This is a genomic window from Parabacteroides sp. MSK.9.14 (assembly GCF_019041495.1).
GTDB classification, from domain to species: Bacteria; Bacteroidota; Bacteroidia; order Bacteroidales; family Tannerellaceae; genus Parabacteroides; species Parabacteroides merdae.
The window spans coordinates 1-57,671 of the sequence record NZ_JAHPXO010000027.1 but is presented as its reverse complement, the minus strand read 5'-3'; the positions used below and the strand labels follow the sequence as shown (position 1 = coordinate 57,671).

The 57,671-nt window shown below is 45.2% G+C and carries 54 protein-coding genes and 2 pseudogenes (1 of these 56 running past the window's edge); 51 read left to right on the top strand and 5 right to left on the bottom strand.

Features of this window, described 5'->3' with window-relative positions:
* The 41 genes and pseudogenes from KTG12_RS14480 to KTG12_RS14285 form a co-directional block, all read left to right on the top strand.
* Positions 1-316, top strand: partial view of an IclR family transcriptional regulator gene (locus tag KTG12_RS14480; protein ID WP_005638309.1) — the 3' end only. Its footprint begins 494 nt before the window's first position; only the last 316 of its 810 coding nucleotides appear in the window; its start codon lies beyond the left edge, outside the window; the stop codon is at positions 314-316.
* Between the two features lie 6 nt (positions 317-322).
* Positions 323-2,098, top strand: a complete 1,776-nt coding sequence (locus KTG12_RS14475; protein WP_138272474.1) for a YncE family protein — start codon at positions 323-325, stop codon at positions 2,096-2,098.
* Positions 2,095-3,189 carry an endoribonuclease L-PSP gene (locus KTG12_RS14470; RefSeq protein ID WP_155143818.1) on the top strand — a complete coding sequence of 365 codons (1,095 nt, stop codon included), beginning with the start codon at positions 2,095-2,097 and terminating at the stop codon, positions 3,187-3,189. Before KTG12_RS14475 ends, KTG12_RS14470 begins: the two co-directional genes overlap by 4 nt.
* Before the next feature lie 128 nt (positions 3,190-3,317).
* Positions 3,318-4,079 (top strand): hypothetical protein, encoded by a 762-nt coding sequence (locus KTG12_RS14465; protein ID WP_005638305.1) that lies wholly within the window; start codon positions 3,318-3,320, stop codon positions 4,077-4,079.
* Between the two features lie 29 nt (positions 4,080-4,108).
* Positions 4,109-8,104 (top strand): SUMF1/EgtB/PvdO family nonheme iron enzyme, encoded by a 3,996-nt coding sequence (locus tag KTG12_RS14460; protein ID WP_005642801.1) that lies wholly within the window; start codon positions 4,109-4,111, stop codon positions 8,102-8,104.
* A gap of 130 nt (positions 8,105-8,234) precedes the next feature.
* Complete coding sequence (gene ccsA, locus KTG12_RS14455) at positions 8,235-10,670, top strand: cytochrome c biogenesis protein CcsA (RefSeq protein WP_155143816.1); 2,436 nt, start codon at positions 8,235-8,237, stop codon at positions 10,668-10,670.
* 117 nt (positions 10,671-10,787) lie between these two features.
* On the top strand, positions 10,788-11,102 hold the full coding sequence (locus KTG12_RS14450; RefSeq protein WP_005638302.1) for a hypothetical protein: 315 nt from the start codon (positions 10,788-10,790) through the stop codon (positions 11,100-11,102).
* A gap of 39 nt (positions 11,103-11,141) precedes the next feature.
* Positions 11,142-12,158: a dihydroxyacetone kinase subunit DhaK gene (locus KTG12_RS14445; protein WP_005638301.1), complete on the top strand. Its 1,017-nt coding sequence runs from the start codon at positions 11,142-11,144 to the stop codon at positions 12,156-12,158.
* Between the two features lie 7 nt (positions 12,159-12,165).
* Positions 12,166-12,780, top strand: coding sequence for a DAK2 domain-containing protein (locus KTG12_RS14440; RefSeq protein ID WP_005642806.1), 615 nt, complete (start codon positions 12,166-12,168; stop codon positions 12,778-12,780).
* Between the two features lie 44 nt (positions 12,781-12,824).
* Positions 12,825-13,697 (top strand): 3-hydroxy-5-phosphonooxypentane-2,4-dione thiolase, encoded by an 873-nt coding sequence (gene lsrF, locus KTG12_RS14435; protein WP_155143812.1) that lies wholly within the window; start codon positions 12,825-12,827, stop codon positions 13,695-13,697.
* 33 nt (positions 13,698-13,730) lie between these two features.
* Positions 13,731-14,618: a hypothetical protein gene (locus tag KTG12_RS14430; RefSeq protein ID WP_075964522.1), complete on the top strand. Its 888-nt coding sequence runs from the start codon at positions 13,731-13,733 to the stop codon at positions 14,616-14,618.
* A gap of 1,093 nt (positions 14,619-15,711) precedes the next feature.
* A complete protein-coding gene (locus KTG12_RS14425) occupies positions 15,712-17,634 on the top strand; it encodes a UDP-N-acetylglucosamine 4,6-dehydratase family protein (protein ID WP_215668023.1) in 1,923 nt (640 codons plus the stop codon).
* Between the two features lie 33 nt (positions 17,635-17,667).
* The gene (locus KTG12_RS14420) at positions 17,668-17,964 is read left to right on the top strand and encodes a nucleotidyltransferase family protein (RefSeq protein ID WP_155143802.1); all 297 of its coding nucleotides are present in this window, start codon (positions 17,668-17,670) and stop codon (positions 17,962-17,964) included.
* Between the two features lie 125 nt (positions 17,965-18,089).
* A complete protein-coding gene (locus KTG12_RS14415) occupies positions 18,090-18,380 on the top strand; it encodes a nucleotidyltransferase domain-containing protein (protein WP_075964525.1) in 291 nt (96 codons plus the stop codon).
* A 36-nt stretch (positions 18,381-18,416) separates the two neighbouring features.
* The gene (locus tag KTG12_RS14410) at positions 18,417-19,457 is read left to right on the top strand and encodes an endonuclease/exonuclease/phosphatase family protein (RefSeq protein ID WP_155143799.1); all 1,041 of its coding nucleotides are present in this window, start codon (positions 18,417-18,419) and stop codon (positions 19,455-19,457) included.
* Positions 19,458-19,472: 15 nt separating this feature from the next.
* Positions 19,473-20,774, top strand: a complete 1,302-nt coding sequence (locus tag KTG12_RS14405; protein ID WP_122115685.1) for a nucleotide sugar dehydrogenase — start codon at positions 19,473-19,475, stop codon at positions 20,772-20,774.
* A gap of 3 nt (positions 20,775-20,777) precedes the next feature.
* Positions 20,778-21,836, top strand: coding sequence for an NAD-dependent epimerase/dehydratase family protein (locus tag KTG12_RS14400; protein ID WP_155143796.1), 1,059 nt, complete (start codon positions 20,778-20,780; stop codon positions 21,834-21,836).
* A gap of 25 nt (positions 21,837-21,861) precedes the next feature.
* Positions 21,862-22,911, top strand: a complete 1,050-nt coding sequence (locus KTG12_RS14395; protein WP_155143793.1) for a polysaccharide biosynthesis protein — start codon at positions 21,862-21,864, stop codon at positions 22,909-22,911.
* Between the two features lie 10 nt (positions 22,912-22,921).
* Positions 22,922-24,130, top strand: a complete 1,209-nt coding sequence (locus KTG12_RS14390) for a capsular polysaccharide biosynthesis protein CapF (RefSeq protein WP_155143790.1) — start codon at positions 22,922-22,924, stop codon at positions 24,128-24,130.
* A gap of 12 nt (positions 24,131-24,142) precedes the next feature.
* On the top strand, positions 24,143-25,333 hold the full coding sequence (wecB, locus tag KTG12_RS14385; protein WP_155143788.1) for a non-hydrolyzing UDP-N-acetylglucosamine 2-epimerase: 1,191 nt from the start codon (positions 24,143-24,145) through the stop codon (positions 25,331-25,333).
* 279 nt (positions 25,334-25,612) lie between these two features.
* Positions 25,613-25,707: pseudogene (locus tag KTG12_RS22305) on the top strand (type B chloramphenicol O-acetyltransferase); the annotation flags it as partial.
* A 517-nt stretch (positions 25,708-26,224) separates the two neighbouring features.
* Entirely contained in the window at positions 26,225-27,766 is a 1,542-nt protein-coding gene (locus KTG12_RS14380) for a lipopolysaccharide biosynthesis protein (RefSeq protein ID WP_075964532.1), read from the top strand.
* Entirely contained in the window at positions 27,744-28,718 is a 975-nt protein-coding gene (locus tag KTG12_RS14375; protein WP_075964533.1) for an FAD-binding protein, read from the top strand. Before KTG12_RS14380 ends, KTG12_RS14375 begins: the two co-directional genes overlap by 23 nt.
* Position 28,719: 1 nt before the next feature.
* Complete coding sequence (locus tag KTG12_RS14370) at positions 28,720-29,739, top strand: polysaccharide pyruvyl transferase family protein (protein ID WP_075964534.1); 1,020 nt, start codon at positions 28,720-28,722, stop codon at positions 29,737-29,739.
* Entirely contained in the window at positions 29,736-30,878 is a 1,143-nt protein-coding gene (locus KTG12_RS14365) for a glycosyltransferase (protein ID WP_075964535.1), read from the top strand. Before KTG12_RS14370 ends, KTG12_RS14365 begins: the two co-directional genes overlap by 4 nt.
* Positions 30,879-30,884: 6 nt before the next feature.
* Positions 30,885-32,150, top strand: a complete 1,266-nt coding sequence (locus KTG12_RS14360; protein WP_216945464.1) for an O-antigen ligase — start codon at positions 30,885-30,887, stop codon at positions 32,148-32,150.
* Positions 32,151-32,386: 236 nt separating this feature from the next.
* Complete coding sequence (locus KTG12_RS14355; protein WP_149935942.1) at positions 32,387-32,788, top strand: serine acetyltransferase; 402 nt, start codon at positions 32,387-32,389, stop codon at positions 32,786-32,788.
* Entirely contained in the window at positions 32,789-33,916 is a 1,128-nt protein-coding gene (locus KTG12_RS14350) for a glycosyltransferase (protein ID WP_075964539.1), read from the top strand.
* A gap of 18 nt (positions 33,917-33,934) precedes the next feature.
* Complete coding sequence (locus KTG12_RS14345) at positions 33,935-35,068, top strand: hypothetical protein (protein ID WP_149935943.1); 1,134 nt, start codon at positions 33,935-33,937, stop codon at positions 35,066-35,068.
* Positions 35,065-35,607 (top strand): serine O-acetyltransferase, encoded by a 543-nt coding sequence (locus KTG12_RS14340; protein ID WP_216945463.1) that lies wholly within the window; start codon positions 35,065-35,067, stop codon positions 35,605-35,607. Before KTG12_RS14345 ends, KTG12_RS14340 begins: the two co-directional genes overlap by 4 nt.
* Complete coding sequence (glf, locus tag KTG12_RS14335; protein ID WP_087880653.1) at positions 35,607-36,731, top strand: UDP-galactopyranose mutase; 1,125 nt, start codon at positions 35,607-35,609, stop codon at positions 36,729-36,731. The genes KTG12_RS14340 and glf overlap by 1 nt, the downstream gene beginning before the upstream one ends.
* 8 nt (positions 36,732-36,739) lie before the next feature.
* Complete coding sequence (locus tag KTG12_RS14330) at positions 36,740-37,198, top strand: DapH/DapD/GlmU-related protein (protein WP_122115701.1); 459 nt, start codon at positions 36,740-36,742, stop codon at positions 37,196-37,198.
* A gap of 9 nt (positions 37,199-37,207) precedes the next feature.
* Entirely contained in the window at positions 37,208-38,260 is a 1,053-nt protein-coding gene (locus KTG12_RS14325) for a glycosyltransferase (protein WP_075964543.1), read from the top strand.
* A gap of 7 nt (positions 38,261-38,267) precedes the next feature.
* Positions 38,268-39,365 (top strand): glycosyltransferase family 4 protein, encoded by a 1,098-nt coding sequence (locus KTG12_RS14320; protein WP_075964544.1) that lies wholly within the window; start codon positions 38,268-38,270, stop codon positions 39,363-39,365.
* 3 nt (positions 39,366-39,368) lie between these two features.
* Positions 39,369-40,361 (top strand): NAD-dependent epimerase/dehydratase family protein, encoded by a 993-nt coding sequence (locus KTG12_RS14315; RefSeq protein WP_075964545.1) that lies wholly within the window; start codon positions 39,369-39,371, stop codon positions 40,359-40,361.
* A 156-nt stretch (positions 40,362-40,517) separates the two neighbouring features.
* Entirely contained in the window at positions 40,518-41,507 is a 990-nt protein-coding gene (locus tag KTG12_RS14310) for a glycosyltransferase family 4 protein (RefSeq protein WP_158534063.1), read from the top strand.
* A 64-nt stretch (positions 41,508-41,571) separates the two neighbouring features.
* The gene (locus tag KTG12_RS14305; RefSeq protein ID WP_155143775.1) at positions 41,572-41,727 is read left to right on the top strand and encodes a hypothetical protein; all 156 of its coding nucleotides are present in this window, start codon (positions 41,572-41,574) and stop codon (positions 41,725-41,727) included.
* 174 nt (positions 41,728-41,901) lie between these two features.
* Positions 41,902-42,327: a hypothetical protein gene (locus tag KTG12_RS14300; RefSeq protein WP_155143772.1), complete on the top strand. Its 426-nt coding sequence runs from the start codon at positions 41,902-41,904 to the stop codon at positions 42,325-42,327.
* 75 nt (positions 42,328-42,402) lie between these two features.
* A complete protein-coding gene (locus KTG12_RS14295; protein WP_155143769.1) occupies positions 42,403-42,828 on the top strand; it encodes a WbuC family cupin fold metalloprotein in 426 nt (141 codons plus the stop codon).
* A gap of 48 nt (positions 42,829-42,876) precedes the next feature.
* Positions 42,877-43,368, top strand: coding sequence for a Panacea domain-containing protein (locus KTG12_RS14290; protein WP_240142608.1), 492 nt, complete (start codon positions 42,877-42,879; stop codon positions 43,366-43,368).
* Positions 43,359-43,916 carry a hypothetical protein gene (locus KTG12_RS14285; RefSeq protein ID WP_155143757.1) on the top strand — a complete coding sequence of 186 codons (558 nt, stop codon included), beginning with the start codon at positions 43,359-43,361 and terminating at the stop codon, positions 43,914-43,916. Before KTG12_RS14290 ends, KTG12_RS14285 begins: the two co-directional genes overlap by 10 nt.
* Positions 43,917-44,015: 99 nt before the next feature.
* Here KTG12_RS14285 and KTG12_RS14280 read toward each other — a convergent pair whose 3' ends face one another.
* Positions 44,016-44,306 (bottom strand): hypothetical protein, encoded by a 291-nt coding sequence (locus KTG12_RS14280; RefSeq protein ID WP_075964551.1) that lies wholly within the window; start codon positions 44,304-44,306, stop codon positions 44,016-44,018.
* A 91-nt stretch (positions 44,307-44,397) separates the two neighbouring features.
* Here KTG12_RS14280 and KTG12_RS14275 point away from each other — a divergent pair, with 91 nt between their 5' ends.
* The gene (locus KTG12_RS14275; RefSeq protein ID WP_240142609.1) at positions 44,398-44,601 is read left to right on the top strand and encodes a hypothetical protein; all 204 of its coding nucleotides are present in this window, start codon (positions 44,398-44,400) and stop codon (positions 44,599-44,601) included.
* On the opposite strand, the gene KTG12_RS14270 is transcribed toward KTG12_RS14275, so the two are convergent.
* Positions 44,567-45,016 carry a glycoside hydrolase family 73 protein gene (locus tag KTG12_RS14270; protein WP_154291815.1) on the bottom strand — a complete coding sequence of 150 codons (450 nt, stop codon included), beginning with the start codon at positions 45,014-45,016 and terminating at the stop codon, positions 44,567-44,569. The two genes, KTG12_RS14275 and KTG12_RS14270, sit on opposite strands and share 35 nt — an antisense overlap.
* A 70-nt stretch (positions 45,017-45,086) precedes the next feature.
* Positions 45,087-45,566, bottom strand: a complete 480-nt coding sequence (locus KTG12_RS14265) for an HU family DNA-binding protein (protein WP_154291816.1) — start codon at positions 45,564-45,566, stop codon at positions 45,087-45,089.
* A gap of 426 nt (positions 45,567-45,992) precedes the next feature.
* On the opposite strand from KTG12_RS14265, the gene KTG12_RS14260 reads away from it, so the two are divergent.
* From KTG12_RS14260 to KTG12_RS14225, 8 genes are all read left to right on the top strand, one after another.
* On the top strand, positions 45,993-46,421 hold the full coding sequence (locus KTG12_RS14260; RefSeq protein WP_075964555.1) for a hypothetical protein: 429 nt from the start codon (positions 45,993-45,995) through the stop codon (positions 46,419-46,421).
* A gap of 341 nt (positions 46,422-46,762) precedes the next feature.
* The gene (locus tag KTG12_RS14255; RefSeq protein WP_154291753.1) at positions 46,763-47,269 is read left to right on the top strand and encodes a hypothetical protein; all 507 of its coding nucleotides are present in this window, start codon (positions 46,763-46,765) and stop codon (positions 47,267-47,269) included.
* A complete protein-coding gene (locus tag KTG12_RS14250; RefSeq protein WP_075964557.1) occupies positions 47,266-48,660 on the top strand; it encodes a DnaB-like helicase C-terminal domain-containing protein in 1,395 nt (464 codons plus the stop codon). The genes KTG12_RS14255 and KTG12_RS14250 overlap by 4 nt, the downstream gene beginning before the upstream one ends.
* Positions 48,657-49,874, top strand: a complete 1,218-nt coding sequence (locus KTG12_RS14245) for a DNA primase (protein ID WP_155143752.1) — start codon at positions 48,657-48,659, stop codon at positions 49,872-49,874. Before KTG12_RS14250 ends, KTG12_RS14245 begins: the two co-directional genes overlap by 4 nt.
* Positions 49,871-50,116: a DUF4248 domain-containing protein gene (locus KTG12_RS14240; protein ID WP_075964559.1), complete on the top strand. Its 246-nt coding sequence runs from the start codon at positions 49,871-49,873 to the stop codon at positions 50,114-50,116. Before KTG12_RS14245 ends, KTG12_RS14240 begins: the two co-directional genes overlap by 4 nt.
* A 1,967-nt stretch (positions 50,117-52,083) precedes the next feature.
* Entirely contained in the window at positions 52,084-52,845 is a 762-nt protein-coding gene (locus KTG12_RS14235; RefSeq protein ID WP_371745257.1) for a polysaccharide biosynthesis/export family protein, read from the top strand.
* Between the two features lie 19 nt (positions 52,846-52,864).
* On the top strand, positions 52,865-55,240 hold the full coding sequence (locus KTG12_RS14230; RefSeq protein ID WP_216945462.1) for a polysaccharide biosynthesis tyrosine autokinase: 2,376 nt from the start codon (positions 52,865-52,867) through the stop codon (positions 55,238-55,240).
* A 5-nt stretch (positions 55,241-55,245) separates the two neighbouring features.
* On the top strand, positions 55,246-55,968 hold the full coding sequence (locus KTG12_RS14225; RefSeq protein WP_155143748.1) for a tyrosine-protein phosphatase: 723 nt from the start codon (positions 55,246-55,248) through the stop codon (positions 55,966-55,968).
* Positions 55,969-56,270: 302 nt separating this feature from the next.
* Here the strand turns inward: KTG12_RS14225 and KTG12_RS14220 are convergent, their stop codons facing one another.
* Both KTG12_RS14220 and KTG12_RS14215 read right to left on the bottom strand, forming a co-directional pair.
* Positions 56,271-56,600 (bottom strand): helix-turn-helix domain-containing protein, encoded by a 330-nt coding sequence (locus KTG12_RS14220; protein ID WP_155143746.1) that lies wholly within the window; start codon positions 56,598-56,600, stop codon positions 56,271-56,273.
* Positions 56,601-56,602: 2 nt separating this feature from the next.
* On the bottom strand, positions 56,603-56,941 hold the full coding sequence (locus tag KTG12_RS14215) for a type II toxin-antitoxin system RelE/ParE family toxin (protein WP_149936185.1): 339 nt from the start codon (positions 56,939-56,941) through the stop codon (positions 56,603-56,605).
* Between the two features lie 533 nt (positions 56,942-57,474).
* Between KTG12_RS14215 and KTG12_RS21775 the strand changes: the two are divergent.
* Positions 57,475-57,603: pseudogene (locus KTG12_RS21775) on the top strand (Abi family protein); the annotation flags it as partial.
* Positions 57,604-57,671 lie beyond the last annotated feature (68 nt).

Genomic DNA, 57,671 nt, shown 5'->3' with positions numbered 1-57,671 from the left:
GGACCGATATTTGTCTTATATGGAATTTACACGCTACAACGCCCGGACTATTACTACACGTGACGCTTATCTGGAGGAACTTGAGAAGGTCCGGAAATTGGGTTATGCCATGGATAATGAGGAAGAACTGAACGGTGTGATTTGCATCGGAGCGCCTATCTTTAATTATACGGGTTATCCTTGCGGGGCAATTTGGATTTCAGGCCCTAAGGACCGGCTGTCGAAAGAGGTCGTACGTGTTTCGGCAGACTGTATAAGGAAAGTGGCCCAGACGATTTCTCTTGAGTTGGGATATAGTAAAGCAAAAAAAATATAATATACCATGAACACACGAAAATACATGTTTAAAAACTCACTGGTGGCTTGTTTTGCCTGCTGTTGCATCTCCTTTGCTTCAGCAGGCAACCCACCGTTCTTCCCGACAGATGTCGTGGCGAACGCCAAAGGTGAGTTGCTGATGACAGATAAAGGAGTAAAGCGGGTGGATGTTTTTTCGCCTGATGGCAAGACATTGTTGCGTTCTTTCCCGATGGACGAAGCGCCTACGGGTATCCTTTTGGATGGCGACAAGGCATATGTGACTACATTCGGAACGACAGGCCATTTACAGATCCTCTCGCTCGAATCGGGCAGGGTGGAGGCTTCTATTCCGACCGGTTCGGGAGCATGTCATCCGATGTTCGGTCCGGACAAGAAGCATATATATGTATGTAACCAGTTCCAGACTACGATCTCCGAAATCGATCCGGTTGCGCGGAAGGTGATGCGTACGGTGAAGGCATTGCGCGAACCGAAGTCCGCCGTGTTCAGCAAGGACGGCAAATATATGTTCGTCACGAACTTCCTTCCTGCACAGCGGGCTGATCTCGATTATGTGGCCGCGTGTGTATCCGTCATCGAAATGGATGGCTTCACGAAGGTGAAGGACATCCAGTTGGCAAACGGAAGCAATGCCCTTCGGGGAATCTGTATAACTCCCGACGGCAAATATATATATGTATCGCACAACTTGGGGCGTTTCACCGTCCCTACATCTCAATTGCAGCAGGGATGGATGAACACGAGTGCTTTCAGCGTGATCGATGTCGACAAGCAGGAGTTCCTGGGAGCCATCGTCGTGGATGAACCCGAACGGGGTGCGGCCGGTATCTGGAGCATTGCCTGCAACGACGAGTCTGTTTTCATCTCCCATTCGGGAACGCACGAGGTCAGCGTGATTGACCATAAGGCGATGTTGGAGAAATTTCTGAACTATCCCAATAAGGCGGTGTTGGACTACGACCTGACTTTCTTGTATGGCCTCCGCGAACGTATCCCGCTGGAGGGGAACGGTCCTCGCAATATGATCCTGAACGGTGACAAGCTGATTATCCCGACTTACTTTGCCGATATCCTGAACATCATGGATATCAATACGAACGAAGTGACGTCTGTCGAACTGAATCCCGGACGTGAAGAAACGGCTGAAAACAAGGGTGAACGCTACTTCAACGATGCTTCGCACTGCTTCCAGAATTGGCAGAGTTGTAATGGCTGCCATCCGGGAGACGGACGAACGGATGGCATGAACTGGGACTTGATGAACGACGGTGTCGGCAACTCCAAGAACTGCAAGAGCATGCTCTTTAGTCATGTGACTCCTCCCAACATGATTTCCGGTATCCGTGAACATGCGGAACGGGCTGTGCGGGCAGGATTCAACTTCATCCAGTTTTTTGAAGTTTCGGAAGAAGATGCTGTTTGTGTGGATGCCTATTTGAAATCACTTCGTCCCGTGCCCAGTCCTTACTTGGTGAATGGCGAGCTGTCTGATTTGGCAAAGGAAGGGCAAAAGGTTTTCGAAAAGCTGAAATGCGGGGAATGCCATAGCGGTGTTTATTATACGGATATGAAATACCACCGCATAGGTGAGGATATAGAGTTCGAAAAAGGTTGGGATACTCCGACTTTGCGTGAAGTGTGGCGTACGGCTCCCTATTTGTTCGACGGACGTGCCGCTACCATGAAGGAAGTGTTCAGTGTCCATAAACACGGCATCGAGAAGAAAGTTTCAGAGAAAGATATCGAAGCATTAACCGAATATGTGAACTCTTTATGAACTATTGCGATAAAATACATTATAATATTTATACGACCGGACTGGCTACTTTCGGTGAAATGGTAGACGCCCTGCTGGCACAGTTGCCTCAAGACGAACAGATTCTCCGTTTGGCATTCTTCGGCATGCCGAACGACAACGAACAATACGTCTCCCGCCGCATCATGCTGCGTGAGAAAATCCGTAAGTTTTATGGGAATCATGAACCGGTATTGAGTTATGTTTCCCAGCCACCTCTGAATGCCGGACTGATCTTGGAAGTCCATAGCTACAAAGCGGACGAAGACGATCATATCACCTTCCGCCGTCACGGCGGCTTCCCGTATGTCGTACTGGAAAATGCCGATGGCCGTTTCCTCTTTGCCGGTGGCCTCCATGGGGATGTGATAAACTTCGGTATCCAGCAGCAGTCCGCCGAAGTATTCCACATGATGGGAGAGGTGATGCGCCGGGAAGGCTTCCCCGTAAACTGCATCATCCGCCAGTGGAACTACATCGAGCAGATCACCCGCTTCGACGGGCCGGACCAGCATTACCAGATGTTCAACAACGCCCGTGCCGATTTCTATGGAAAGACGGACTGGAGCAACGGTTATCCGGCTGCTACCGGTATCGGGGCCAACTTGGGAGGCATACTGGTCGATTTGGATGCGGCCGTGTTCGCCCATTCCGAATGCTATGCCACCCCGATCGACAATAAATTGCAGATAGCCGCCCACGCCTATTCGGACCAGGTCCTCGAAGCTGCCCAGCAGAAGAAAGCCACTCCGAAGTTCGAACGGGCCAAAAGCATGACTTTCGATGACCGGCGGATCGTTTATATTTCCGGTACGGCAGCTATCCGCGGGGAGGAAAGCCTGGTTGGAGTAGGGCTCGGACGCCAGCTCCATATCACGATGGAAAACATCGGCCAGCTGATTGGTAAGGCGAAACTGAAAATGCTGCGTGTCTATCTGAAAGAGAAATCCTTCTATGAGGAGGCACGCGAACTGCTGGAAGGATATAATTTGAATATCCCCATATCTTATATGTGGGCGGACGTTTGCCGGGATGAGTTATTGATCGAAATAGAAGGGATCGCCATCGAGTAAACGTTTCATAGGCATCAAACAAAAGTTTCCTCGTATGGAAACAGTCGTTTCACCCTATGGAAACAAAGTTTCTCCGGTAGGAAATAGGTACAGAACAAATATTACTAACTAAATAAACAAGAGAAAAAATGAAAAAGAATCTTATGAAATCGGCCGCTATGGGAGCCCTCCTGCTTTCGATGGCTGCATGTAACGGCAAAACATCTACTGGCGAGGCTACCTGTTGCGCAGCGGCAGGCGAAGGACAATGCACCGAACAGTGCGGAAACGACTGCAAGAATGAATGTAACAACAATGCTAACTGTAAAATTAATAAAGAAATGAAGTATTCAAAGAAGTACACAAATGCCGATTTCTACAAAGACGGCAAGTTCCAACAGGATGTTGCTATGGAAGCAATGAAAGACATGTTCGCTTTCTACGGTGTTCCTTTCACCGAACTGATGGCTAAGGACATGTGGGTGACTGATTTCGGTCTGGGTGATTTTGAAAACGTGGGTATGGGTGGTATTTTCTGGGTCAACGATCCTGAATACGGCTACTTCGCTCACGCGATCTACCTGCTTCCGGGACAGATGATCCCCGAACATGCGCATGTAAAGACCAAATTCCCGGCTAAACATGAATCCTGGATGGTAGAAAAGGGATGGGTTTACAACTTCTCTGAAGTAGGCGACGAGACTCCGAACGCTCCTGCTATCCCTGCTACCCATGGTGCGATCAAGAGCAAAAATTTCGTCGTACAGAATGTAGGTGATGTTCTTCGCCTGAAAAAACTGGAAACATTCCACTTTATGATGGCTGGTCCTGAAGGTGCTATTGTTGATGAATGGGCATGCTACCACGATAATGACGGCTTGCGCTTCACCAACACGAAAGCTGCGTTATAATAAGTAATAAACACCTTATAATTTATTACATGAACAAATACTATTTATTAGTATCACTCTTTCTGTCCTCTTCTGTTATGGTGTCTGCCGGCCCCAAGCAGAAGAAGGCGGAAACGTGGATTGATGCTTCAGTCAAAGCCAAAACGGAATTACAGGCAAAGCTGAAGAAATCCGGAATGCCGATCGTTTCTACCTGGATGAAGCATAAGGCGAAAGCCGAACCTTTCGTGGTAGACTTGAAAGGCGTGGATAAGCTGGTGCTTGTAACGGCCGGTGGTCCCGATGGTACGGATTACGACCAGGCTGTATGGGCGAATGCCCGTTTGATCAAAGCCGATGGTACAGCCGTATGGTTGGACGAAGTTCCTTATGAATACGGTGTTGCCGGTTGGGCAAAACCCAAGATGAACACGAATGCATACGATCATGAGATCGTTATTGCTGGAAAGGAATACAAACACGGTGTGTTCTGCCATGCGAACGGCACGTTGGTATACCCGGTGGGTGGCCAGTATGTCCGTTTCGAAGCCGAAGTCGGTATCGATGATACTTCAAGTGGCGGAAGTGTGTTTTTCCAGGCATTGAATACGGTTCCGACCTTTGTGGCGGAAGAATTGAACAACAAGTATCCGGAAGAAATCGGTATGCTGGGTGCGGTACTGGACGGCCTGGATACCTGGTTGATCACCCCGGATGCCTCAGTCGAAAAGCAGGCTGCGGATAATGCGATCGCCCGATTGAAGGACGGAGCCTACTATTCGAATGTGGCAAAGCAGATCGCAAACGAAAAAGATCTCAATACACAGATACGCAAATATCTCGAACTGGTTGAGAAAGTACAGGAGCTGTACACGCTTCAGAGCGATTTGGAATGGCTGAACGTCGAGGCTGTCAAATTGGCTTTCGCCGATATGAAAAAGCAGAAAGGCTACGACGCCGCCAAATACGAACCGATGCTGAACGAACTGGTACGGCTCGAAAAGAAAGGTTTCAAAGGCATCTATAACGGTGACGAACAGGCTATCGCCGATGCCAAGAAAGCATTGGAATGCAAACGTGCCATCTTGCTGGCTAACCCGTTGCTGGATGCCGACAAGATCGTGGCAGCCCGTTTCAAGGTAGGTTCAAAGGCACACCAGATCATGACTCCTTCCTTGGGGACTCAGGCCAATAACTGGAGTAACCAGGAATCTGCCGGTCGTGAGGGCTTCGATGCCGAGATCGTCGAACTCTCCAATCTGCGTGGCGATATACAGATGCGTCAGGTCTACAAACCGAAAAACGGTTCTTCCATCGCTGACCTGAAACTGCATTGGGACGGTGACCGTGTGATGTTCACACAGACACAGGACGACAAGCGCTGGAACATCTATGAAGTGAATCTGGATGGGACAGGCTTCAAGCCGCTTGTGGAAAACGACGAGCCGGATCTGGAGTTCTACGATGGTACTTACCTGCCCGACGGTCGTGTGATCGCTATCTCCAACATCGGTTACCAGGGTGTTCCTTGTGTGAACGGTAGCGATGCGGTAGGTAACATGGTGCTGTATGACCCGAAGGACAAGAGCATGCGCCGCCTGACATTCGACCAGGATGCCAACTGGAATCCGGTCATCATGAATAACGGCCGCGTGATGTACACCCGCTGGGAGTACACCGACCTGACCCACTACTATTCCCGTATCGTAATGCACATGAACCCGGACGGAACGGAAAACAAAGCCCTCTACGGTAGCGGTGCGATGTTCCCGAACAGTACGTTCGACGTGCAGCCGTTGCCCGGCCACGGTTCGGCGTTCGTCGGTATCATCTCCGGCCACCACGGTGTGGCACGTTCAGGCCGTATGATCATCTTCGATCCGACCAAGGGACGTAAGAGCACAGCCGGTATGGTACAGGAAATCCCTCACCGTAACCGTCCGATCAAAGAAGAAATCAAGGACCAGCTGGTAAACGGTGTATGGCCGCAGTTCATCAAACCGACTCCGCTGAACGACAAATACTTCCTGGTTGCAGCCAAGTTGGACCCGCATGCCTTGTGGGGACTCTATCTGGTGGACGTCTACGACAACGTGACCTGTCTGATGCAGGCAGAAGGCGAAGGCTATATCAGCCCGATCCTGGTGCGCAAGACAAAGACTCCTCCGTCCATTCCCGACCGTGTGAAACTGAATGAAAAGGAAGCGACCTTCTTTATTCAGGATATCTACGAAGGAGAAGGTCTGAAAGGTATTCCTCGCGGAACGGTCAAGTCTCTGCGTCTGCATGCTTACGAATATGCGTATGTAAAGACTCGTTCCGACCATAACTGGCATGGAATCCAGTCCGGTTGGGATATCAAGCGTATGTTGGGGACGGTTCCTGTCGAAGAAGACGGTTCCGTGATCTTCAAGGCTCCTGCCAATACACCGATCTCCATCCAGCCTTTGGATAAGGACGGCGTGGCTATCCAGTGGATGCGAAGCTGGGTGACCGGTCAGCCGGGCGAAGTGGTTTCCTGTATCGGTTGTCATGAAGACCAGAACCAGATCGCGATCCCGAAACGTGTGATCGCTTCGCAGAAAGCTCCGTCTGCTTTGACTCTGCCCGAAGGCGGTACACGCTCTTTCACGTTTGACCTGGAAGTGCAGCCGATCCTGGACCGCGCTTGTATTGCTTGTCATAACGGTGAAGGAAAAGCGTTCGACCTGCGGGGTGGAAAGAAAGACAAGCTAGGTTATGGCACGTCTTATCTGAACTTGCATCCGTATGTGCATCGTCAGGGAGGCGAAGGCGACATGGTCGTTTTGCAGCCGTACGAATATCATCCCAACACGAGCGAATTGGTACGCTTGCTGAAGAAAGGCCATCACAACGTGAAACTGACCGATAAGGAATGGAAGACGCTTTATAACTGGATCGACTACAACGCTCCCGACAAGGGTTATTTCAATGCGAACGTATTGACTGATCTTCCTTATAAGGGATTCGACCAGATCAAGCGTCGTAAGGAATTGACCGACAAGTATGCGAACGGAGCCGGTGTCGACTGGAAGAAAGAAATCGCCGACTATGCCGACTACCTGAAGAAACAAGGCCCGATCACCCCGGTAATGCCTGAAAAGGCCGCTCCTGTAAAGGAAAAGACCTTGAAGGTGAAAGGTTGGCCTTTCGGTGCTGACCGGATCAAGGAAATGCTGGCTAAGGAGAAGGAAACCCGTAAGGTGGTTGAGATCGCTCCGGGTGTGAAAGTCAATTTCGTCCGTATCCCGGCCGGTGAATTCGTGATGGGTAGTTACCGTGGCGAACCGGATGCTTATCCGACTGCCAAGGTGAAGATCGACAAAGCCTTCTGGATGGCCGAGCTGGAAACGACGAACGAACAGTTCAACGTTGTCTTCCCGGATCACGACAGCCGTTTCGTCGATCAGCAGTGGAAAGACCACGTGGTTCAGGGATATCCGGCCAATAAACCGGAACAGCCTGTTATCCGTGTCAGCTACAACGATGCTATGGAATTCTGCCGGAAACTGAGCGAAAAGACCGGTCTCAAGATCACGCTTCCGACAGAAGCACAGTGGGAGTGGGCTTGCCGCGCCGGTAGCGACCAGGACTTCTGGTATGGCGACATGCATGCGGACTTCGGCAAGAAGGACAATTTGGCGGACAAGACAACGCTGTTGTTTGCCGTTTACGGTGTAGACCCGCAGCCGATGGCGAAGACCAACCCGTGGTACAAGTACTATACCTTCCTTCCGAAAGAAGAGAGCGTGGACGACGGTAACCTGGTCCAGGTCGGCGGCAAGGCTTATGAGGCCAATCCCTTCGGTCTGTACAGCATGCACGGAAACGTAGCCGAATGGACCCGTTCCGACTATGTATCGTATCCGTACAATGAGAAGACGAAAGAGACATCCGAATACAAGGTGGCCCGCGGCGGTTCTTATATCGACCGTCCGAAATATGCGGCTTCCCATACGCGTAAGGCTTACTATCCGTACCAGCGTGTGTTCAACGTCGGCTTCCGTATGATCATTGAAGATTGATAATGAAAAGGTATAGATGATATCTATCAACTAATAGAGGACACAGATGTGGCAGATTGCCACCGGTTATTTCATCAAACGATTAATCTGCGTACATTTGCCGCATCTGTGAACTCTAATAAAAAAGTAAATGAAAACAAATCTCGAAAGATTTTTCTCCTCCTTTGTAACGACGATCGTCCTGTTACTGATTTATGCCTTTGGCCTGGCTGTTGCCACTTTCATCGAAAAGTATCACGGTACAGCGACAGCCAAAGCAATGGTTTATTATTCCCCCCTGTTTTTTCTGCTCCAATTCCTTTTAGTCGTTAATTTTATTGCGGCTACGATCAAACACCAATACCTGAAACGCGGCAAATGGGGACTGATGCTGACTCATTTCGCCTTTATCATCATCCTTCTCGGCGCCTTGACCTCTTTCCTTTTCGGCGAAGAAGGAATTTTGCATCTGCGTGAAGGGGAGACAAGCAACCAGATTGCTGTCCGCACTTCCGATAACACGACCTTTCATACCCTGCCTTTTTCCGTTGAACTGAAGAAATTCACCTTAACCCGCTATCCCGGTTCCGCCAGTCCCTCTTCCTACGAGAGTGAAGTGATCGTCCATGTGGATGGGGAAGACCGCGAAGAGCGGATCTTTATGAATAACGTATTGGATGTAAAAGGCTACCGTTTCTTCCAGGCCTCCTATGACCAGGACGAACACGGGACCATCCTTTCCGTCAACCGCGACGTGGCGGGGCGGAACATCACCTACACCGGATATCTGTTGCTGGTCATCGGCCTGATCCTTTGCCTGGTCGGTAAGGATTCCCGCTTTATGCGTCAGAGCCGCCGCCTGAAAGAATTGCGCAAGGCGACCAACGTAACGGTCCTGTTGCTTGCGCTCCTTGCCGTACCCCTGTCCGTAAATGCCGGCGGGAAGGCTTCCCCGATGCTCGATGCCGTGCAGAAATATGCGGTGAGCCCGGAACATGCTGCCCTCTTCGGAGCCCTTCCGATCCAGTCGGGTAGCGGCCGTATGATGCCGGTCAATACCTTCTCTTCGGAGATTCTACGTAAGCTCCATAAGTCGGATAAGATCGGTCAGTTGAACTCTGACCAGTTCCTTTTGAGCCTTTTAGCCATGCCCGATATGTGGATGCGCGTTCCCTTTATCGCCCTGTCCAATCCGGAGTTGGCCGCCTATTATGACCTGACGGACGGCGAGTGCGCCTATATCCAGGCCTTCGACAGTAACGGCAACTACAAACTGCAAGAGAAGCTGGAAGAAGCCTATAACAAGATGCCTGCCCAGCGTACGCGTTTCGACAAGGACCTGATGAAACTGGACGAGCAGTTGAACATCTTCCATCAGCTGATCAATCACCAGATGCTGAACCTTTTTCCGAAAGAAGACGACCCGAATCATAAATGGTATGCACCCGGCGACGACCTCTCTGCCTTTACCGGCAAAGACTCCATGTTCGTATCCCGTATTTTCGACTGGTATTTAGGTGAAGTGCAGGAGGGCTTGAAGAGCGGCGATTGGGCGAAAGCCGATGAAGTGGTCGGCATGATCGACACCTACCAGCAAGCCAAGAACAAGACACTCGATATCAGTCCGAAGCGCATGCAGGCCGAATTGAAATATAACAAGATGGATGTTTTCCGTTATTGCAAGATCGGCTATCTGGTCTTGGGCGGACTGTTGTTGGTCCTTTCTTTCGCGATGCTGTTCCGCCGGACCCGCTGGATGAAGGTTGCCGTATGGCTGTTAGGAGCCGGCGTACTGGTCGTCTTCCATTATCATATGTTCGGAATGGGGATGCGCTGGTATATCGGTGGCTATGCTCCCTGGAGCAATTCCTACGAGACGATGGTCTATGTGGGATGGGCGACTGTCCTTGCTGGACTGTTGTTCGTGCGCCGTAGTACGATCACTTTCGCGCTGGCCACCCTGTTCGGCGGTATCATCCTCTTCGTTTCCGGTCTGAACTGGATGGACCCTGAGATCAATCCGCTCGTACCGGTCCTGAAATCGCCGTGGCTGATGTTCCATGTGGCGGTCATTGTTGCCGCTTACGGCTTTTTCGGTATCAGTTGCCTGATCGGGCTGACCAATATGGTGATGATGTCCGTCGCCGGAAAGAAGAACAAAGAGATATTGAAAGCCCGTATCACCGAACTGAGTATTGTGGGTGAGATGGCGTTGTGGGTAGGGCTTGCCCTGATGACTGTCGGCACTTTCCTCGGTGCTGTCTGGGCGAATGAGTCCTGGGGCCGTTATTGGGGGTGGGACCCGAAGGAGACCTGGGCGCTGATCACGATGGTCGTCTATGCCGTAGTGACTCATCTCCACTTGGTGAAACGCTGGAATAGTCTTTGGTTGTTCAATCTGGCATCCGTGATCGCGTTCGCTTCCGTGCTGATGACTTTCTTCGGTGTCAATTATTTCCTGAGCGGAATGCATTCATACGGTCAAAATGATAATGTGCATGGAATATTCACCTATCTTTATATCGCCTTGGGGGTAGTCGTTATCTTGGCTGTCCTTTCGTACAGGAGATGGAAGACGAAGGTGTGAAACATATATGTTTTGAAAACGAAACACCGGTGTTTTGAATGCGAAACATCTATGTTTTGAGGTTGAGAGAACTGATAACGAATAAAAAATAGTACGAACACTTAAAATTAATTAGTCATGAGAACATTTAATCATGTCGGTATCGTAACGACAGAACAAGTAGAAGGGGCTATGTTTAACGAAGGCCTGAAAGTATGGTTGACAGACTATAGCAAAAGTCCGAATCGCATCGAATTCCTGAAATTCGAGGAAGGTAGCTGCCTGCCCGAACTGGTACAGAAACAGGGACACATTGCCTACACCGTTCCTTCTTTGGAGGAAGAGTTGAAAGGCAAGAAGGTGATCTTCGGCCCGGCCGTATGCGACGAACACCTGACGATCGCTTTCATCGAAGAAGAAGGTATCGCCATCGAAATCATGGAAATCAAATAATAACATTAATAACATACTTAAATAAAGGAGGAATATACCATGTCAGACATAAAGACAAAATTTATAAATGATCCCGAACAGATAACACCCGAATTGTTGGAAGGTTATGTATTGGCATATCCGGACCAGGTCAAGTTAGGTGGTGAAAACATCGTCGTACGTGCCAATCCGAAGAGCGAAGACAAAGTGGCTATCGTGACTTTGGGCGGTTCCGGTCATGAACCCGCATTGAGCGGATTCGTAGGCGAAGGTATGCTGGACTGCTCTGTCGTGGGCGACATCTTTGCCGCTCCCGGTGCACAGCGTCTGTTCCAGGCTTTGCAGCTGATGAAGCGTGAAGCCGGTATCCTGTTGGTTGTCCTGAACCACTCTGGCGACGTGATGAGTGCGAACATGGCTTGCCAGTTGGCAGAACGTGTAGGCATCAAGGTGAAACAAGTGCTGACTCACGACGATATCAGCGCCGGTATCGGTGCCGACATCAACGACCGTCGCGGCTTGGCCGGTTGTGTGCCTTTGTATAAAATATTAGGTGCTGCAGCCGAAGAAGGCAAGACGCTTGACGAGCTGGTCGAAATCGCCGAACGCTATAACAACAACGTCGCTACTCTAGCCGTTGCCATGCGCTCTTGTACGCATCCGCAGAATGGTGGTACGATCACCGACCTGCCCCAGGGCATCATGGAGATCGGTATGGGACAGCACGGCGAAGGCGGTGGCGGACAGAAACCGCTTGTATCTGCCGACGATACGGCTGCCGAGATGGTAGATCTGCTTTGCCAGCAGCTCAAGCCGAAGGCTGGCGACAAGATGATGCTTATCATCAACGGCGTAGGAGCGACTACCCACATGGAGTTGAACATCATCTTCCGTAAGGCCTACAAGGAACTGGAAGCCCGTGGCCTCCAGGTTGTCGTAAGCCGCATCCAGGAAATCCTGACCGTACAGGAACAGGCCGGTTTCCAGATGATCATGGCTATCCTCGACGAAGATCATATCGACTATCTGAAGAACAAACGTGCTGATGCACCTTACTGGACAACAATCGGTAAATAAACGAGATATGAAACAACTGACTATCGAAAACTTCAAGGCGATGCTCGACAACGCCTTGAAGAACATCAAAGAACGCGAAGACGAATTTTCTAAACTGGACGCCGTTATCGGTGACGGCGACCACGGTCAGGCAATCGTGACAGCCATGTCCGCTATCGTGGCTACGGCCCAGAAAGGAACGGAGTTCAAAACCATGCTGAACGATATGGGTTTTGACGTCATGTTGCAGGTAAGCGGTTCCACCAGTACGCTGTTGGGGGCTTTCTTCTTAGGTATGAGCGACCATGCTTCCGGTACGGAACTGGATGCCGCCGGAGTGAAAGCCATGTTTGCCGGCGGTCTTGCCAACGTGCAGAAACAGACGAAAGCCCAGAAAGGCGACAAGACCATGATGGACGCCCTGATCCCGGCTGTGGAAGCGATCCAGGCATGTCCTTCGGACGATATCAAGGAAATCCTCGAAGCCGGAGCGAAAGCTGCCCTTGCCGGTGCTGCTTCGACCGTAGAAATGAAAGCCAACTTCGGCCGTGCCCGTAATTACGGCGAACGCTCCGTCGGTTATGCCGACAGCGGTGCTACCTCTTGGAGCTGCATGTTCGAATCGTTCGCACAAGCGCTTTGAGAAATTAAGAATTAAGAATTAAAAATTAAGAAAGGAAAAAAGCTATGGCAGATATGGATGGGTTCAGAGAAGCGAATAATTTCGGCTTCGGACAAACTTCCCAATTCGACAATTTTCATGTAAAAGGTGCGTCTAACTACTCTTGGGGTATGAAAGACCGCCTCTCTCGTATCTTCAACCCGAAAACAGGCCGTGCCGTCATGTTGGCATTCGACCACGGGTTTATCATGGGTCCGACTTCAGGTTTGGAACGTATCGACCTGAATATCGTTCCCCTCGTACAATATGCCGACTGTATCATGTGTACGCGCGGTATCTTGCAGACTTCCATTCCCGCTAACATCAACAAACCCGTTTGCCTCCGTTCGGATGCCGGTTCGACGATCCTGACCGAGCTGAACCGCAACGTCCTGATCGATATCGAAGATGCGATCCGCTACAACGCCTCCGCCATGGCCGTTATGTTCTCTGCCGGCGACGGCGAACAGGAAGCCCTCACGGCAGCCAACCTTGTCGAAGCAGTCGACCTGGGCAACCGCTACGGTATCCCCGTCATGGGTGTGACGGCTGTCGGCAAACAGATGGCACGCGACTCCCGCTACTTCGCACTCGCTTCACGCGTATGTGCCGAAAACGGAGCCTCCATCGTGAAGACCTACTACTGCGAAGGCTTCGAGAAAGTAGCCGCCTCCTGTCCGGTTCCCGTTGTGATCGCCGGCGGAAAGAAACTGCCCGAAAAGGAAGCACTCGAACTCTGCTACAACGCTGTCAACGACGGTGCAGCCGGTGTCGATATGGGACGCAACGTCTTCCAGAGTGAAAACCCGGCCGCGATGATCCAAGCCGTCCACGCTGTCGTTCACGAAGGCCTGACACCTGAACAGGGTTTCGAAATGTTCAAGGATTTACAGAAATGATGAGCCGATCGATTCATTGATAAATTATTAAGTATGCATAAGCTATTTACATACCTCTGTTCCGCACTGTTGTTGGTGACCGCTACCTCTTGCGAGAAGAAGACAGAAAAATTGCTGTTGGGCGGTTCCGGCTGGAACAAGATCGTGATCATCGACAAGGACACCAAGCAGATAGAGTGGGAGCATCCCCTTGAAAAAGGCTGGGAATGCAACTCGGCAGTCGCCACCCCCGACGGAAACATCCTCTTCGCCTATGCCAGGGGAGCGAAACTGATCGACCGCAATCACCGGGAGATATGGAACATTGCCGCCCCCGATACCTGCGAGATGCAGACCGCCCGCGTGTTGCCCGACGGCAACTACCTCTTGGGTTGGGTAGGCCATCCGGCCGTTATCATGGAAGTGAGCCCGGCAGGCGATATCCTGTCGCGTACCGAATACGAGACAGGCATCGACCATCCGCACGCCCAGTTCCGCCAACTGAACAAGAATGCCCGCGGCAACTACCTGATGCCCCTCTTTGCCACCTCCGACGTGCGCGAGCTCTCTCCTGAAGGCGAAGTGGTGAAGATCACCCGCCTCGAAGGAACGCCTTTCACCACATTGGAGTTGGACGGTGGTAACTATTGGGTAGCCTGTGGCGACGGTCATTCCCTGATGGAAGTGAACCTCGACAACGGCGAAGTGGCCCGTCGCTTCGGTGAAAACGATATCGATGGCGTCCGCCTGTTCTTCGTTGCCGGACTGCTTCCGGCAAAGGATGGCGGCCTGTACGTCTGCAACTGGCAAGGACACGACAAGAATGCCGTAGAGGCCAAGAGCCCCCAGGTATTCGAGATCAACGATAAAGGAGAAGTTATCTGGAGTCTGAACGACAACGGAAAGTTCGGTATGATTTCTACGATTAGCACGATAGAATAAAGAAGACCTTCTCTTTTGCTTTTTCAGGGCGGTGTTGTCAAAACAGCCTTGTTCCCGCGTCAGCGTGGGAGACAAGTACGTTTTGACGATACCGCCCTAATTCGTATCCATACGTAATCCCCTTTTCCTGCCCCTCCGAAAAGAAGAACGAAACCATCCCCCATACGAAACTCCCACAACAAAAAAATGACTACCGAAAACGTACGTTTTTTTTAGTCATTTTATTTATAAAAGATTGTTAACCGTTGGTTTTCAAGAAACGACGTCTTATCGGATCGATCAGATTGATAAACAGAAAAATAAAAGACAAACAAAGTTTTCTGATTTCAAATATTTTAAGTATATTTGCTCCGTCAAAATGACTACCGAAAACGTACGTTTTCATTAGTCATTTTGAAGATGCTTAATCTTCATGTAGTCAGAACGTTATGTCTTCATTTCTTATGGGACTGACGGACTTTTGTATAGGGTAGATTGAATGTTAATTAGTTTAAAATCAGCGTTTTACCGAAAACGGTTAACAAAGAAAAAAGCAAAAACGATCATCTTTCCTTTTCAAACGGCAGAATAAAGAGCAAGCAGAATAATTTTATTTAGAAATAGTCTAAATAAAATTTGAAATAAAACTTTTTCAATAAATAAAGATAATCAATCGGTATATGATCGGTGAAAAACGGTATGTATCCGCTTGTGATAAAAAGAAAAATATTCTTGTGAATATAAGTTTAAATTTGAATTGTCACGTGATTATCATATGTTTTTGAAAGATACTGGTACTGCCTATCAATTAGGCAGTTAAGATTATAAAAAAATGAATATCGAAGATTTTAAATATCTTTGTCTTACTGAAATAAAAATGTTATTTGTCGTCCGAAATAGGCGTTCTTCCGCCTATGATATTTTGTGCATCCCGCACAAAATATCATAGGCGTTCTTCCGCCTATGATATTTTGTGCATCCCGCACAAAATATCACAATTTCTAAACGATTTAATGACATTTATCTCGGGAGATCGGTGCCAAAGCAAGTCAAGTACGTTACCCATTAATGGGACTGACGAGCTTTCGTGTGGAACTATTAATACTTTAATTATATGAAAATCAACTATTTATTATCGAGGCTGACGCGGGAAAAGTACATTAACCGATGGGTAATTCTTTTGATAGACCTGTTCCTTTCTGTTTTTTCGACCGTCACATCCTTGGCTCTGATCAGTTACATTTTAGATTGCGATTATTCAAATCAGACAGTATTCAGCGTATTCCTGGCATCGGTCTGTTGCAGCCTTGTCAGTTTTTTTATATGCCAGACCTATAAAGGAATCATCCGTCACTCCGCTTTTACCGAGACCGGGCGTATCGCCATGGCCTCTTCCCTGAAAGGAGCGACCATCCTGCCGACCCTCTTTTTGATAACCGATGTTTTCACCTTCCGAGGCTTCCTGCTGGGAAGCATCATCGATTTCTTTCTCACCTTCTTTATCCTGACGATTTTCCGTGTCTTCCTCATTACCGCCTATACCTTTGTAGTGAGCAGCATGACATCCCGCAGCAAAGACAAAATCTTTATTTTCGGCTATGATAAATCCTATCCGTCACTCTTGAACGAAGCGTTCTTACGCGAAAACTCATCCTACCAGGTTGAAGGCTTTCTCCGTTTCGGAACTCGGATCTCCATGCGTATAGGCAACTATAAAGTCTATTTCATCTCCGACCAGGCCGAGTTCAACCGCCTGATGAACCTCCATAACATCAAGGCCATCCTCTTCACCGACTATAAGGTCGTCAAAGAAGAAAGCGAACGTCTGGTCCGTTTCTGCGAGAAGAAGAAGATCCGCATGTTGCTCCTGCCCTCCGTCGACGAGCTCCGTGGAGGCAAGATACAGTTGCACTCCCTTCCCGAAGTCCGTGTCGAAGACCTGTTAGGACGCGAAGAGATCCGCATCAACATGACCGAGATCGCCAATTCGTTGAAAGGCAAAGTCGTTTTGGTCACCGGAGCCGCCGGTTCCATCGGTAGCGAGCTCTGTCGCCAGCTCTGCCGGTTCGGCCTGAAGCAATTGGTCCTGTTCGACAGTGCCGAAACCCCGATGCACAACATCCGGTTGGAACTGGAAGAGAAATTTCCCGATGTCGAGTTCGTCCCCGTCATGGGAGATGTCCGCATGATCCACCGTGTCGAGAACGTCTACCAGCGTTTCCATCCCCATATCGTCTTCCATGCAGCCGCCTACAAGCATGTGCCCCTGATGGAAGAGAACCCCTGCGAAGCCGTCCATACGAATGTCTACGGTACGCGCAACGTGGCCGATATGGCAGTCAAATACGGAGTGGAGAAGTTCATCATGGTTTCGACCGACAAAGCCGTCAACCCAACCAACGTCATGGGTGCCTCCAAACGCCTGGCAGAGATGTACGTGCAAAGCCTGAGCGTCGCCATCAGCAAAGGCCGCTACCCCGGTAAGACCCGCTTCATCACCACCCGTTTCGGCAACGTCTTGGGAAGCAACGGATCCGTCATACCCCGTTTCCGCGAGCAGTTGGCAAAGGGCGGTCCCCTGACCGTCACCCATCCCGACATCATCCGCTACTTCATGACGATCCCCGAAGCCTGCCGTCTGGTCCTGGAAGCCGCCTTTATGGGCAAAGGCAACGAAATCTTCGTGTTCGACATGGGGACCCCCGTGAAGATAGCCGACCTGGCACGCCGCATGATCGAGCTTGCCGGCCTTGTCCCCGGTAAAGACATCGAGATCAAATACACCGGCCTCCGTCCGGGCGAAAAGCTCTACGAAGAACTCTTGGCAACCAAAGAAAACACCCTGCCTACAGAAAACGAAAAGATCTTCCGTGCCCAAGTCCGCGAATACGATTACGAAGACATCTGCACGGTCATCACCCCCCTGATCGATCTTGCAGTCCGAGTCGACAAGATGGGCACCGTCCGAATGATGAAAGGAATCGTCCCCGAGTTCAAAAGCAAGAATTCAGTCTACGAAGCTCTCGACAAAGAATAAAATCCTTATCTTTGCCTTTCAAGAATAGGAAATATGAGAACTACAGAAGAATATTTAAGTATACTGAGAGACAAAAAAGAATATTTGTTTCGTAAATATCAGATTAGCAATCTGGGTTTGTTCGGTTCTGTAGCCCGTCATGAGCAAAAGGTAGATAGTGACATTGATATTTATTATGAGAGTTCCAATATGACCCTGTTTACACTATGCCGTTTAAAATCGGAGCTTGAAAAACTCCTGGGCTGCTCTGTAGATTTGTTTCGTAAACGCGAATCTATAGCTGGAACCCGTATGGAAAAGTCAATAAAAAAGGATCTGATTTATGTATAGCGGAAAGAATTCATGTTATACAGGTTCATACTTCTCATATAAAGGATGGCAATGCGCAATAGCACCATCCGAATGATCAAAGAAATCGAATAAAAATTCCTATCTTTGTCACAAAAGAGTTCTGAATGCGTTTAAATTCGAAAGAAATACAGTCCATAGTCCGGATTGCCAAAGAAATCTATGGCGAGGATGTATCCGTCTACCTGTTCGGCTCCCGTACCGACGATACGAAACGAGGAGGCGATATCGATCTCTTGATCCGGACAGAATCTCCTAAAAAAGGAATATTGGACCGTATTCGGATGAAAGCCCGTCTGAAGCAAACATTAGGCGATCAGAAAATCGACATAATCGGCGATTACGAAAACTCCGCCGTCACCGTAGAAGCCCAAACAACAGGAATACGTTTGTTATGACAATGAATTCAGCCCGATAGCCTTGATTGGAAAAAGTTGAATAACTTTCTGCTTACATTTTTTGCGGTATTGTCCATCCTCTGTTTTCTCGGAGGCTGTTATGCCGATGGCGTATGTATCTGGCTATCCTTTCTGACATTGTCGATTTGGCCGATATTGGCAGGCAACCTGTTGTTGCTGCCGATACAATTATTCACCAAGAAGAAATGGAAAAGCATAGTTCCACTGTTGGCGGTCCTGCTTCACGCAGAATACCTGTCAGCCGTTTATCAACCCCCATATTGGAATAGACCGGCTGCCGTCCCACAAGAAGGAACCCCGCTGACCGTAGTCACCTACAACGCCAGCCATTTCTATTGGAACAAAAAGTACACCATGAACGAAGCCGCCGCTTATATCAAGAAGCAGCAACCCGATATCATCTGTTTCCAGGAAGCCCCCGATAACGGCTATTACCACCCGGACAGCATCCGGCAAGCCTTTGCCTATGCACCCTACCGGTCTATCAGCCGGCGCACGGACCATTCGCCCGTAGCGATCTATAGCCGCTATCCGATCCATCAGGTAAAGACAACCTATTACAAAAACTCCTGGAACATGTCAATGATAGCCGACATACGGATAAACGATCGCCACCTTCGTGTGATCAACAACCATTTCGAGACCACCAGCGTCAACGCCTATCGCGGCATCATCACCGCCCCCGGCAAGACCCTGAAAGTCCGTGTCAAAGCCGCCAAAGATTTGATTCTGAAAATGAAAGACAACTACCGGAAACGAGCCGATCAAGCCGATTCGATCCACGCCGAGATCGAGCGCTCCCCATATCCGGTCCTTGTCTGTGGCGACTTCAACGACACCCCCGCTTCCTACACCTACCGTCAGATCCGAAAAGGCCTGACAGACGGTTTCCGTGATTGCGGAAGCGGCTACCAATACACATTCCGGCAGTTATACAAACTCTGGCGCATCGACTACGTTTTCTATTCGAAACCGTTAAAAGGCCATGAATGCTACTCCCCGGAAAAATCTTATAGCGACCATAATATGGTTGTTTGGAAAGGAATAATGAATTAATTAAATCTATTTTGTATGAAAATTGCAATAGCAGGAACAGGTTATGTAGGTCTTAGTATAGCGACCCTTTTGGCTCAACACCATCAAGTGACTGCCGTGGATGTTATACCTGAGAAAGTGGATATGCTCAATCATAAGCAATCACCGATTCAAGATGAGTATATTGAAAAGTATTTGGCTGAAAAACCATTGGATTTGACAGCCACGCTCGATGGAGCAAAAGCCTATCGCGATGCAGACTTTGTCGTGATTGCGGCACCTACCAATTACGATCCAGTCAAGAACCATTTTGATACCCACCATATCGAAGAGGTGATCGATCTGGTGTTAAGTGTCAATCCCGATGCCGTCATGGTGATTAAATCCACCATTCCGGTAGGCTATTGCCGTAGCCTGTATGTCAAGTATGCAAGCAAGGGCATAAAGAAGTTCAACCTGCTGTTCTCTCCGGAGTTTCTCCGTGAAAGCAAAGCACTCTATGATAATCTTTACCCAAGCCGCATAATTGTAGGCACACCCAAGATAATCAGCAACGATCAGTTTGGAGAAGAGAACGAAGCGATCAAAGCCGTAGCCGATATCCCGGCATTGGAAAAGGCCGCCCATACATTCGCTTCTCTTTTGCAGGAAGGCGCTATCAAAGAAGACATCCCCACGCTTTTTATGGGAATGAAAGAAGCCGAAGCCGTCAAACTCTTTGCCAACACCTACCTTGCCCTTCGCGTAAGCTATTTCAATGAATTGGATACATACGCCGAAATGAAAGGTTTGGATTCAAAAGCAATCATCGAAGGCGTAGGCCTTGACCCCCGTATCGGAACGCACTACAACAATCCATCTTTCGGTTACGGTGGCTACTGCTTACCCAAAGACACGAAACAATTGCTCGCCAACTATCAAGACGTCCCCCAAAACATGATGTCAGCCATAGTGGAATCCAACAAGACCCGTAAGGACTACATAGCAGATGCTGTGCTGCGTAAAGCGGGATATTATGCTGAAAACGGTCAGTGGGATGCAAGCAAGGAACAGAATTGTGTCATCGGTGTATACCGTTTGACGATGAAATCCAATTCGGACAACTTCCGTCAGTCAGCCATTCAAGGTATCATGAAGCGCATCAAAGCAAAAGGTGCGGAAGTGATCATTTATGAGCCGACCCTTGAAGACGGCACCACATTCTTTGGTAGTAAAATCGTTAACAACCTTGATGAATTCAAGCTACAGAGCAAGGCCATCATTGCCAATCGTTTTGACGACTGCCTGAAAGATGTGGAAAGTAAAGTCTATACGCGAGATATTTTCAGAAGAGATTAAGATATGGTAGAGTATAATGTAAAACTTGAAGGTAAGACAGTCCTTGTGACAGGTGCCGCCGGTTTTATCGGTAGCAACCTTGTCAAGCGTCTTTTTCAGGATGTTCAGAACATCAAAGTTATCGGTATAGACTCTATCACCGACTACTATGATGTCAACATCAAATATGAACGCCTGAAAGAAATCGAGTCATTGAATCGTGATTGGACATTTGTGCATGCATCTATAGCCGATAAAGACGTAGTAGAAAAGATATTCACGGAAAATGATATTGCAGTTGTTGTGAATCTTGCAGCCCAAGCAGGAGTCCGTTATAGCATCACTAACCCCGATGCCTATATCCAAAGCAACCTCATAGGCTTCTACAACATACTCGAAACCTGTCGCCACCACGAAGTGGAACATCTCGTCTATGCCTCTTCTTCATCTGTGTATGGCAGCAATAAGAAAGTACCCTATTCAACAGACGATAAGGTCGATAACCCGGTCTCTCTTTATGCTGCCACCAAGAAAAGCAATGAACTTATGGCTCATGCCTACTCTAAGCTATACAACATACCATCAACAGGTCTGCGTTTCTTTACCGTTTACGGTCCGGCCGGCCGTCCCGATATGGCTTACTTTAGCTTCACCGATAAACTCGTGAAAGGCGGAACCATCAAGATTTTCAACTACGGCAATTGCAAACGCGACTTCACCTATGTGGATGATATCGTAGAAGGCGTTGTCCGCATAATGCAGCACGCTCCAGAAAAGCAGAATGGTGAAGATGGGTTGCCAATACCTCCGTACAAGGTGTATAACATCGGCAACAGCCACCCTGAAAACCTACTTGAGTTTGTAACCATCCTCCAAGAAGAGCTTCTCCGTGCAGGAGTACTTCCCGAAAACTACGACTTCGAAGCACATAAAGAACTTGTACCAATGCAGCCGGGCGATGTACCTGTAACTTATGCAGATACAACACCTTTGGAGCAAGACTTTGGTTTTAAACCAAACACAAGTCTGAGGGAAGGTTTGAGGCATTTTACCGAGTGGTATGTGCGGTATTATAAAAAATGAAGTTAAACAAGTGAAATATAAAACAATGAGCATTTTTGCAGGCAAAACCCTTATGATTACCGGTGGAACAGGTTCTTTTGGTAATGCAGTATTAAATCGTTTTCTTCGTACGGATATCGGTGAAATCCGTATTTTCTCACGTGATGAAAAGAAACAAGACGATATGCGTCATGAATATCAGTCCAAGTATCCGGATGTTGCAAACAAGATAAAGTTCTTTATTGGCGATGTACGCGATATTCAATCATGCCGTAACGCAATGCCGGGTGTTGACTATATATTCCATGCAGCCGCATTGAAACAAGTTCCGAGTTGCGAATTCTTCCCGATGGAAGCAGTAAAAACGAATGTAATCGGTACAGACAATATTTTGACCGCAGCCATCGAAGCAGGCGTTGGAGCCGTAATCTGTCTTTCGACAGACAAGGCAGCCTATCCCATCAATGCCATGGGTATCTCCAAGGCTATTGAAGAAAAGGTAGCAGTAGCAAAGTCTCGTTACTCCGGCAAGACAAAAATATGCTGTACCCGCTATGGCAATGTCATGTGTTCCCGTGGTTCTGTCATCCCTCTTTGGATAGACCAGATTCGCAACGGTAATCCTATAACCCTTACCGAACCGAAAATGACTCGTTTCATCATGTCTTTGGAAGAAGCCGTAGACCTCGTGCTTTTCGCCTTTGAACATGGTCAGAACGGAGATATTCTTGTTCAGAAAGCACCGGCTTGTACCATCCAGATTCAGGCAGAAGCAGTCTGCGAGTTGTTCGGAGGCAAGAAAGAAGACATCAAGGTCATTGGCATCCGTCATGGCGAAAAGATGTACGAAACATTGCTCACAAAAGAAGAATGTGCCAAAGCAGAAGATATGGGTAACTTCTACCGTGTCCCGGCCGACAACCGCGGTTTGAACTACGACAAGTATTTTAAGGAAGGTGATACGAAACGTTCCGAAGTTGACGAGTTTAATTCCAATAATGCCTATCTTCTTAGTCTTGAGGAAACCAAGGCGAAGATTGCATCATTAGATTATATCAAGAAAGAATTAAGCGGTGAAGGCAACTTCATTCAGTAATAATCGAAGTATGAAGATTTTAGTTACAGGAGCCAAAGGTTTTGTTGGTAAGAACCTTTGTGCCCAACTTAATAATATCAAGGACGGTAAAGCACGCTGTTATGGCGACTTGAAGATCGACGAGGTTTTTGAGTACGATCTTGACTCTATGCCCGAACAGCTTGACGCATGGTGTAAGGAGTGTGACTTCGTTTTTAATTTGGCAGGTGTCAACCGTCCCAAAGATAACGACGAGTTCATGAAAGGCAACTTCGGCTTTGCTTCCACATTGCTCGACACTTTGAAGAAGCACGGCAATAATTGTTCGGTCATGCTCTCCAGCTCTCAGCAAGCATCCTTGACCGGTCGTTTCGGCAACAGCGAATACGGCAGAAGTAAGAAAGCAGGCGAAGACCTCTTTCTTGAATATGGGAAGGAAACCGGAGCTAAGGTCTTGGTCTATCGTTTTCCTAACCTCTACGGCAAGTGGTGTAGGCCCAATTACAATTCAGCCGTTGCCACATTCTGCAACAACATCGCCAATGACTTGCCTATTACAGTCAACGACCCAAGTGTGGAACTCGAACTGCTCTATATCGATGACCTTGTTGACGAAATGATTCACGCGTTAAAGGGTGAAGAACATCATTGTGAGTTTGACGGCTTGGAAGTGATCCCTTCAGCCGAAGGTCGCTATTGTTACTGTCCTGTCACGCACAAGGCGACACTCGGTGAGATTGTAGACCTGCTCCATCAGTTTGCGGATATGCCCAAGACACTGATGATACCCGAAATCCCCGCAGATTCTTTTGCCAAACGTCTTTACAGTACATTCCTTTCATATTTACCGAAGGAAAAGGCTATCTTTGATTTGAAAATGAATGTTGACAGTCGAGGTTCATTTACAGAACTTGTCCACACGTTGAATTGCGGACAGGTCAGCATCAACATCTCAAAGCCGGGTATCACGAAAGGCGAACATTGGCACAACACCAAGTGGGAACAATTCATCGTAGTAAGCGGTCATGGACTTATTCAGCTCCGTAAGGAAGGAACAGACGAAATACTTAACTACGAGGTGAGCGGTGATAAGATTCAATCAGTCATCATGCTCCCCGGTTATACCCACAACATCATCAACCTTTCAGAAACAGAAGATTTGGTGACTGTTATGTATTGCAATGAGATATTTGACCCGAATAAGCCGGATACTTATTTCGATAAAGTAGAACAGAAATAAAGTTAGAATAATATGGAGAAGCAACCCAAATTTGATTATTCAGATATAAAATTCAAAGATAACGGTAAACTGAAGTTGATAATAGTAGTCGGCACTCGTCCTGAAATTATTCGCCTTGCAGCTGTTATCAACAAATGCCGTCAGTATTTCGATGTCATTCTTGCCCATACAGGCCAGAACTACGATTATAACCTTAACGGCATCTTCTTCAAAGATTTGAAGTTAGCAGAGCCGGAGGTCTATATGGATGCCGTAGGTGATGATCTTGGTGCCACTTGTGGCAATATCATCAACTGCTCATACAAACTTTTTGTACAGGCAAAGCCAGATGCCGTATTGGTGTTAGGAGATACCAATTCATGTCTGAGCGTTATCGGAGCAAAGCGTCTGCATATCCCCATCTTCCACATGGAAGCGGGTAACCGTTGTAAAGACGAATGTCTGCCGGAAGAAACCAATCGCCGTATCGTCGACATCATCAGCGATGTAAACATGGCATATAGCGAGCATGCCCGTCGTTACCTTGCCGACTGCGGTTTACCTAAAGAGCGCACTTACGTCACCGGTTCTCCTATGGCAGAGGTTTTGCATAATAACCTCGTAGAGATTGAAGCAAGTGATATTCATCAACGTCTTGGTTTGGAAAAAGGAAAGTATATCCTCCTCTCTGCCCATCGTGAAGAGAATATCGACACAGAGAAGAACTTCATATCCCTGTTCTCTGCAATTAACAAAATGGCAGAAAAATACGACATGCCGATACTCTATAGCTGCCACCCACGCAGCCGTAACCGCCTTGCAGCCTCCGGCTTCCAACTCGATAAACGTGTCATCCAACACGAACCTCTCGGCTTCCACGACTACAATTGCCTTCAGATGAATGCTTTTGCAGTAGTCAGTGACTCAGGCACTCTTCCCGAAGAATCCTCTTTCTTCACCAGTGTCGGTCATCCTTTCCCTGCCATCTGCATCCGTACATCAACAGAACGCCCCGAAGCAATAGACAAAGGCGACTTCATCATCGCTGGCATTGACGAGAAAAGTCTTCTTCAGGCAGTTGATACCGCCGTTGAACTTTGCCGTGACGGTCAACACGGAATTCCGGTTCCCGATTATGTCGATGAGAACGTCAGTACAAAGGTTGTGAAGATTGTACAGTCTTATGTGGGGATTGTTAATAAGATGGTGTGGAGGAAATTTTAATAAGTTTTTTTACCTCATGAAAATATGATCATGGAACTCCAAAGTGAATATGGAGTAAAGTGGAATACGCTTGAATTTCAAGGTTGGAATTGTGCAGATGTAATCTTTATAAGTATTCATCATTTTAAGGTTGGAAAATTTCTTGATTCAATAAGGAATGTTGATAAGATTCCTGAAAATGATTAGGATGTGGTAATAGAGGAAGATATATGGCGTGACGTTAATGTGACAATACTCAAGGGTGTTATCAGTGGTAGAGGAACAATTGTGGCTGCAGGTTCAGTAGTAACAAAAAGTTGTCCCCATATAGAATTATCGGAGGTATATCTGCTAAGGTAATTAAGAAAAAATTCACCAATGAAGAAATTAGGTTACATGAATTGGTATTGTATAACTATTCGGATCGTATAAATAACGGATAGAATATGACAATTTACGAATGATTTATCATCATTATACCTATTAGGGAATATATACTTTGTTACTTTTATATTTCTTCTAGTGCTTGTTTGGGAAAAGGTTTAAAGATAAAGAATAACACGGATGCTCAAGAGAAGTTTGTTGAGGATAGTGTTGTTTACATTATATCTCATAAGTAGTTTTGGCGAGTATACAAATGATACTGAATTTTTGCAATCAATGTTTTTTGTATTTGGTTGGAAATAACCTTTTATAAAATTAGGGCTAATGATTCACTATTAGTATGTCCATATTCACTATATGAGTTTTTAGGAGCAAAGTTGCCGACTTCGCTGTAGATGGTGAAATAAACGAAGGAATCCACTATATATTATTAAGGTGAGTGGTTTCAATGGGCATTCGTTTAAATTTATAAAGTTAAGGATTTATTTGTGTATATAATTGTTGGCCAAAAACAACAGATAGTATCTAATGTCAGACAGGTCATTACATAATAAAAGAATAGCAAAGAATACTCTCTTTCTCTACTTGAGAATGGGATTGGTGCTAATAGTGTCGCTCTTTAGTACTAGGGTGGTACTACAGGCTTTGGACATTGAAGATTATGGAATTAATAATGTTGTCAGTGGTTTCGTGACAATGTTTGCGTTTTTGAATACCTCAATGTCTAATGGTGTACAGAGGTTTTATAATTTTTCTCTTGGAAGAAAGAATGGATACAGTATTAAAGATGTATATAATACAGCTCTCCAGATACAAGGTATTTTAGTTGTAATCTTATTGGTTCTTCTTGAAACATTTGGAATGTGGTATATTCATACTCAGATGGTTATTCCAATAGACCGATTCGCTGCTGCTCAGTGGGTATTCCAGTTTTCTGTGCTATCACTGATACTTCTTGTTCTTCAGATACCATATAGTGCTGCTATTATGGCGTATGAAAAGATGGACTATTATGCATACCTCAGTATTTTTGAGGTGTTGGCAAAGTTAGGCGTCGCTTATGTAATTAAGTATACAACATTTGATAAACTGATTCTCTATGGAGCTTTTAATATGCTTGTATCGTTAATCTGCTTCTTCTTGTATTATGGTTATGCCAAATGTCACTTTCAAGATTTAAAGTTTGATTTTATTATCAGAAAGCAACTTTTTAAACCGATGTTGTTTTTTTCAGGATGGAATGGATTGGGCTCGTTTGCTTACATGATAAAGAGTCAAGGTTTAAATATGCTCCTAAATGTATTTTTTGGACCTATAGTTAATGCAGCTCGTGGGGTTTCGAATATGGTGATGAGTGCTATTCAGGGATTCCAATCAAATATTGTAATTGCTTTCCGTCCACAATTGATACAATCTTATGCAACAGGAGACAACGAGAGAGTATTAAAACTATTTTATAGTTTGTCAAAGGTGTCTTTTATTCTTTTGGCTATGCTTTCAATACCAGTTATTATAGAGATAGAATATATTCTTCATTTGTGGCTAGGTGATACCATTCCTGACTATACTATTCCCTTTACAATATTAGTACTTGTAAATATGATTATCAGTAGTTTAAATACTCCTGTCTCTCAGGTCGTTCATGCAACAGGAAAGATGAAGAACTATCAGATAGGAACCTGTTTGATGGTTTGCGCTATCCTACCAGTTTCGTGGGTATTTTTGAAATTAGGTTTTGATCCTGTTGTAGTTTACTGGGTAAGTCTTATTATTACTATCGTAAATCAACTTGTATGTAATCTGCTTCTGAAAAAGGTGTATCCGTATAGTTTGAAGGAATATTGTAGAAAAGTAATTATCCCGTGTGTGGCCTTTGTGATCCTTGTTCCTTTGCTTCCATTTGCTATTACAATGATATTCCCTATTTCCTTCTTACGTTTGCTCCTGACTGGTGCTATGAGTGTTTTGATATCTATTACAGTTTCATATATTTTAGTCCTTGACAAGTCTGAAAGGACTATGTTCTTGAACTTTATTAAACGAAAGAATGATAAACAAATTATTGACTAAATACTTAGATACCAAAAAGATTCAATATGAGACTCATGTTGATCTTAAAAAAAGAACTTGGATTCATAGAGGTGGTATAGCAGGTATATTTATCTCGCCTGTAAGTGCAGATGAACTGGAGACGATTGTATCTTTCCTTTATTCGGAGGAGATTTCATTTCTATTAATAGGGCACACTTCCAACCTTTACATTTTGAACGAATGTAATATCCCTGTTGTGGTCTCTACTGCAAAGTGCAAGTATTTCCATGTAGAAAATGGGGAACTCTTCTGTGAAGCCGGTGTGGGAGTAATAAACCTCTCCAAGCAAATGATAAAGCAAGGTATTAAAGGCTTTGAATATTTAACAGGACTTCCAGGTACTGTTGGAGCAGCACTTGTGAATAATAGTTCATGTAGAGAAAATAGTATTTCTGAATTACTTGTGAGCGCAAGAGTTGTACTGAAGGATGGCACCATTAAGATTTTTCATCCTGAAGATTTCAAATATGAATTTAGAAACTCAGTGTTCAAGAAACATGAAGTTGAAGGCACGATCATTTCTACTGTTCTCAAGGTGACTTTTGGTGATGCTGCCAAGATGCAACAAATGGCAGAAGAAAACGATCAAGATAGGGCTAAGCGATTGGAAGGATATTCCAAAAATCTCGGCTGTACTGTAAACCGATGCTTTATTAATGGGAGGATGGCCTTGTGGTTAAAAATAGTTTTATTTGTAAATGGATTATTCGCAAGACTATTCATAAAAACGGAAGATGGAAGAAGTAATCAAAGAAAAAATTTGATTTGTACTCTCACTGGATATAAATCTATAGCCCCCTATGTAAGCCAAAAGAATCCAATTATTTTTAGTTGGATTGATGAAGGTGCCGATATCGCATTCCCTCTTTATCTTGAGTTTATGAGAAAGGTGTACAAGACAGATAAAACAGAAATTGAAATAATACGATAATATGACAAAAGTAAATCTTTTGACTATACATTATGGTAAATGCTATGGTGCCGTTATGCAGACATTCGCTACTTGCAGAATGCTCGAGCAAGCAGGTCATACTGTTAGGGTAATCAATCTGATCAATCCTTCTCAAAAAGGGAATTGGAAGAGTATTCACTACTGGATGGATTGTATCCGAGAATTTCAGTTTTGGTTTTTCAAGAAAAAGTATTTTTCGAAACTTACAAATAAAGCATATTCTATTGAGGAGATCAATCTACCTAAATCGGATGTTACTGTTGTAGGAAGTGATCAAGTATGGAATCGTGACATTACAGGTTGCTTTGGATATTCTTTTTTTCTTGATTTTGTAAATGGCCAACGAAAAGTTGCTATGTCATCAAGCTTTGGAAAAGAGGTATGGGACGAGGACAAAAAGTATACAGCGGCCGCGAAAGCTTTGCTTTCGCAATTCTGTGCTATTTCTGTTCGTGAATCTTCTGGGGTCAAGATACTCAATAGCATAATGAAACTTGAAGCAATCAATCTTCCTGACCCTACACTCGGATATGGAAAGTTTGAGGATCTGGTTCTAAATCACAAACCTCTGCATCAAGTGTTTCCTTTTCTTCTCTTGAATGATAGTAAGGCGAAGGAGAAGGCGAATCATATTGCAAACACCCTTGGTTTGCCCTTGTTTGTACACTCTTCTTTTTCTTCTAGGATTCTAAATGGTCCAAGACACTGGCTTACACGAATCAGAAACTCTGAATACGTTATTACAGATTCATTTCATGGATTGGCTCTTAGTCTCATCTTCAACAAACAGTTCTTTGTGTTCTGTGCATCAGAAAAAAAGTTTACTCGACTGCGTTCACTATTACAGTTATTTTCGCTGGAATATAGGTATGTAGAAAGCGTTGAAGATTTTGAAAGAAGAAAAGAGGAACTTCTTTGTCCAATTGATTACGTTCATGTAAACATAGTCTTAAAAAGTGAACAAGAGCGTTATCGTTCCTTTATTCAGAATTCAATATGAAAAAAATACTAATAGTAGTACCGGGGTGTCGAACTGGTGGAGTGTTGTCTTCATTAATTGCATTACTTAATTCGACATTTGTTGAGAGATACGATATCCATCTTTTCGTGATGAACACCTATGGTGAACACCTACAATCAGAACTTGCCCAATTCTCTATTGGAAAGAATCTTGGTACATCTTTGCTTAATGCCAATGTCGTAAATAGTTCTGGTATTCGGAAGTTGATATTGATATTATTCAAACTAATATTGAAAATACCTTTTTTGGGGAAATTTTTCTCTAATTGTATAGAAACATCAACCATAAGGAGTATAGAAAAGGATAACTATGATTGTGTTATCTCATTTCAGGAGAGTGCGTCACTACCTTTTGTTGCTAAGTTTTCCAATCCCAATAAAATCACATGGATACATTGTGATTATTCGAGAATATTTACAAATAAAATGGATGAATATGCAGTGTTTTCAAAATATTGCAAAATTGTAACAGTTTCAGAGTATACAAGAGTTTCATTTTGTAAATTACTTCCATCTCTTGAATCAAGAGTGGTAGTTATTTACAATATAATGGACTCAAGTGCGATTATCCAGAAATCGAAAGAACCAATAGATGATGATCGTTTTAGTATAGAAGAATTTACAATAATTTCCGTCGGCAGAATATCTGCTGTTAAACAATTTAATCTTATTCCTTCAATAGCATCAAATCTAAAGACAAGAGGTCTTGCTTTTAAATGGTATATACTTGGAGGAAAGCATGAAATAGAGCCATATCGGAAATTGATGCAGGCTATTTCAGATTATTCCGTAGAAAATGAGGTCATTTGTTTAGGTAATAAAACTAATCCATATCCATACTTCAAGGTGGCGGATTTGTTAGTTTCAACATCCAGCTCAGAAGCATGTCCTATGATTTTTAATGAAGCTAAGATATTAAACCTTCCTGTTGTGACGAATAATTTTGGTTCAGCGCATGAATTTATTGTAGAGGGACAAGATGGGCAAATATGTTCATTAACGGTAATGGCTGATGTAATCGATAATATCATTCATACACAAAGAAGATTTAATCCACATATTTCGATTGATTTTGATGAGCAGTATATATTATCACAAATTGACAAACTTTTGATTTAAAAAAACATGAATGAAACAAGATACTATAAAAGATACTATAAATATTATCTCTTTTTGTTGGTAATATTGTGCACATGGTTCAGTACAATCGTTGCTCCTCCTATGCCTATTCGATTGGTGTATTTGGCAGCTCTAATTATACCTGCATATTTGTATGCTCCCAATCTTATAGTACCAGTATTGATATGTTTCACAGGTATAGCGGCATATGGATTCTCATGCTCGTATATGCCAACAGAGTTATATTATTATTTAATAATTATGTTTCTTTTATTGGGCTTTGGTTTGCAAAGAAATTTGAAAACACAACGTCCATCAATATTGTTTACCTGCTTCTGTTTATATGTTTTATGTATTGATCTGCTGGGAGGAGAAAGGTTAGAGAATATTGATTATAGCATGTTGGTTGTATTAATATCTTTCTTTTTTGTGAGTAAAAAAGGACATGAGGAAAGCTCTTATATTTTAAGCTTCATTATGGTATCTCTGATTATATGTCTATATTTCTTCACTTATGGCCAGAGTGGAGCTGTAGAAGTTTCTGAAGATGGTCGAACGGCATGGAAGGATTCTAATTATCTTGGCAATGTATGTGGTATGGGTATTGTTCTTGCCTACAACGTACTTATAAATAACCTTTATACGAACAAAAAATTTAAATATCTCTGTTTGCTTATCGTTATTATTGGAGTGATAATGATTGCTCTTAATGCCTCACGAGGAGCATTTCTTTCAATGGCTGTTGCAATTACGATTATTACGTTATTCGCAAGAATCAAAACGAGTTCAAAATTTGGAATAGTTATAGCTGTTTTTTTGAGTGTTGTTATAATGTATAGTATGGGATTATTCAAGGTACTTGAAGAGAGAGTTATGAGTGATGACGGTACTGGAAATGCTCGAACAATTATTTGGGCAGCAAAGTTAGATGCGTACTCACAACTGTCTTTACTTGAAAAAGTATTTGGAATAGGATATAGGAGGGGCTTCGAACTTGCAATTCCAGGAGGTTTTGGCTTTCACTGCGATTATATTGCGTGGTTGGTTGACTATGGCATTGCTGGCTTATTGTTCTTTATATCCTTATTAATATATCCTTTAAAGCTAGTATGGAATCGACAATCACAAAGACCAATTGTTTTATCATTGATACTCTTTTTAGCGACTTGTTGTTCTACATTAGAGCCACTGACTGCTGGGCGATTGGCATATTGGTATTTCTATATGCTTATAGTTCTGTTTGCTCGTTGGAGCAGTCAACAAACTAATTAACATTGATAAATTATGTATATACGATCTCGCAACCACCTCCACTTCTATCTTCAGGCGGACATGATGATGAATAGAGGGTACTTCAAAGAACCTCTCAAGATGAAGTTATTGCATCTTGTTGCTCCAGATTACATCATGGAGTTTCTTAAAATAATGAGAAAGGTACAATATTACTCTCAATGTAAATTTCCGGGGGGGGTATTTTGCTTATAATCAATAAGTTATTGTTTTTTAGATTGTCTCGTAAACTTGGATTCAGTATCGGATATAATGCTTGCGATTACGGATTGGTCATTCCTCACTATGGAACCATCGTTGTGGGAAACACTAATAAGATAGGTCCATACGCCGTTTTACATACCTCCACTTGTATTACTGATACAGGGAGAATAATAGGCAAAGGTTTGAGTTTATCTACTGGTGCAAAGATTACAGGGGGTGATATGTTGGGTGATCATATTGTTGTGGCTGCTAATTCCGTAGTCACCAAATCCTTCCCTGAAGGTAATGCTTTGCTCACAGGAATGCCTGCGGTGAAAAAAAAAGAATTGTCAGATTGGTATTCGTCGCTGAGTGGTGAGATGAAAAGAAGGGCAGATGCAATAAAGTGTCTTAAAATAAAAATGGGAATTGAATAAATGAGTAAAAAAGGAAAGTTCTACATTCTAAATTGGGTGTTCAGCTATGGTTCTGCCAGTAGCAACAGATTATTAGCGTACGCTAATAGTGCGGCTGAACAAGGATATAAAGTTGATATTGTGGTATTTCTAAGGATGGAGTTGAAGAATTGCCATCCGAGGGAAGGAGTCACAATCAGAGGGCTAAAACCTTGTAGAGTTCAAAATAAAATATTCTCTAAATTATTATCCTTTTTCACCACCATTTGGTTTTTGCTTACTGAAGTAAAGAAAGAGGATAGATTGCTACTGTATGGATCTGCAGAATATCTGCCTTTCCTTGTGTGGTTTAGGCGGAGACAGACTTACTTTGAATTGACAGAGTGTCCAGATTTGTTTAAGCCAAAAAATTATCCATGGTGTTACTATAAAAGACTTTGGAAACGTTTGAATGGTATCTTCGTCATTTCGAGTAATCTGAAGAAGTATTTTGTAGATTATGGCGTGGATTCTAAGAAAATTCATATTATCAATATGATAGTGGATTCATCTCGTTTTGAAGGAATAAAGCGAGACCCTAATGTTGAAAAGTATATTGCTTACTGTGGTAATGTCAACAAGGATAGCAAGGATGGTGTTGGAGACCTGATAGCTTCATTTGTTAGATATCATAAGAAGTATAAAGACAGAAAACTCTATATTATTGGTCCTATCGTGTCGCAAGAACAGAAGCAGGAGTATGAAGAATTTTTGAGGTCATCGAACGTTCTTGATAGCGTAGTTTTTACAGACTCCATTTCTCCTACTGCAATACCTCAGTATTTCGTGAATGCAGAGATGTTAGTTCTTGCACGTCCTGATAACATTCAAGCGAAGTATGGCTTTCCGACAAAACTTGGTGAGTATCTTCTTTCCTGTAGGCCTGTAGTCCTGACTGATGTTGGAAACATCTTGGATTTCCTTGCTGATGGACAAAGTGCTTTCATTGCTCAACCTGGTAATGTTACCAGTATCTCTGATAAGATGATGGAAGTTTCAGAATACTCAGATCGGGCTGATATTATTGCTGCTACAGGTAAAGAGGTGGCTATGAAGGAGTTCAATAGTACCACGGAAACAGCAAAATTACTGTCAATAATGTTCAACTAAATAATGCCCTTATTATACATGCGTACTATAACCCTCATTTATGAACGCCATCATTATCTTTATCGATGGCTAAAACCTATGCTTGCTGCTCGCAAGGAATTTAAGAAATTAGGATATAAAGTAGAGTATCAAAGTATTGTAGATTACTTTCCTATTTTCCGTGGAAGTCTTCAGAAGAAATTGGAACATGCTTCTATAAAGTCTGCATGTCAGGGAAAATTTGATATTGTGATGATGGCTTTCCATCACTCCACATCGGATTTTTGCATGAAACTAACAGCTGAAAAGCGTGCTGAAGTACTGAAGAAAATCAAGGCTCATTGTAATACTCTCGTTTGGTTAGATACAGCGGATAGTACAGGAACTTGTATGTTCGACGTAATGCCATACGTTGATCTCTATTTCAAGAAACAGGTACTTAAGAATACTGAAGATTATTGTCGTGATGTATATGGTACACGTACATTTTGCGAATATTATCATGACATGCTGAAGATTGAGGATGATGTCATTACTCAACGATACTATCCACATACAGAGAAGCAGTATCTGAGTAAACTTCGTGTGGCTTGGAATGTAGGTATAGGTGATTTATATGCCGTTAAACCTATTCAACTTATCATGCATCCATTTAGTGTAACGAAACCAAAATTCTTGAGTCCTGATAGTGAGCGTCCGTTGGATGTGCAGTATCGTGGCAGTGGTTATTCTCCTATTGCAGGCTATCCACGTTCTCGTAGTAGAGAACTGATGATGGAGATGATGGGGGAGTCTATCATCAAAATTTCGGACATTACTAAGCGTATACCCAAAGAAGAATTTATCAAGGAAGGACAGAGTTCCAAGTGCATTCTTTCACCTTTTGGTTGGGGAGAGATTTGTGGTCGAGACTTTGAGGCATTCGTGTATGGCGGTTGTATGATCAAACAGGACATGAGTCATTGCGTTACTTATCCTAATGCATATCAGCCAGGAGTAACATACATTCCACTTAAATGGGATTTCTCCGATTTCAAAGAAAAACTATCTAAGGCAACTTCTCCAGAATATAAGGAACTTGCTAAAAAAGCACAAGAGTACTACAAGCATTTCTTTACTCCTGAAGGGCGTATGGATTTTGCTAAACATATTGTGTCAGAATTGGAAAGATGATGAAATATATCGAGTGTAAATTGTTGAATAATAGCGATTTAAATGCTATTAACAATGGGGGGGGAAAAATAAAGAACCTTCTATTCAATGAATCTTTTTCTTTTACTTTTTGGTTTCGAATCGGTAGTTGGTTAGAATATAGTAATCATGGGTTTTTACGTTTTATATTCACTTTGTTCTATCGAAGAAAAATGCGTAGAACAGGAAGACAAATACCTTTGGGAACACGAATTGGGGGAGGTTTTAGATTGATTCACTATGGAACAGTTGTAATTCATCGGAAAGCTATAATAGGAAAGAATTGCACAATACTCCATAATGTTACAATAGGAAAGACTCATAAAGGCGTTCCTTCTATTGGTGATAATGTCATGATTGGGGCAAATGCTGTTTTGGTTGGACCTATACATGTGGGAAATAATGTTGTGATCGGGGCAGGAAGTGTAGTCGTGAAAGATGTCCCTGATAATGCTTGTGTTGCTGGTAACCCAGGGAGAATTGTGTCACAAAATGGTTTAATTGCAGGAAAAGGATATTAATTATGAAATACGATTATTTGATTGTTGGTTCTGGTCTTTTTGGAGCTACGTTTGCTTATAAAGCTAAACATGCAGGTAAAAAAGTGCTTGTTATTGATAAACGTCCACATCTTGGTGGTAATGTGTATTGCGAGAACATTGAGGGCATTAACGTGCATAAATATGGTGCGCACATTTTCCATACCAACAACAAAGAGGTATGGAATTTCGTGAACTCTATTGTAGAGTTTAACCGCTACACAAACTGTCCTATGGCAAACTACAAAGGTGAGCTCTACAATTTGCCTTTTAATATGAATACTTTCAATCGTATGTGGCCGGAGGTACATACACCAGCCGAGGCTCAAGTAAAGATTGACGAGCAGAAAGCAGAAGCTGTAGCTGCTCTTGATGGTCGTGAACCACAGAACTTGGAGGAACAAGCACTTTGTCTTGTGGGTAAGGATATTTTCTACAAGCTCATAAAGGAGTACACGGAGAAACAATGGGGACGTGACTGCAAGGATCTTCCAGCTTTCATTATCAAGCGTCTGCCGGTGCGCATGATCTTCGATAACAATTACTTCAATGACAGATATCAAGGAATTCCTATTGGAGGTTACAACAAACTGATTGATGGATTGCTTGAAGGAGTTGAATGTGAAATTGGTGTCGATTTCTTCCATTCTGAATACAAAGATTGGCAGAAGTATGCCGACAAACTCGTTTATACAGGCGCAGTGGATGAGTATTTTGACTACAAATTAGGTAGGCTCGACTGGCGTACTGTTAGTTTTAAAACTCGTGTAGAGAATACTCCTAACTATCAAGGAAATGCTGTGGTGAACTACACTAGTCACAATGAACTTTATACTCGTGTGATTGAACACAAACATTTCGAGATGTTTGGTCAGGAGGTTTATGATTGTTTAAAGACTGTTGTTTCGGAGGAATACTCAACAGAGTATAAGGAAGGCATGGAACCATACTATCCAGTAAATGATGATTGTAATAATGCCCTTGCTGAGAAATATCGTCAATTGACTGAACAGGAAGAAAACGTCATCTTTGGAGGTCGTCTCGGTCAGTATAAATATTTTGATATGGCTCCAACGATTGAACAGGTTTTGAATATTATTATCTAATAATTATTATGTCAGTTAAACACTTTTTTGAAGTTTATTCTCCCAAGCGCATGTGGAGAAAGATTTGGTTAGGTCTTGCTGGACTTCCTATGCTTCCTCAATATCGAGCTAAGTTCCTGAAAATGGGGGGGGTAAATATTAAAGGACGAGCTTTGGTTTATGGTGGAACGTTAATTGATACAGTTGCTCCAGACAAAATTTTTATTGGTAATAATGTAGCAATTACAGCAGGTACAAAGATATTGACCCATTATCTTGATCCAACATCAAAAGGCAGAAGATTTCGGATCGGAGAGGTCCATATAGAGGACGATGTATTCATCGGAGTGAATGTAGTAATTTGCAATTCGGTTACTATAGGACAAGGGGCTATTATAGGAGCCGGTAGTATTGTTACAAAAGATATTCCACCATACCAGGTATGGGCAGGTAATCCTGCAAAATTCATAAAAGAAAGAGAACACTAATAGGAATATATGAAGAGAATTTCAATTCTTGTATCGACAATAGATTCAGGAGGGGCGGAGAAACAAGCGGTATTACTTGCTACCCATCTATCAAAACGGACAGATGTGAATTTGATTGTGTTGTATGGTGATTATCCGGAATATAAATACAATGTGGATTTACTTGCTGAAAGTAATGTGAAAGTGCATAAGCTCTTTGGCAATATGCTTTCGAAGATGGGGCATATTAGGAATATTTTGAAAGAGACAAAAACAGATGTGCTACTGAACTACCTTACAATGCCTGATTTTGTAGGTTCGTTCGTAGGCCGTATGTGTGGTATAAGGGTATATAATGGCATACGTAATTCTCGCCTACCCAAAGGTAAGATGTTAATGGAGAAGTTGGCGCATAATCTGTGGGCTACTGGCACTATTTACAACTGCTATTCGGGTGCGGATTATTTCGGAAATCTTGGCTTTCATAAGAGCAAGAACATCGTAATACCGAACTGTTTTCCCAATATAGCCGAACCTATAGCTCGCCAAGAACATAAGGTGAAAAACATCATTACAGTCGGTCGTTTTGACCCGCAGAAGGATTATGAGACGCTTATAGCAGGTGTTGCCCTATTGGAGCGGAACGACTTCCGTCTTAGCATCGTAGGATATGGCTCACTTGAAGGACAGATTAGAAATTGGGTGAAGGAATATGGCATAGAAAAGAAGAGCGACATATACATTAAGCCAAATAACGTATTTGAATTAGAACAGAATGCTGATATTTATCTCTCTACCAGTCTTTTTGAAGGTACGAGCAATAGTATCATGGAAGCTTTAAACTGGAGTTTGCCAGTAGTGGCAACCAATGTGGGTGACAATGATCATTTAGTAATAGATGGAGAGAATGGGTTTCTGCATCCTATAGGTGACGTGAATGGAATAGCTGCGTCACTCTGTCGTCTGTTGGATTCTTCTGACTTACGCAACAAAATGGGACAGAAAAGCAATCAGATTCTTAGAGAAAGTTATTCATTGGAGTTATTCGAAAGGAGATACATGGATTTAATAGAAGGACGTTAAATAGTTTATGAGAACAGTATTCATAGGTGCGCATGAGGATCCGAATGGGATCAACTCTTATACCTTTAACCTTGCACTTGCCCTAAAAAAATGTGGCTTCGAATCATTGGTGATGGCGTTTGGTTCGTGTAACAAAATAACAGACTATAAAGGTGTCACCATAAAACAATACAAGACTCATGGTGGTACAATCACGAGTCTTCCTACTTTATATTTCAAGTCAATACCTTATCTGATTAAACACCGTAAAGAGATAGATATGGTATCGTATCAGACAGTGACGTATTCTGTGATACCTGCGTTTATCGCTCGACTGTTTGGAATGAAGACTTGTGCAATAATTCATAGTCTGCCAGAGGATAGTCCAAAGCATAGTGCAAAGAAGAAGAAAATTATGGTAACCACAATGAAGATTGCCCTTGCATTTACGCGCAATGTGATTACCGTCAGCCATACTAAGGCGCAGGAAGTGTATGAGCGATACGGAAAGAAATGTAGGGTGTTACCTTGTGGTGTGTTTATGCCTGAAGTAAAAGAATTGAATACTAATGTTCTGGAGAAGAATGGCATCAATGTAGGTAAGTTTTTCTTGACGATAGGACGTATAGATCCTATCAAGAACTATGAAGTACTGATTGACGCTTTTAAGCAGCATGATTATGGTGAGTATCAACTGGTGATAGGTGGTGATGTTAACAATGCTTACGGAAAAACAGTCGTGGAACGTGCAGCAGGTTGCAAGAACATCATATTTCCAGGGATTGTATGTGGGGATACTAAAAGCGCATTGTTAAAAAACTGTATGGCTTATTGTTTAGTATCTTCTTCGGAAGGATTACCTATTGCTCTTCTTGAGGGTATGTCGTATGGGAAGATTCCTGTAGTGACTCGCATTCCTTCCATCATGGAGGTTCTGGAAAAATACAAAATTGGTCTTTGGAGTGAGGTGAAGAATGTAGGACAGTTGGCTGCTAATATGCAGACTGTGGAGAATGACTATGAGAATTTGAAAGAACAAGGTGAGAAAGCTCGTAAAATAGTAGAAAAGAATTATACATGGCCGCAGATATGTGACCAATATTTGAATTTGGTAAAAGAATTTTAAGATATGAACATATTGATTACTGGAGTCCACGGTTTTGTAGGCTCAAATTTGGTAAAATATCTCGCCAAGGAGAATACAATATATGGGTTGGACATTGTACAACCTCAGAAGGATGGTGTGATGTGTACTTTCAGTTGGGATGCATTAGACGTTGAAAATGGACTACCTGAAATTGATGCCATTATTCATTTGGCAGGAATGGCACATGACACTCGCAATAAGAGTGCTGCTGATGTTTACTTTAAGGTGAATACAGGACTGACGCAGAAAATCTTCGATTGGTATATGGCTTCACCAACTGCCAAGAAGTTTGTGTTTTTCTCTACGGTGAAGAGTGCTGCCGACCGTGTGAAGGGTGAATTCCTGACCGAAGAGTGTGTACCAACACCTGTGGGTCCTTATGGAGAGAGCAAGATTAAGGCGGAGGACTATATCATCAAAAAGTTTGCGCCGAAGGCTCTTAAACGTCCGTTCCACAATTTTGATGATAGCGATAGTATTGTATCGGATAAACAAGTTTACATCATACGCCCTTGCATGATTCATGGTCCTGGTAATAAGGGTAATTTGAATATGTTGTATGGTGTGGTGAAGAAAGGCATTCCTTGGCCATTGGGAGCGTTTGAGAATCGTCGCTCGTTTACTTCTATTGGTAATCTTTGTGTTGTGATAGAAGGGTTGTTGACAAAGTCTGTTCCTTCGGGTATATACCACATGGGTGATGACGAAGCTCTCTCTACCAACGAACTTATTGAGGTGATTTGTGAGGCAATAGGTAAGAAAGCACACATCTGGCGCATTCCGAAAGGGCTGATGAATGGTGTGGCAAAGGTGGGCGGTTGGTTACACCTGCCGTTGAATCCTCTCCGTATGCAGAAACTCACGGAAAACTATGTGGTGAGCAACAAGAAGATCAAATCTGCATTGGGTATTGATGCGATGCCGATTCGTGCCAAGGATGGTCTGATTGATACAATCCGGAGCTTCGGAAAGTAAACGCTTGTTGAAAAGAGTCCAAGTATGATGCGTGATTATTGCAAGCAAAACGATATAGAATCAGAAACTATCTATTTTAGGTATACACACGATTAAAAGATTTCACCAATATAGATATACGAATATAGTATTGATAGTAAGTAATAACAAAACGAAATGAAAATGTATATTTTAATTTTTTTCATACTCTTATTGGCAGAACTTATTTATTTCCGCATTGCAGATAAGTGTAACATCATCGACAAACCCAATGAGCGTTCATCTCATTCGATGATTATCTTACGTGGTGGTGGTATTATTTTTTTGGTTGGTGCATGGGTATGGAGCGGATTTTATGGTTTTCAGTATCCGTGGATGTTGGCGGCGGTGACTTTGGCTGCTGGGATATCGTTTGTGGATGATATTCATAGTTTGCCAGACTCAGTGCGTCTTGTAGCGCAGTTTGTAACTATGGGGTTGATGTTCCATCAGTTGGATATTTTGCATTTGGATATGTGGTGGATCGTGATTCTTGCATTGATCGTGTGCGTGGGAGCGACGAATATTATCAATTTTATGGATGGAGTGAATGGTATTACGGGAGGATATTCTTTGGCGGTGCTTGTTCCTTTGTTGTTGATGAACAAAAAGATACATTTTATGGAGAGTTCTTTTTTGATTGTCATGATCCTGTCTGTACTGGTGTTTTGTTTGTTCAATTTCCGTCCTAAAAATCGGGCGAAGTGTTTTGCCGGGGATGTGGGAAGTATCGGGATCGCTTTTATCTTATTGTTCTCTATTGGGAAATTGGTGATGCAGACCGGAGATATAACTTGGCTGTCTTTTCTTGTCGTGTACGGAGTGGACGGTTGCCTTACGATCTGTCATCGGATAATGCTTCATGAAAATTTGGGAGAGGCACATCGAAAACATGCATACCAGTTGATGGCGAACGAATTGAATATGTCTCATCCTGTGGTCAGTCTTATTTATATGGTGTTGCAGTTGGCTGTTTCTTTGATTATGGTATATGTGTTACCGGATCAGGCGGTTGTTCATTGGGTTTATTTGGGTATCGTGATCGTTTTGCTGGCTGTAGCATATCTCGTGTTTATGAAGAAATATTATCATCTGCACGAGAAATATCTTGAATCATTGAAGAGATGATTGAGACAAGCATGATGTTAGAGATTAAGGATCGAGTGTATGAGTACAAATAAATAGATGAGTGATGTTGGAGTTGCTGGAAGGAAAAGAGGAATTGACCGGGCGTCTTTCGCAGGTGTTGGAGGAGCGTTTGGATGAGCTTTGGGAGTCGGGGGTGTTGGATCAGGAGAGGTTGGATGAGGTGAGGGGGATGCATCTTCGTACGGAGTTGTTCTTGTGATGGGTATTATTGGAGAAGAGGGGCAAGAATTGTAGAAGGAGGGGTGTGCCGGTACGGAATAATCCTTATATTTGCTTCCTTAACAAGGATGATTGTGGGAACGGTGACTTCTGATGTTTGTGACTTTGTCGATTGGAGGTTGGGTTGGTGATAAATTGGAAAATGTAAGATGATATGAATACTCTGGGCATAGATGCTTTACGTGCTGATATTTTTAAGGAACTTATGAAGTTGGATAAGGAAAAGTTGTCTGAGGTTTATAAGTTTGTTAAAAAACTGGCTTCAAAAGAGGCTTCTGAAGTGCAGTTGTTGCAAGATATATTGGATAAATCTGCTGATTACGCAGTTAAAGCTTATGAACGGGGTGATTTCCGGTCTACTGAGGAAGTTATGGGGCTGCAAGGTGATAAACTTCGGGAAGGGCATAGGTTCGTTAAGTCTTTGGTTGATATTCGTGAAACGAAAGATAAAGAATATGTGATGCCTGATGATTTGTTGCAAAAAGTGGCCGAATATACCATGAAAAACATAGAAAATGAGGGACCGTACTACACAACAGATGAGGTTGATGAATATATAAATAGAAGAATGGGTTGGTAGTGAACAAGATGGTCTGGAGAAAATATTGATAGGAAACAGGGGGGTGTCCCTTGAAAAATAGAATAGTTGAATAGTATGGAGATACAAAGGATTGATAAGGAGTTGCTTGCGGGGCTTCATCGGGAGGCGGTGGCGAGTGAGCGGAGGCGGATGAATTTTGATTTGCGTACTTCGGGACGGGATCAGAGCCAGAGGATGCTCAATGCGTTGGAACCGGGGACGGTCGTTCCGGTTCACCGGCATACGGAGACGGCGGAAACGACGGTCTGCATAGAGGGGTGGCTGGATGTTGTCCTCTATGACGAGGTGCCCGCTACGGATGGAGCCGAAGGGGAACGGAAATTCACGGAGGTCTCGCGCGTGACCCTTTGCCCGCGCGAAGGCAAATACGGCGTGCAGATTCCCTTGGGCGTATGGCATAGCGTGGACGTCAAAGAGCCAAGCACCATCTTCGAAGCCAAAGACGGCGCTTATGTGAACGCTTTGTCGCAGGGGAAATAAAATAATGTTACCTGATTAATTTGTTCATGTAGGAGAAAATCGTTAGTTTTGAACACAAATCTAATAGAGAAGAAGGATATGGTAGGCATACTGAAAATAGCGGCATATATTTGTGAGCGGTATAAGGAAGAATATGGGGAAGCCATCGATGAGATGAAACTTCATAAACTTCTTTATTTCACACAGAGAGAATGTATGATACAAACAGGTAAGCCTATGACTTCGGCGGCGTTTGAGGCTTGGAAATATGGTCCGGTCTCTTCATATATACACAATAAGTTCATGAAAGGAAAATTGGGAGAGCCTTTGAGTTCGGATTTGGGATATTTTTATCAACCAATATTTGATAAGGTCTTTGAACTTTATGCCCCGAAGGATGCATGGAGTCTAAGTATTCTTTCACATGGCGAAATCAGTTGGCAAAGGGCACGCCAGGGCATCCCTTCCGACCAGAATTCCTCTCGTAAGCTATCGACAAGTGATATTCAAGAAGATGCTGCCCGCATTCGCCTCCGTAGATTCCTGCTGAAATGCGAATAACTGAACAACAATTAAATTGGTTAGATGGTTTGTCATGCGTAAGGTTGAAAAGTGACGACACTCATCTGAGAGAAGTGGAGAATTTTGTAAGTTGCAAAAATTCAGGACTTCAAGAAATGATCCAGGGAAATGCTTTTAAGGAGGATGAAAAAGGAAATACTGCATTTTATATAATTAAGTCACGATGTGGTGAAATTCTTGCCTATTTTTCTCTTAAATGTGGATTGTTGTTTGATAAACATGGCGATCTTGAGATAATTGACTCTAAGAAGAAGTTGAGCCAGTTATTAAGCAAAAGAAAACTTCTTACGGGAAATGAATCGTTGGCGTCTGAGCTTAAGACGGATTTAGATAAAGAGATTCTTTCCATAAAAGAAAAATTACGACATTGGATAGAAATTGATGAAAATGACAGTATCCACAAGCGTGTTGCTCATACGCCTATATATGATTTTGGTTGTACGCTTTTGTGTCAAAAGGTTGATTCTTTAGGTTCCGGGCAAGAGAAGTTTTATAATGAATTCAATCCTGATTTAAATGCTATATAAGGAAATACTTGTTCCAATGCTCTGTGCGGGATCGCATAAAGGGAACCTTATTATATAGGCGGTTTTTATGCGATCCCGCAGTAGATGCAGAAGGGGCCTTTATGTGAGGAAGGCTTTGTAGAGGCTGGCGATTCCGCCGGAGAGCATCAGGGTGTAGCCGGAGAGGCCGAGCCAGTCGGCTTCGAGGGGCCGGGAGAGAGGAGCGAGAGTATCGCTCCCAGAGCGGCGAGAGTCATTTCCGTATCCCCCCTCCACAGGGAGAGTAGGGATAGGAGGCTCAGGCAGAGGACAAGGACAAAGGTTGTCACCGGCAACCGGTTGTTTACGCCGGGGAAAGATGACCCGGGCGAGGGTGGTGATGAAATTGAGGATGGTTTCAAGGATGTTCATGAATTATGATTTATGATTTATGAATTATGATTTATGATTTGAGACTTGGATATTGGGAAATAAATCGTTTCTTTGTAGAAAGATTAAAAAATTGAAAACTTATACCATATCCGAAAAGGACAGTTCTTCCGTACAGGAACCGGGCGTTTCTTATTCGCTTGAAAATCCTGTTGTCGAGGCATATCCTGTCATGTCTATGGAGGAGGCCTTGAAGAACGGCATGACGCTGGAAGAATCCAAACAACGGATCTTGAAAAGGATCATGAATGAAGTTGTTTTTCGATTTTTTTGCTGATTTTGACTAAGAGGGCTTGGTAGGCGGCGCGGTTGTCGCCGTTGACTTCGCTGATGTATTTGCTTTGGGAGATTTTCCGGGCAAAGGTTTTTGCGTCGTTGCTGGCATCGGCGGCAAAGGGATAGGCGGAGCGGACCAGGCGGGCATAGTCCATGAAGGAGTCTGCGGGGCTGTCGTAGACGCGGAAACGGAGGGAGTGGGCGCCGAGCTCGATGCCTTCGCCTTTCCACCAGACGTTGGGACGGCCGTAGGCGGTGATGCCGAAATAGTTGTGGTGCTCGACGGCAAGTGTGCTCTGGCCCCAACCGGATTCGATCGCCGCTTGTGCAAGGATGACTACCGGATTGATCCGGAAGGCTTCCCCCGCCTTTTGGGCCAGGGGAAGGAGAGGGTGTAAAAATTCGCTTTGCTTCATTTTTTCCTTTGAAGATTAAAGAGTTGTTTTCTTCGAAAATTAGAGAGTTAAAGAATTAAGAGAGAGGGGGCTACAGTTCGCCGGGGCGTTCGTCGCCACCATCGCCGCCGGTGCCGCCGGTGTTGCCGCCGCCGGACGATTCGGACGAGGCGTCTTTTTTGGGGACGTAGCGTTCGAAGGAGACGGTGTTGACGATGTTCTTCAGCATTGTGCCGGGGTAGAAGACGATGTGGGCACGGTTGAAGAGGGCGGTGCTGAAGCCGTCGATGGTGGGCGATCCCTTACTGCCGGCAACCATGCGGAAGCTGCCGAACTCGCCCAAGTGGATGGACTCGCCGTCGGAGAGGGCTTCGTTCATGACTTTGATCAGGCCGTCGAGAACCAGGATGATCTCTCCGCGGCTGGCGGTACAGAGGTTTTCGATACGGGTACAGATCTTGTTCAGCGTCAGTTGTTTCGTGATGCTGGTCTGTGCATGGTAAAGGGTCGAACCTTCGGTTGCGCCTTTGCTCATGTCTTTGCGTTTGACGAGAGTGTAAACTAATGGCATAAAATTAGGAATTTAAAGGTGAATAATTGATAAAACTAATATCGCATGAAAAACGGCCGTGTGGATATCTGATTGATCGGGTTTGCCCTTATTGACTATACAAAGATACGACAGGGAAAAACTTCGGAGTCGATTAGAGTCGATTAGCGTCGATTAGAGTCGAATAGAGTCGATTAATTTTCGTAGATTTGCCGGCGGAGAGAGAATTTCGAAACATAGGTGTTTTAAAGTCAAAACATAGGTGTTTTGGTTGCGAAACATAGGTGTTTCGGGGGTATAGGGAATAAAAGAAGAATGCCATATAATGCTAAAAATCTAACTAAAAACAGAAACAAAAATGAATAAACAAAAAGGTATGAGTGACGGCTTCATGGACGAGTTCGTGAAGTTTCTGAAAAAAAAGTAGGAGAGATAGTCGGAAGGAACATGTCGTTTCCGCTCCTGCAGGAATATATCGAGAAGTTGGACGACGAACGCGAGGTGACACTGTTTTTGCTCGCATTCCTGTTCAAAGTGATGCAAACCAAGAGTGTGAAGGCGTGGATCCGTTTGGCGGATCGTTTTTTCGCGACTTACAGTGACGAACTCTACCGCTATAGCGGTTATTGGAAGGAAGGAACGGGGAATGCCAGAATATGGGTGGCCCGCCCCGAACAGTTCATAAGCTATATGGGGGCGATGATGCGAACCGGGATTATCGGGGATTGCTCGTTTGTCCGTCTGGCCAGCTACATATACCTGGTTTTCGACACCGGGAACATGGAAATCACTCTTTTGAACAAGCTGAAGGAGCAAAATCCGGAGGCTGAAACGATCACGAATGTGATGAATGCAGATTTTAAGGCATTTAAGTAGTTTTTTTAAAAGTAAATAATAATCTGATTTTAAGCACTGTATGGCATTCTTTGCTCTAAAATAAAATCTGGATGAAATGGTTTTCATAATTTGAGGTCCGGGTTGTAATTTTGTGACGGCTGAAAGTTGAAAGTCGTCCTTCTGGAAAAAATGCGAAAATACGCTTTTTTTAATTAGTTATAAGAAGTATGTTTTAGTTATTATATAATAGGGAACGGACAGAGCAAGCGGACACCAGTTGTCTGTTTGCTATTGTAAAGGATTTATTATTAATTCATTAAGTTCGATTCATAAAACGACAAGCCGTAACATTTTTATTAATCATTAAAATCCATCAATTTATGGATCTGAACTTAAAGAAAGAAAGGATTGCAGGATTCCTGGGACAGTCGTATGTCCTCATTCCGCGAAAAGTATTGACGATGTTGTTTCATGGCGAAGGCCGTGAGAAATCGATCGGCATGGTGTATCTGGCTCTGTTCTCGGAAGCGTATTTCAAAGACGGGCCGGTTTTCTTGAACAATCGCCAATACACCTGCAAGCGCGGCGAGTTTGTCGGGCTGAGTGAAGACTTGGCTAAAATGTGCGGGATATGCGCAAGAACCCTGAACCGAGACCTGGTCTGGTTGAAAGAAAAGAATCTGATCGAAGTGAAACGACTCAACGGCGGGATTCGTGTCCGTGTAGGCGGATATGATTCAATCATGGGATTGCGCCGGGATGCAGAAAAAGCCGTGGAGGGGCGAGCAGCTTTCCAGGCTTTGGAAGATGCGGAACGTCTTATGGGCGGACGCAGCATGCAGTTCGATTGTTGTGCTGCCGCAAACGAGGAAGGAGGCATGGCATGATGAACGGTGAAGAAACGAACGGAGGAGTCTCTTTGGACGATATGGAAAAGGCGTTGATCTGCCTTCTGATGACCTCGATGGAAGCGCCGGTGCGTGCCGAATATGGAGGGCTGACCTCGGATATGTTTGCCGACGGCTCGTTGGGGTTTGTCTACGAAGTGATCATGAAAATTCATGCAACGGGAGTCCGTCCGGACATGGTGTTGGTGGAACGCGGAATGCGCGAAGCGGACGAAAAGAAGGCTTCCAAGCTGGGCGGACTGTCGTTCCTGTTGCCCTATATGCTGAATGTGCGCCACGACGGGAATGTGGCGGCCTATGTGGATGGAATCAAGAAACAATATAAACTGAGATGCCTCGCTACGCTGTTCAGCACGATGGCGTTCAAGTCCGGCGAGGTCTCTTCCGTTCCGGAGGAGCTGGTAGACGAGGCCGAACGCCAGTTGATGGAATTCCGCCAGTACACGTCAGAAGGCGCACCGGTGCGCACGATCGGCGAACTTGCCGTCGAAGCAATGGCATGGCATCACCGTCGTTTCGGCGGCGGGCTGGAGACGGAACAGGTGAAGAGCGGGCTGACGGAGTTCGACTACGTGACGGGTGGTTTCCACAACACGGAGCTGACGATCATCGCCGGACGTCCGAGCGACGGGAAAACGGCTGTCACGTTGCAGATGGCGCTGAACGCGGCGCGTGCCGGGAAATCGGTCTGTTTCTTCAGTCTGGAAATGTCGAGCTTGCAGATGCTGAACCGCGTGTTGGCGGGGATGACGGACGTGAACCCGGACCACCTGCGTGTCAACAAACCGACCGAACGCGAGTTGGGTGTCTTGGAAGAGGCTGCCGACCGCTTGAAGGATCTGCCTTTCTATCTCGACTATACGGCCGGGGCTACCGTCGAACAGATACGTGCGAAAGCCATGTTGCAATGCCGTCTGGGGAAATGCGACCTGGTGGTCGTGGACTACTTGCACCTCTTGGGCGGCGAACGCAAGAGAGGCGAGACGCAGGAACAGATGGTCGGCCGCAATATACGTGCACTGAAACAACTGGCGCTGGACTGCAACCGCCCGGTGCTGACGGTTTCGCAGATGAACCGTGCCTGCGAGTTGCGTAGCGACAAGGCGTATCTGCCGGTGATGAGCGACTTGCGCGATTCGGGAACGATCGAACAGGTGGCGGATTGCGTGGCATTCATCTACCGTCCCGAACGCTATGGTTTCACCCGCGACGAGAAGACGGGCCACAGCCTGGTGGGGGTCGGCAAAATCTATATAGCGAAGAACCGCAACGGCTCGATCGGCATCGCCCGTTTCCGTTACAACCCTTCGTTCACCCGTATCACGGATTATATCCAACCCGGAACGCAATCTACTTTAGCTCTGTCATGACGAAGCAAGAAATACAAGAACTGAAAGCCTCCCTGTCGATCAGGGAGGTGATCGGGCGCTATATGACACTGAACCGTGTCGGTCGCCGCTGGATGGGACTCTGCCCCTTCCACGGCGACCGACATCCCTCCCTCTCCGTCAACGAAGAGAAGGGCAGCTTTGTTTGCTATGCTTGCGGGGAGAGGGGTGATGTGTTCGCCTTTGTCAGCAAGGTTGAGAACGTCGGTTTTATTGAGGCGGTGAAGAAATTGACAGTGGACAATGTGAATCGATTGACTGTGGACAACGGACAATTGCCAATTAAGAAAAAGGAAAAGGGGAAAGGGGGTAATGTCGACGCGAAGCGGTTGACGGATGACAATATCGACGCGAAGCGATTGCCGATTGAAAAGATACAAAAAGAAAACGAGATTTTCTTGGCCTCCTTAATGCCGGTAGGCAGCGGTTGTTCGGAATTGACCCCTACCTGGTTGGATTTTGGGGTGGGACAGTCGCCTTTTATGGTTCCTAAATATTGGTGGTCGATGCGGAACCGGTTGGTTTTTCCCGTGCGTGACGAGGAGGGACGGCTGGTCGGGTTTGCCGGCCGGTGGTTGTCGGGCGAGGAAGAGAAGAAGAAATACGTCAATTCGAGGACGAGCGAGTTGTATCGGAAGAGCGAGCTGTTGTACGGGTTGTACGAAGGACGCGAGGCGATTCGCCGGGAAGGGTGTGTTTTTTTGGTGGAAGGATATAAGGATGTGCTGGCGATGCATGCGGCAGGGTTCAAGCATACGGTAGGGTTGTGCGGGACGATACTGAGCAAGGAGCACATTGCTTTGCTGAAACGATATGCGACATCTGTCCGCGTGATGCTGGATGCCGACAAGGCAGGGCGCAAGGGGACGGATGAGACCATCCCGGCCTTTATGGGCGAAGGGATGGAGGCCGTACGGATCGGTTTGCCCGAAGGAGACGATCCGGATTCGCTCTTTCGCCGCCTGGGGAAGGAGGCGTTTGCTGCCTATGTCCGCGAGGCGGTACGACGGACACTGCCTTCGGACGAACAGCTGTTGCTCGGACGTATCCGCAAAGGGATCGGGCTTCTGTCCGATGTCTCGGAGACGGAGAGAAGAGAACGCCTGCTGCTGACGTTGGACGATTGCCTGGAACAGTTGAAAGGGCTTTCCGCCGATGCATCTCGTCCGGCAACAATGGACTGGAGGTGGGCATGACCGGTACGGCAGATGATATAGAAGAAAGAAAATGGAAAAACCGTTCCGCCACCCTCCGGTGGCTGGGACGACAATATAGCCCCGATGTCGCTCCCGAAGTAGCTTCGAGGCGTTTGAAACAGTGGATCGTAGGCAACCCCATCCTGTCCGGCCTCTTGCAGGAGAACGGATGGACGCCTTCACAACGGGTGTTGACTCCGAAACAGGTGGAGCAGATTGTAAGAATCCTTGGGGAGCCTTGAATGTTGCTTTTGGAATTTCTTTCCTAAAGTAACATTCGAGGCTTTGGTTGGCACCTAAAAATGCTTTTTTGATATTTGGTTTATATTGGTTTATATTGGTTTTTTAGGGTTGGCACCTTCAGTACCTTTTTTGTTGGGTTGCACCCAACTTGTCTGTTACTTTTGGCTTGACCCAAAAGTAACCAAAAAGTCAAGGCTTAAGCTGACGAGCTACTTCGTTTCCTTCGTTCGCTGTCGCGTCTGAAACTCGCTTCGCTCAGACAGCAGACGCTCCGGGCGCTCACTACGGTCACTGCGCTTAACGCTCGCCAGCTTAGGCCGGGAGTAGAGCCGGAACGGCTCTTTGGGGATTGCCGATAACGGTGGTTTTGTGTTATTTATATGATGCGATTTATATAATGCGATTGATATGATGCGATTGATGCAATTTGTAGTCAGCAATATTTATATAATGCAATAGGGGGTGTTGGTGATCTTATGCGGGAGGGCAGAGCAGAGCCCTGCCCCTACGGGGTGGGGATGCAAAAGAACAGGCCTTATCAATTAGATATTTATACGGTCAGTTTTCATGCGATCCCGCGTCAAGCGCGGGGACAAGATAGTTTTGGCATATTCCTACGGGGGGATGCAAAAGGGAGATACAAGGGATAAAAGGAAGATACAGAGATAGAGGATATAAAAAACAAAGGAAGAGGTGGTGTTGATGATATTATACACAAAGAGGTGGGTGAGGTTGATGATTTTATGTGGAAGGGCGGAATGGTGTTGGTGATTTTGCGGGAGGGCAGAGCAGAGCCCTGCCCCTACGGGGTGGGGATGCAAAAGGGAGATACAAGGAAATAAAAAGGGAGATACAAGGAAATAAAAAGGGAGATATAAAGAAACAAAAAGGGGGATGCAAAAGGAAAAGTGGAAAAAGGGAAAAGAAAGGAAAAACAGGCAGTATCGGCAATCATAAGAGAAAGCTCCGCTTTCTGGGAAAGGCCTAAGCGGACGGGCGTAAAGCGGAGGGTGAAGGCGTAGCGTCCGGAGCCTGCGCTGTTTGAGCGAAGCGAGTTTCGCAGGCGACAGCGTAGCCTTCGCCCGGAGTAGCCCGGCCGGTTGAGCCTTGATCTTTTGGTTACTTTTGGATCAAGCCAAAAGTAACAGAACAACAGTTGGATGCAATCCAACGAAAAAAGATAACAGTTGAGTGTAACCCAACGAAAAAGAAAAAAGATAACCTGTTGGATGCAATCCAACGAAAAAAAGAAAAAAGACAACAGTTGGGTGTAACCAAACGAAAAAGAGAGAAGAACAGGCAGTATCGGCAATCATAAGAGAAAGCTCTGCTTTCTGGGAAAGGCCTAAGCGGACGGGCGTAAAGCGGAGGGTGAAGGCGTAGCGTCCGGAGCCTGTGCTGTTTGAGCGAAGCGAGTTTCGCAGGCGACAGCGTAGCCTTCGCCCGGAGTAGCCCGACCGGTTGAGCCTTGATCTTTTGGTTACTTTTGGATCAAGCCAAAAGTAACAGAACAACAGTTGGATGTAATCCAACGAAAAAAAGAAATAGTTGGATGCAACCCAACGAAAAAGAAAAAAAACAACCTGTTGGATGTAATCCAATGAAAAAAGATAACAGTTGGATGTGACCCAACAGAGAAAAAGACAACAATAGGATGTTATCCAACAAAAAAGAAAGAAAAAAAGTGCGATCCGATTTAAGACAATGTTTAGTATCTTTGTAATTTGATTTATAAATCGTATGCAGAAATCATAAAATAATATTCAGAAATCATAAATCGGAAAGCAAAATTATAATCACATAATATTTTAACAAAATGAAAAAGAAAAAATTGTGGAGCGCAATGTTAGCGATGAACTTGATTGCGACAACGAGTGTAGGGTTTACCAGGAGGGAAGATGACGATGGCCAGGCAGCCGGAATCATGACCGGGAACAGAAGAGTGAGGATCAGGAATTATATATTGATGTGCATGGCAGTACTCTGTACCTCCTGCGCATCTTACAAGAAAGTAGTTTATTTGCAGGATGTCGAACCGCTGAAACAGCAGGTGATTGAGCAGAAGTACGAAGTGTATATCCACAACGACGATTTGCTGGCGATCATGGTGAACAGTAAGAACCCGGAACTGGCGTTGCCGTTCAACATGCCGATGATATCCTACCAGATCGGCAGCCAAAGCTCACCGCAGCAGCGCGTGTTGGGCTATCTGGTCGACACGAACGGGGAGATCGACTTCCCGATCTTAGGCAAGATGCACGTGGCAGGACTGACCCGCCTGCAGTTGACGGAACTGATCAAGCAACGTCTGACAGAAGAAGACCTGATCAAGGACCCCGTCGTGACGGTGCAGTTCCTGAACTACAAAGTGTCGGTGATGGGCGAAGTGAACCGTCCGGGATCGTTCAACATTTCGGGCGACCGTATCACCCTGCTCGAAGCCTTGAGTATGGCCGGCGACCTGACGATCTACGGACGACGGGACCGGGTGGCCGTGATCCGCGAAAATGACGGGCAACGGACGATCTTGTACCATGACCTCCGGTCGTCCGACGTCTTCAACTCACCCTGCTACTACCTGCAACAGAACGACATCGTGTATGTCGAACCTAACAATTCGAAAGCGGGACAGAGCGAGATCAACCAGAACAAATCGGTGGGCGTGTGGTTGTCTGCCGGCTCGATCCTGGTTTCCATCGTGTCTCTGATTGTGACATTAACAAAGTAAAAGTAAAAGAAAAGATACTATGAACACTGAACAAGAAACGAACACTCGAGTGGAGGAGAACGAACTGAACCTGGAGGACATCCTGCAGGTGGTATTGGCCAACTGGCATTGGTTCGTCCTGTCTGTCGTGGTATGCGCCGGGGCAGCGTTCCTCTATCTGAAATGGGCGCCCAAGGTATACACCCGGACAGCTTCGGTACTGATAAAAGACGACGCGAAAGGCGGTGCGCTGAGCGAATCGGCCGCATTCGAGGATTTAGGAATTTTCGGCACGAAGCGGAATGTGGATAACGAAGTGCTGGTATTCAAGTCCAGGCGATTGATGACCGAAGTGGCGCGTAACCTGCATCTGGACGTGAGCTACACGGTGAAGGAAGGACTGCGTACGGTGGAACTCTACACCCAGTCGCCCGTCCTGCTCTCATTCCCCGATGCGGAAGAGGCGCAAGCCTTCTCGTTGCGGGCAAAACCGATCTCGGCGGAAGAGGTGGTATTGTCCGACTTCGTGATTGACGACGAGTCGGCCGGCGAACCGATGACAGTGGCGCTGAACGACACCGTCACGACACCCGTCGGACGAGTAGTGGTGGTCCCGTCGCTTTACTACGGCGACAAGTATTTCAACACGACCGTGCAGGTGACGAAGTCGCCGTTGCAGAACGTGGCGATCGGTTTCCAAGCAAACTTGCAGGCCACGTTGGCGAGCAAGACGGCCACGATCATCAACCTGACGCTCCAGGACGTCTCCATCCCCCGTGCGGAAGATGTGATCAACACGCTGATCTCCGTCTACAACACAGACGCGATCAACGACAAGAACCAGATCGTGATGAACACCTCCAACTTCATCAACGACCGTCTGATCGTGATCGAGAAGGAGCTGGGCAGCGTGGATTCGGACATCGAGTCCTACAAGCGTGAACACCAGCTGACGGACATCTCGTCCGAGACAGGCATGTACCTGCAGACCTCCAGCCGCAACCAGCAGGAGGGGTTGAGCTTGGAGAACCAGTTGAGCCTGGCGAAATATATCAAAAACTATCTGACTGATCCCGGCAAGAGCTCGGAACTGATCCCGGCGAACACGGGCATCTCGGACGTGAACATCGAGTCGCAGATCGGGGAATACAACGAGATGTTGCTCAAACGCGACAAGCTGATCAGCAACAGTAGCAACAAGAACCCGGTGGTGCAGGACCTGAACAACTCGCTGATCGCGATGAAGCAGACCATCATCCGCTCGGTGGACAACCTGATCGTCGGCCTGAACATCAAGATAAAGAATGTACAGGCACAGGAAGAACAGACGAACCGCCGCATCTCGGCCGTGCCGACCCAGCAGAAGGAGATACTTTCGGTGGAACGCCGCCAGAAGATCAAGGAAGAGCTGTATCTCTACCTGCTGAACAAACGCGAGGAGAACGAGCTGACGCAGCGGATGACGGAAAGCAACGCGCGCATCATCGACCCGGCGTCAGGAAGCAATGTGCCGGTGGCTCCGAAATCGATGATGATCTTCCTGGCTTCCATTGTGTTGGGATGTGCGATCCCGGCAGGTGTCCTGTGGATGCTGGTGATCAGCGACACGAAGGTACGCTCGCGCAAGGATGTGGAGGGAGTCCTCTCCGTTCCGTTCTTGGGTGAAATCCCGATGCGCGACAAGAAAGACAAGAACGAAGTGGTGGTGCATGAGAATGGGCGCGACTCGGTTTCGGAGGCGTTCCGCATTGTGCGTACCAACATGGATTTCATGCGGGTGAAGGATAAGAACATGCAGGTGGTGATATTCACCTCGTTCAATCCGGGAGCCGGCAAGACGTTCGTGTCCATCAACTTGGCAATGAGCTTTGCCCTGACGCACAAGAAGGTCGTCTTGGTCGACCTCGATATTCGTAAGGGTACCCTTAGCTCCCATGTCAAAGTCTCTGACATGGGAGTCACCAACTATTTATCCGGTCGTGTCGACAACGTCGATGAGATCATCCGGAAAGGAGAACTGTACGACAAGCTGGATATCATCCATGCCGGTCCTGTTCCGCCCAACCCGGCTGAGCTTTTGTTGAGCGACAGGTTGGAAACGTTGGTAGCCGAACTGCGCAAGCGGTATGACTATATCATCCTGGACAACGTACCGGCGGGTGTGGTCGCCGATGCGGTGATCGTCAACCGGGTGGCCGACTTGACGATCTATGTTGTCCGTGCAGGCAGAATGGACCGCCGCGCCCTTCCCGAAGTGGAGAAACTCTACAAGGAAGGCAAGCTGCGTAACATGAGCCTGATCCTGAACGGGACGATGTACAAGCATGGCACGTATGGTTATCATTACGGATATGGATACGGCTATGGCTATGGTTACGGCTACGGGTATGGCGACGGACATAATAAAAAGAAATAAAAAAAATGTTTTCCTTACTTTTTCCAAAGAAAAATTTGATTCACACCGATTTGTTGAAAGGGACGGCAGATGTGCATTCGCATCTGCTGCCCGGTGTGGATGATGGCGTGCAAAGCGTCGAAGATATGTGTGCTGCCTTGAAAGCGATGCAGTCGGTCGGTGTCAAGCGGGTTTTCATGACTCCCCATGTGATGTCGGACATGCCCGGCAACCGGCGTGGTTTTCTGCAGGAGCATTTTGCCAAGATGAAAGAGCTTGCTCCCGAAGGGATCGAGCTGCGGTTGGCGGCGGAGTATATGCTGGACAGCGGTTTCCGTGCGCAGATGGCAGACGGGCTGCTGACGTATGCGGACAGGCAGGTACTGGTCGAGACTTCTTATCTTTCGCCGCCCCCCGACTATCTGAGCTTGCTCTACGAACTGAGGCTGGAGGGCTATACGCCTGTCTTGGCTCATCCGGAGCGGTATATGTATATGACGGAGGATGATTATTTCCGGCTGCGGGATAAGGGCTACAAGTTCCAGTTGAACCTGTTCTCCTTTGCCGGCGTGTACGGGAGCCGTCCTGCCAAATATGCCGCCTACCTGATGAAAGAGGGTTTCTACGACTATGTCGGTTCCGACCTGCACCACCCCGACGACTACCGCCGGAACCTCGCCCACGTGAAACTCCCTTCCAAAATGCTCGACAGGCTGAGAGGAGTGTTGGAGAATAATCGGTGGCTTTGAGGAATTGACGGTTGGCGATTTTGGCGATTGACAGCTTTGGCTGACGCGGCACCACTCGGCTGACGCGGAAAACGCAGAGTAATGCAGATTTAATTTTATGAATAAATGATCTGTGTTATTCTGCGTTTTCTGTGTTTATGAAGATTGTGCTTTTACCGCAAGCAACGCCGTCAATATCTATTTAACGACAATCCATCTATGCTTGAAAAATCCCCACTTGCTGAAAGAGCTATACAATACCGCAGTCACAATGATACCGATACCATCAGGAATGAGAAAACACTCATCTACTATCAAATGAATTACCACAATGCCACTTTTCCAGCAATCCCCAAGTCAATGGTTGCAGTTACCACACCAAGAGCCTTAAACACTCTTCGCATAGTAGGTATTGTTATGCTATAACCTCTTTCTAATTTGGAAATCTGTGCTTTTTTCACACCTATGCGCTCACCAAGTTGTTCTTGTGTCAAGTTCTGTTCTATGCGAGCCTTCTTGATGGCTTCTCCCAAACGGTAAGCATGCAACGCTTCATCCACGTCACTCTCAAAAGCGTCACGTTTCGGAGTGCCAACTTTCCCAAAGTGCTTGTCAAGCACATCGTCCAATGGGGTAAGATTCATCTGTGCCATAATTATTTGTTTTTGAAATATTCTTTTCTTATTGCTTCTGCTTTCGCTATTTCCTTGCTTGGTGTCTTTTGAGTTTTCTTGATGATGCCGTGAGTAGCAATCACCAATGTGTCCTTGTCTTTATCCCAAAAAGCAAACAAGCGATAAGCAGTTTTGTTGTACAATGTACGAAATTCCCATATCTCCGAGTTCTCCAACTTCTTGAAAAGTTCTTTGTTGCGTTCTCCACCTGCAACACGTTTGATGTTGTAGTAAATCTTGTAGGATACCGCTTCAGGTAAGCTCTCAATAAAGTTCTGTGCCTCGTCAGTCAAGACAAAGCGGAAGATACTTTGTGTCATACATTATCATTTTTGTACAAAAGTAGTTATTGTGTTTCATGAATAAGAAACAATTAGCAATTAAATGTACTTCGTAGCTCATTTTTAACATTTTGAAAGCGGATAATTACGCATAAAGAACTTACAATGGTTGAATTGGAGTAAAGAGTTTCCTGTGTTTATGTTTTACCACAAGTGGTTGACAGGCGGGAGAAAATATTCCCTGGGAAATTTGTACCGCAACAGGGTTTATGTAAATTTGCAGTTGTACTTCAAAATTGCATAAATGCCATGCCTATTAGCCCTCAAGAAAGAAAATATCTGAAGAACAAACTGGATTCTGTCCATTTTGTTTGGCTGACAAAATGCTATTTTAAGTCTTAATAAAATGTTTGAATTATCAATGATTATTCGTAGCTTTACAGCGTCAGTCCCCACCAAGCCTCTCAACGATGCTCAAATGCGTGGGGCTTTTTTGTATATATACGTTTACTTTCAAAATACGCTAATGGAAAGATTGCCACACTTCATGAAACATTATATGTCAGAGACAGATTTCACCGAACAATGATATGCTTGATAAGATGAATATTCTATTTTCCAATTTTCCGGAGATTAATCTGGCAGCTCTCGGATTTCCAAAAGGATGGGAAAGAGAGCCGCTATGGACACAAACAATATAGTTAATCTTGCCTCGAATCCTTTTCCATATTTATCACCAACGGCTGATTGAACCGCCGCCGCCTGAAGC

Excerpts from the sequence above, each read along its gene's own strand:
- KTG12_RS14440 (WP_005642806.1), top strand. The coding sequence starts at position 12,166 with ATGAAACAACTGACTATCGAAAACTTCAAGGCGATGCTCGACAACGCC.
- KTG12_RS14450 (WP_005638302.1), top strand. The coding sequence starts at position 10,788 with ATGAGAACATTTAATCATGTCGGTATCGTAACGACAGAACAAGTAGAA.
- KTG12_RS14365 (WP_075964535.1), top strand. The coding sequence starts at position 29,736 with ATGAAAAAAATACTAATAGTAGTACCGGGGTGTCGAACTGGTGGAGTG.
- KTG12_RS14305 (WP_155143775.1), top strand. The coding sequence starts at position 41,572 with ATGTTGGAGTTGCTGGAAGGAAAAGAGGAATTGACCGGGCGTCTTTCG.
- KTG12_RS14255 (WP_154291753.1), top strand. The coding sequence starts at position 46,763 with ATGGATCTGAACTTAAAGAAAGAAAGGATTGCAGGATTCCTGGGACAG.
- KTG12_RS14300 (WP_155143772.1), top strand. The coding sequence starts at position 41,902 with ATGAATACTCTGGGCATAGATGCTTTACGTGCTGATATTTTTAAGGAA.
- KTG12_RS14380 (WP_075964532.1), top strand. The coding sequence starts at position 26,225 with ATGTCAGACAGGTCATTACATAATAAAAGAATAGCAAAGAATACTCTC.
- KTG12_RS14360 (WP_216945464.1), top strand. The coding sequence starts at position 30,885 with ATGAATGAAACAAGATACTATAAAAGATACTATAAATATTATCTCTTT.
- KTG12_RS14270 (WP_154291815.1), bottom strand. The coding sequence starts at position 45,016 with ATGAAGCAAAGCGAATTTTTACACCCTCTCCTTCCCCTGGCCCAAAAG.
- KTG12_RS14295 (WP_155143769.1), top strand. The coding sequence starts at position 42,403 with ATGGAGATACAAAGGATTGATAAGGAGTTGCTTGCGGGGCTTCATCGG.
- KTG12_RS14340 (WP_216945463.1), top strand. The coding sequence starts at position 35,065 with ATGATGAAATATATCGAGTGTAAATTGTTGAATAATAGCGATTTAAAT.
- KTG12_RS14350 (WP_075964539.1), top strand. The coding sequence starts at position 32,789 with ATGAGTAAAAAAGGAAAGTTCTACATTCTAAATTGGGTGTTCAGCTAT.
- KTG12_RS14215 (WP_149936185.1), bottom strand. The coding sequence starts at position 56,941 with ATGACACAAAGTATCTTCCGCTTTGTCTTGACTGACGAGGCACAGAAC.
- KTG12_RS14230 (WP_216945462.1), top strand. The coding sequence starts at position 52,865 with ATGAACACTGAACAAGAAACGAACACTCGAGTGGAGGAGAACGAACTG.
- KTG12_RS14420 (WP_155143802.1), top strand. The coding sequence starts at position 17,668 with ATGAGAACTACAGAAGAATATTTAAGTATACTGAGAGACAAAAAAGAA.
- KTG12_RS14315 (WP_075964545.1), top strand. The coding sequence starts at position 39,369 with ATGAACATATTGATTACTGGAGTCCACGGTTTTGTAGGCTCAAATTTG.
- KTG12_RS14265 (WP_154291816.1), bottom strand. The coding sequence starts at position 45,566 with ATGCCATTAGTTTACACTCTCGTCAAACGCAAAGACATGAGCAAAGGC.
- KTG12_RS14465 (WP_005638305.1), top strand. The coding sequence starts at position 3,318 with ATGAAAAAGAATCTTATGAAATCGGCCGCTATGGGAGCCCTCCTGCTT.
- KTG12_RS14390 (WP_155143790.1), top strand. The coding sequence starts at position 22,922 with ATGAAGATTTTAGTTACAGGAGCCAAAGGTTTTGTTGGTAAGAACCTT.
- KTG12_RS14370 (WP_075964534.1), top strand. The coding sequence starts at position 28,720 with ATGACAAAAGTAAATCTTTTGACTATACATTATGGTAAATGCTATGGT.
- KTG12_RS14405 (WP_122115685.1), top strand. The coding sequence starts at position 19,473 with ATGAAAATTGCAATAGCAGGAACAGGTTATGTAGGTCTTAGTATAGCG.
- KTG12_RS14325 (WP_075964543.1), top strand. The coding sequence starts at position 37,208 with ATGAAGAGAATTTCAATTCTTGTATCGACAATAGATTCAGGAGGGGCG.
- KTG12_RS14220 (WP_155143746.1), bottom strand. The coding sequence starts at position 56,600 with ATGGCACAGATGAATCTTACCCCATTGGACGATGTGCTTGACAAGCAC.
- KTG12_RS14475 (WP_138272474.1), top strand. The coding sequence starts at position 323 with ATGAACACACGAAAATACATGTTTAAAAACTCACTGGTGGCTTGTTTT.
- KTG12_RS14310 (WP_158534063.1), top strand. The coding sequence starts at position 40,518 with ATGAAAATGTATATTTTAATTTTTTTCATACTCTTATTGGCAGAACTT.
- KTG12_RS14460 (WP_005642801.1), top strand. The coding sequence starts at position 4,109 with ATGAACAAATACTATTTATTAGTATCACTCTTTCTGTCCTCTTCTGTT.
- KTG12_RS14330 (WP_122115701.1), top strand. The coding sequence starts at position 36,740 with ATGTCAGTTAAACACTTTTTTGAAGTTTATTCTCCCAAGCGCATGTGG.
- KTG12_RS14375 (WP_075964533.1), top strand. The coding sequence starts at position 27,744 with ATGATAAACAAATTATTGACTAAATACTTAGATACCAAAAAGATTCAA.
- wecB (WP_155143788.1), top strand. The coding sequence starts at position 24,143 with ATGGAGAAGCAACCCAAATTTGATTATTCAGATATAAAATTCAAAGAT.
- KTG12_RS14430 (WP_075964522.1), top strand. The coding sequence starts at position 13,731 with ATGCATAAGCTATTTACATACCTCTGTTCCGCACTGTTGTTGGTGACC.
- KTG12_RS14250 (WP_075964557.1), top strand. The coding sequence starts at position 47,266 with ATGATGAACGGTGAAGAAACGAACGGAGGAGTCTCTTTGGACGATATG.
- KTG12_RS14400 (WP_155143796.1), top strand. The coding sequence starts at position 20,778 with ATGGTAGAGTATAATGTAAAACTTGAAGGTAAGACAGTCCTTGTGACA.
- KTG12_RS14280 (WP_075964551.1), bottom strand. The coding sequence starts at position 44,306 with ATGAACATCCTTGAAACCATCCTCAATTTCATCACCACCCTCGCCCGG.
- KTG12_RS14470 (WP_155143818.1), top strand. The coding sequence starts at position 2,095 with ATGAACTATTGCGATAAAATACATTATAATATTTATACGACCGGACTG.
- KTG12_RS14240 (WP_075964559.1), top strand. The coding sequence starts at position 49,871 with ATGACCGGTACGGCAGATGATATAGAAGAAAGAAAATGGAAAAACCGT.
- KTG12_RS14320 (WP_075964544.1), top strand. The coding sequence starts at position 38,268 with ATGAGAACAGTATTCATAGGTGCGCATGAGGATCCGAATGGGATCAAC.
- KTG12_RS14285 (WP_155143757.1), top strand. The coding sequence starts at position 43,359 with ATGCGAATAACTGAACAACAATTAAATTGGTTAGATGGTTTGTCATGC.
- KTG12_RS14225 (WP_155143748.1), top strand. The coding sequence starts at position 55,246 with ATGTTTTCCTTACTTTTTCCAAAGAAAAATTTGATTCACACCGATTTG.
- ccsA (WP_155143816.1), top strand. The coding sequence starts at position 8,235 with ATGAAAACAAATCTCGAAAGATTTTTCTCCTCCTTTGTAACGACGATC.
- KTG12_RS14260 (WP_075964555.1), top strand. The coding sequence starts at position 45,993 with ATGTCGTTTCCGCTCCTGCAGGAATATATCGAGAAGTTGGACGACGAA.
- KTG12_RS14345 (WP_149935943.1), top strand. The coding sequence starts at position 33,935 with ATGCGTACTATAACCCTCATTTATGAACGCCATCATTATCTTTATCGA.
- lsrF (WP_155143812.1), top strand. The coding sequence starts at position 12,825 with ATGGCAGATATGGATGGGTTCAGAGAAGCGAATAATTTCGGCTTCGGA.
- KTG12_RS14445 (WP_005638301.1), top strand. The coding sequence starts at position 11,142 with ATGTCAGACATAAAGACAAAATTTATAAATGATCCCGAACAGATAACA.
- KTG12_RS14415 (WP_075964525.1), top strand. The coding sequence starts at position 18,090 with ATGCGTTTAAATTCGAAAGAAATACAGTCCATAGTCCGGATTGCCAAA.
- KTG12_RS14245 (WP_155143752.1), top strand. The coding sequence starts at position 48,657 with ATGACGAAGCAAGAAATACAAGAACTGAAAGCCTCCCTGTCGATCAGG.
- KTG12_RS14395 (WP_155143793.1), top strand. The coding sequence starts at position 21,862 with ATGAGCATTTTTGCAGGCAAAACCCTTATGATTACCGGTGGAACAGGT.
- KTG12_RS14425 (WP_215668023.1), top strand. The coding sequence starts at position 15,712 with ATGAAAATCAACTATTTATTATCGAGGCTGACGCGGGAAAAGTACATT.
- KTG12_RS14235 (WP_371745257.1), top strand. The coding sequence starts at position 52,084 with ATGTGCATGGCAGTACTCTGTACCTCCTGCGCATCTTACAAGAAAGTA.